Genomic DNA, 57,671 nt, shown 5'->3' with positions numbered 1-57,671 from the left:
AGTCGGGCCGTGGTCTCGGTGACCTCGAGGCGATATCCGAACAGTTCGAGCAGGTCCTCGCGCAACTCGGTGGCCCACCTACGCAGCAGAGGCAACGCGATCCTATCGGGATACGTGGTGGTCACCAGGTGATTCGACAGCGCGACCCGGGCGGCCCGCTGGTAGGAATCCAGTGCGAGGGTGGAGATCTCGCGAGCTCTCATCGGCGTGCTACCTCGCTGACCTCGAGCGCGAGGCGGTCCAGATGCAATCGGCCACGGCTGGTCCGCACGATCGTCGAACGGTCACTGTCGCTCAGCGTCAGGCGCACGCCGCTGTCCGATCCCGACGAGTCGGAGGTGCGTCCGCTCACGCGCACCCGGGCGGTCAACGCAGCATTCAACAGACTCAACAGCACCTCGGTCTCCTGCTCGCTGAGAACGCGGTCGTGGATTCCGGCCGAGGCAAGTGACTGTGCTGCGGCACTGCGTGATCGCTGTGATTCGAGTTGCTGCTCCCGAAGCCGTCTGATGCCGCCGTCGTTGCGCTGCACCCGTCCCGGAACACCGGGGGTCGGAGTGCGTCCGGTCTCGGCCAGGGTGCGCGAGATCTCGACCGGCGGCGCATCCCACCACGATCGGGACGTGGGGATGATGTCGGCATCGGGATGCACCATCGACAGATGCCGTGGTCTGCCGAGGCCGAACACGGCATGGAACAGGGCATGCGCGCTGTCCTCGGTGGGTGCGGCAGCGAACCACCCGGCCAGGTGGCGCAGTTGGCTCTCGCGGCTGACGCCGCCCTTGCGGGTTTCGGTGACCCGGCGCAGCAGCGACAGCACGGCAGCAATCGCGCTCATCGTGCCCTCGCGGAGTCGCTCGGACTCGCTGAGTTCGGACTCGGCCGAGACGAACCAGTGCGAGAGGCCGGCCCAGCGATCGGTCCAGTCGGCGCGGCGTTCGGCGACGGTGAGAAAGACTCGTTCGTCGCTGATCGCGGCTCGCTCGACGAGTTCCTCGATGCCGGTGCTCTCGACGAGTGCTATCGCCTCGGCGAGCTTCGGTGCGTACCGGGTCAGATCGGAGCTGAATTCACGCATGTGCGTCAGCAGGGCGTCCTTGTGGACCAGAAACGACTCCGGCGTGATCTCGGTGGTGCGCAAGAGATCACCGAGCACCAGATAGAAGTGGGCGGCGCGGGTCGCCATCTCCGACAGTGTCGAATCGAGTCGGCTGAGCTTGCGGTAGATGCGATCGCCGTCGGCCTGACGGTTCGCCTCGGCCAGCTCGTGCATGTCGGCCAGTAGCTCCGGCAGCACCAGCCGCGACAGCGCGGCGTCGTCCAGGCGGGCCCCGAGCACGTCCTCGACCGCACGGTAGGCCTTGTAGCCGGCTTGGCCGAACTGGTAGACGAAGTGACGGTTGCGGTACTCGGCGAGGGTTGCAGCGCGGGTGCCGTCGTAGCTGCGTTCGAGCAGGCCCCAGGCGTGGAGCTGATCGAGCAGAGGTGCGATGTCGAGGGTGGTCAGTGCCTCGCGGTGCACTGAGCTACGTGCGATGAGGTCTGCCACGTCTCCGGAGTGAAGCAGGACTACGTAGTTGGCTCGTGCGGTGTCGAATGCCCGCAGAACAGCCAGGTACTCGGATCTCTTCTCGGCAACGGCGAACGAGAAGAGACCGAGACGATCTTCCTCCACGAACGCGTTCACGACTCCCTGCCGCGCGTCCTCACCTGAATCGCTCACTGGAACAGGGTAGGGGGTAGCCGGTGCTCCCGTTGAACCACGCTGGCTACCGGCCATCGACCACGGCAACTCCTGCCGGTCCGGTAGGAAGACGTCGTCGGCCCGGCTTCGCCTACCCGCCCGTCGTCCGCCACCGAATTCGGCTATGCCCGGTCGGGGCTCGATAGTCCGTTCTTCGTCGCTGTCACTGGTCGTGCAGCTGCCGACCGAACGCCGAACAAGTGCTGTTCGTGCTCGGTACGACCGGTGGCGGTGTACGACAGCGCGTCGGTGATGAGTCGGTGATCGGAGTCCGTCCAACGGTCGCGGTGTTGGCGCTGGAAGTCCTGCCAGGACGCCGTGGTGAACTGCTCGACACGCAAATCGGGATCGACGCTGTCGCGGTACAGGCCCCACGAATATCCGCCGGTCCGCCGACGGGCTTTCCCGACCGCGGTCATCGAACGGTCGAAGTTCGCCTGCTCGGCAGGAGCTACCCGATAGGTGACACTGACAACGACGGGCCCGTCCTCGGGTTCGGGTCCGAAGATGACCGTCGGTGTCGGCCACGCCGTCGAGACTCCACGAGGCAAAGTCCCGGTCGCTGGGTGCAGGGGCAGCACAACGACACTCGCGCCGGCTAGCACCAGCAGGACCGCCGAGATGAGCAATGCAACGCCGAAACCTGCGTGGGACGCGATCAGGCCCCAGATGAACGAGCCGAGCGCCTGCGAGCCCATGAAGACCAGCAGATAGATCGACATCCCACGGGCCCGCACCCAGTGGGCGAGTGACAGTTGGATCGAGGCATTGAGCGTCGTGAGTGTCGCGATCCAGGCGGCACCCGCAACGAGCAGCAGTGGCATGACGAACCAGATCGGCAGGTACGCAACAGCGACGGCCCCCAACGCGTAGGAGACGGCCGAGATGGAAAGCAACGCGTTGGCCCCGAATTTCTTTCGCAAGGTTGGGAATAGTGCAACACCTGCCAGGGCGCCGACGCCGAGCATGCCGAGAATCAGGCCGTACCCGGAAGCACCGAAGTGCAGATGATGCGACGACGCGAGGGGCAGTAGTGCCCACAACGCCGACGCGGGGAGAGCGAACAGGGCGGATCTGAGGAGTATTCGACGGACGATCGGCGCGGACTGCATGTAGTGCAGCCCGGTCATCATCGACCGGCCCAGACGCTCGCGGTCGATTCCCGGATCGTCGGCCGGACGACGCCACCAGACAAGCGCGCCGAGGATCACTACGAACGTGACAGCGTTGAGCGCGAAGACGGCCGCCGGACCAGCGGCGGCAACGATGACACCGCCGATCGCGGGGCCGATGGCCCTGGCACCGTTGACCGTCACTCCGCCCAACGCGGAGGCGGCTGGGATTTGTTCTGCTGGAACCAGTTCCGGCTGGATCGCCTGCCAGGCAGGGGCAGACAGGGCCGATCCGCAACCGAGGAGGAAGGTCATGCCCAGCAACATGATCGGGGACAACACGTGGGTGTAGGCGAGGAACGTCGTCATGGCGGCGACGAGGGCGGTATACGTGCTGACGACGATGAGGAGTCGACGGCGGTCGAGCAGGTCGGCGAGTCCGCCGGCAGGCAGTGCGAGGAAGAGCGTCGGGAGCAGACTGGCGGTCTGGACCAGCGCCACGACCGTGGCGCTGCTGTTGTGCTCGACCAGGAACCACTGTGACCCGACGGTCTGCATCCACAGGCCGATGTTCGAGACCAGCTGAGCGAGGAACAACGTTCGGTAGATCTTACTGCGTAGGGGTGCCCAAGCGGAGAACTGTGGTTGCGCAACAGTGGTCATGCGGGTGTCCTTTCACGTGCGATCGAGGCGAATAGACCCGCAGTCGGTGCTCTGCGTTCCGGAACCGGTCTGCCAGACGAACAACGGAAAGTGCTCGTCCAGCCGGCCGGCGATCGTCTCGTCCGCTGCCGCGACGATCGCATCGGCCTTCCAATCCTCCAGCCGACCCGCAGCCCGATCGACCAGTGCCGCAGCTTTCTTCACGTACCCGTAGGCGTGGTAGACCGCCTTGGGCATCCGATCGTCCCCGATCGAGAAGTATTGGAGCGACCGCTTTGTCTGGGCACCCCAATACCTCTCGGCGGGGGCGTCCACGTTTCCCATGCTGTCGAACTCGACGCGGTTGCCGACCGCGTCGAGTCCGATCGGAACCATCTGCGAGGTCATGGCTAGCTTGTCAGGGACGGTGTGGGCGAGGTAACTGCTGCGAGTGCTTCTTCGATGACAGCAACGACCTCGTCGGGCTTTGCCAGCATGACCAGGTGCGGGGCATCGAGTTCGACGACGCTGCGCAGACCGGCGCGCTCGTAGCCGAAGCGCTCGACATCCGGGTTGATGGTGTGGTCCGCGCTACTGACAATTCCCCAGCCGGGCTTGGTCTTCCAGGCTGCGGCGGGCGCTGCCTCGGCGAATGCGAGGCCGGCCAGCGGGCGCTGGCAGACGGCGAGGACCTCGGCGGTCGCGAGGTCGATTCCGCCGGCGAATACTGCGGGGAAGGCGTCGATCTTCACCGACACGTCGGTGCCGTCTTCAGGAAAGGGGGTGTAGACGAGGTTCGTAGCGAGATCGGAATCGGGAAAGCGTCCCTGCAGTTCGCCGAGGCTCTCACCCTCTTCGAGCGCGTAACCGGAGACGTAGACCAGACCGACGACGTTGTCCGCCATGCCTGCAACCGTGATGACGGCTCCGCCGTAGGAGTGTCCGGCAAGGAGGACCGGGCCGTCGATCTGTTCGACGACCGAGCGGATGTAGGCAGAGTCACCGATCAGGCTGCGGTTGGGCACCGCGGGTACGACGACGGTGTGGCCCTTGTCGAGCAGGCTGCGGGTGACCGGTGCCCAGCTTGCAGAGTCGGCGAAGGCTCCGTGAATCAGGACGATGGTGGGTGTGGTGCTCATGAGAAGTCTCCTTGAAGAGAGAAGTTGGAAGGTGTGGGGAGGAATTACTTGGCGAGGAATTCGAGAATGTCTGCGTCCAAGGCCTTCTGGTAGTCGCCGTAGATGCCGTGCGGGGCGCACGGGTAGACCTTGAGCGTGCCGTCCTTGACGAGGTCGATGGACTTCAGCGCTGCCGCGGCGATGGGAACGATCTGATCGTCGTCGCCCTGGGCGATGAAGACGGGGACGGTGAGAGCCTTCAGGTCCTCGGTGAAGTCGGTCTCCGAGAACGCCTTGACGCAGTCGTAGGCGGCCGCGAGGTTCACCAGCATGCCCTGACGCCAGAAGTCGTCGATGGCACCCTGCGAAACCGTGGAGCCTTCGCGATTGGCGCCGAAGAAAGCCTGAGCGAGGTCCTGGTAGAACTGCGAGCGATCGGTGAGGACGCCGCTGCGGATGTCGTCGAGCGCCTCGATCGGCGTGCCCTCGGGGTTGGCCTCGGACTTCAGCATGATGGGGGGCACTGCGCCTGCGGTGATGATGCGGGCGACGCGGCTGCCCCCGTGCTGGGCGGCATATCGGACGACCTCGCCGCCGCCGGTCGAATGGCCGATGAGGGTTAGCTCCTGAAGGTCGAGTGCCTCTACCAACTCGGCGAGGTCACGGGCGTAGGTGTCCATGTCGTTGCCGACGTAGGTCTTGGACGAGCGTCCGTGTCCACGGCGGTCGTGGGCGATGGCGCGGTAGCCGGCGTCGGCGAGGAGCTTGAGCTCGGTCTGCCAGGCGTCCGAGGACAGCGGCCAGCCGTGGCTGAGCAGGACCGGCTTTCCGGTGCCCTGCTCGGTGTAGTAGATATCGGTTCCGTCAGCGGTGGTGATGTACGGCATGGTGGCCTCCTGGTGCGAATGTTGTTCCGGTGTGCCGAGAACATTCGTCCGTCGAGACGTTCGTGTCGTCGCTGCTGGCAGGCAACGTGGGGGAGTGGTGCCCGGTGCAGTCCTCTACCTGGTAGCGGGTAGACGGGCCTCGAGAGTCGTGCCGACACCGGGTGGGCTCGATACCGTCAACGTGCCTCCGACCGCCTGAATGCGGTCCTGTAGGCCGATCAACCCGGAGCCGTTCGCTGGATCGGCACCGCCTGCGCCGTTGTCCGTGACGGTCAATGTGAGCTCGTCTTCGCGCACAATCGCCGAAATGACCACCTCGGTGGCGTGCGAGTATTTGGCTGTGTTCGTCAATGCTTCGGCGACGACGTAGTACGCGGCCACCTCCACGGATTCGGGCAGACGGTTCGGGATCTCGGTCTTCAGTGATACCGGTACCGGCGATCGACGGGCCAAGGTCTTGAGAGCGGGCGCGAGTCCACCGCGAGACAGGATCGCGGGGTGGATACCACGGGAAAGTTCCTGGAGGTCCGAGTGCACCTGCGACAGCGTGTTCACGCTGCGGTTCAATCGATCTCGAAGATCTCCGAGTTCGTCGGGTACGGACGCCTGGGCCGCTCTGAGGTCCATCCCGAGCGAGACGATCCGCTGCTGCGCCCCGTCGTGCAAGTCTCGTTCGATGACGCGGCGTGCCTGATCTGCGGCGGCCACCACGCGTGCTCGAGACTCCGTCAAACGGGTACGTGTCTCGCTGTTGTACACGGCCGTGGCAACCAGATCGGCGAAGTCCGACAACCGTTCGCACGCATCGAGATTCGCTACGCGACTGATGACTCCGACAATGATCGCTCCCCAGATCCGGCCCTCCACCGAGATGGGAACACCGATGCCTGACGTGAACCCTCGCCGGGCCAAGCGTTGCGCAACTGGCCCGGTCGCCTCGCGGTAGTCGATGGTCACCGGCTCGCCGGTCTCGTAGATGACGGTGCAGACGTTGTGCCCACCGAGCGGCAGTGTTTCGCCTGGTTGCAAATGAGCTCCGTGGTCGTCGTGGGCGGCGATCACCGTGTAGTACTCGTCGCCGTCGAATCGAACCAGGGAGACGTGCTCGACGTCGAGTCCATCGGCCAGTTCCGTTGCTACGTTTCGATATATCTCGCCCAGGTCCGACCTGAGTGCGACGAGGGTGGCAACGCGGCGGAGGGAGGCTTGTTGACGAGCCAGGTCGACGGTTCTGCCGTGTAGTACCTCTCGCTCACGTGCGGCGGCCAGCAGTGCCTCGAGGGAAGGCGCGACGCGTCTGACTCGGCGGGCGTCGGCAGGCGAGAGATCGGCCGGTACGAGCAGGGATCCCGTCGGTGTCGTACCGTCCCGCAGAATGATTCGCTGTTGATCCGGCCCGAGCGGGGCATCGTGTGCTCCGAGAACGGCGTGCGGTGACGGCAGCTCGAGGACTTCGGTCAGACGACGGCCTGCTTTGTCGAGTAGGTCCGGCGAGATCTGCTGCCGCAACATCGTTCGGGCGAATCCGGCGAGCAAGTCGGCTTCTCGTCGCCGTTGGTCGGATTCGACGGCACGAAGTCTGGACTGCCCGACCAGCAGATTGGTGAGCAACGCGAGGGCAAGGAAAACCAGCACCGACGGGACCAGGCTCTCGCTGCTCTCGACGACATGGATGGAGGCGTAGGCAACGGTGCTGACGATCGACATTGCCACTGCAAGCCCGAAACCCCACCCAGCTGATACCACCAGCACACCGAAGACCAAAACCGCTCCGAAAGCGTTCTCGGGCACCAAAAGCTTCAGGAGTTCGATCACGAGAACTTCGGTGATGATCAAGCCTGTGGCAACGGCAATACCCCAGCCCAGCGGCGGTGTACGCGGCCGTAGTAAGACGGTCAGGAGTCGATCTCGCCCGCTTTCGCGGTCGTGCTCGGGTGCCGCGGGGATCATCGGCCAACTCCAGGGCACGATAAATTGCGGCTACCGGTAATGCCGGGCCTGGCGAGATCTGACAGTCTCGACAGGGTGAACCGTTCCGACCGCCGCGCTCTGATCGTCGACGACAGCGCAGCGTTCTGCGCCGCCGCGACGCGGCTGCTGGAATCTGCGGGTGTGACCGTCGTCGGTACGGCATCGACGACTGCTGCCGCGTTACGGTCGGCAGAAGAAAATTGCCCTGATCTGATCCTCGTCGACATCGATCTCGGTGCAGAAAGCGGCTTCGATGTTGTCGAAGCACTCCTGGCCGCGTCCGCCCCACCCCGTCCGGACGTAATTCTGGTGTCGACGCACGACGAGGACGACTTCGCCGACTTGGTGGAATCCAGCTCCGCCATTGGATTCCTTCCGAAATTCGGGCTGTCCGCAGACGCCATCATCGCGTTGTCGAGTCGCGATCGGGGCACGTGGTGATACGGGCGGTCAAGTCTGCGCATCGAGATACATGATGACGGCTCGGACTCGGCGATGATCGTCAGCAGTCTCCGCGAGATCGAGCTTGGTCAGAATGCTGCGCACGTGCTTTTCCACCGTTCCCTCGGTGATCCACAGTCGACGGCCGATGCCTGCGTTGGACAGGCCCTCGGCCATCAGCGTCAGTACCTCGCGCTCGCGCGTACTGAGTGCAGCGAGTGGATCGTCGCGGCGTCTGGCGGCTACCAACTCGTATACCAACGCAGGGTCGATCACTGATGCACCGCCGGCGACGCGGTCGATAGTTCCGACGAAATCGGCCACGTCGGTGACCCGAGTCTTGAGTAGGTAGCCGACGCCTTTGCCGCCATCGAGCAGTTCCAAGGCGTGATCGACCTCGACGTGTGCGGACAGCAGCAGCACCGCAATCTCCGGGAATCCCTTGCGGATTCGCAACGCCGCATCCAAACCTTCGGAGTTCTGCGTCGGCGGCATTCTGATGTCGATGATCGCCAGGTCGGGGGGGTCACGTGCGACGAGCGCCTCCAACTCCTCGGCGTCGCCCGCTTGTCCCACAACGTCGAGACCTGCCTGCGTCAGCAGACTGGCCAGGCCTTCACGGAGCAGAACGTCGTCGTCGGCGATCACCACGCGCAACCCGGAAGTCACGACAGTCCACCGGGGGCCACGGCCCGACGGAAGCCGATGAAAGTCCTGAACGGATCGAGAACCGGACTGAGCCGCTCGCCGGTGAAGACAGTGTCAGGGCCACGATGCGCTACGACGCGGCGACGTGCGCAGGCAGCGACGATGCATGCGGAGGCGTCAGCCACATTGTCGGCAAAGTAAAAGACGTTGCCTAGTCGGCGCACAACGTTTCCCATGGGTGAGTCCCTTCGTCTTGCTCACAGGACGATATATCGAGAAAACGAAGAGCGCGCGGGGTACGTCGGGTGAGGACAACCCCGGACCGAATCACATATCGACGGTCACCTTTCCGTCCACCACTGCTGCGGGGTAGGTGCGCACCGAGTCGATGCCGCTCGGGCAGGTGCCGTCGTCGAGCGAGAACGTGTACTGATGCAGCGGACACACGACGATGGATCCGTCGATCTGACCGTCTGCCAGTGGCCCGCCCTTGTGGGGGCACACGGCGTCCATCGCCCGCACCGAGCCGTCGCTGAGCAGGAACACCGCAACCTGCTTGCCGTCCACCACGTAGGCCCGTCCCTCGCCGGGTGTCAGGTCCTCCACGGCCCCGACCGGCACGCTCATCGGACCGGCACCTGCGGCAGCGGAAGCAGGGGCAGCGACGGGGTGAACTGGGCAGGTGACTTCGGTGCCGCGCGATCCTGCCAGGGGTCGATGTACCCGTCCACCGATGCCTGCATTCGCTCGTCGAGTCCGGCGACGATGCCGTCGCGGTCGTCGATCAGCACGCTCTGCAGTTCTTCCAGTCCGAGACGCGGAACCCATGCGTACGTACGCTCGAGCCACTGAGCGTTCTCGCGGTAGTGCTGAATGAACCTGCCTGCCACGGTCAGAACCTCATCGGCCCCCGTCACGGTGGCCAGTAGATCGCCCTTGCGGATGTGTGCGCCGGCGGCACCGCCGACGTAGATCTCCCACTTGTCCTCGCCCACCGAGACGACGCCGAAGTCCTTGCACAGGGCTTCCGAGCAGTTGCGCGGGCAGCCTGCGACCGCGAGCTTCAACTTCGCCGGAGTCTCCAAGCCCTGGAACCGCTCTTCGAGGGCGATGCCCAGAGCCGTCGAGTCGCCGAGCCCGAAGCGACAGAAGTCGCTGCCGACGCAGGTCTTCACCGTGCGCATGCTCTTGCCGTAGGCAAAGCCCGAGGGCATGTCCAGATCGCCCCACACCTTCGGCAGGTCCTCCTTCTTGATGCCGAGAAGGTCGATACGCTGCCCGCCGGTGACCTTGACCAGCGGTACGTGGTATTTGTCTGCGACGTCGGCGATCTTGCGCAACTGATCCGGGGTGGTGACGCCACCCTTCATCTGCGGCACCACCGAGAACGTGCCGTCGCGCTGAATGTTGGCGTGGACGCGGTCGTTGATGAACAGCGCACCGCGCTCGTCCACCCAGTCCGGGCCCCACACCGTCCGCAGCAACGATGCCAACGGCATCTTGGCGGCGGCATCCTCAGCTCCGCCGGTCGCCAGCGCCGCGAACACCGCGGACACCGCCCGAAGATCCTGCGCTCGAATGGCGTCGATCAGTTCCGGCTTGGTCATGGGGATGCAGGGGACGTACCAGTCCGCGGCGGGATCGGCCTCGACGGCACCGCCCGCTGCGCACGCGATGATGTCCTTGACCAGGCCCTTGCACGATCCACAGCCCTTACCCGCCCGAGTCTTCGCGGTCACGTCGCCGAGGTTCTTCGCGCCCGCGTGCACGCAGGCCACGATGGCGCCCTTGGTGACGCCGTTGCAGTTGCACACCTGGACGTCGTCGGCCAGCTCGGCGGCTCCTGTTGCCGCAGAGGGGGTTCCCATGTCGAAGAGCATGCTGATGCGCTCGTCGGGCAACGGCACTTTCTCGTCGAATGCCTGAGTCAGGAAGTTGGCCTTGGAGATGTCGCCCAGCAGGGTGGCACCGACGAGTTTGTTGTTGCGCACGATCACCGACTTGTACGTACCACTGCGCGGCTCGTAGAACTGGACGAACTCGTCGTCGTCGCGTTCGGGGGCGGTGATCCCCATCGAGGCGACGTCGACACCGGCCACCTTGAGCTTGGTGGTCAGACGCGAACCGTGGTACGCCGCAGTGGGATCGGCTCCGGTGAGCACGTCGGCCAACACGACGGCCTGCTCCCACAGCGGCGCGACGAGGCCGTAGACCTCGCCGCGATGCTGGCAGCATTCACCAACGGCATAGATGGAACCCTCGTCCTCGCAACGCAATTGGTCGTCGACGACGACTCCTCGTTCGATCACCAGCCCGCCCGCTCGAGCGAAATCGACACTGGGACGAATGCCCGCGGTGACCACGACCATGTCTGCGGCGAGCGAGGTGCCGTCGTTGAACCCAACGCCGGTGACGACGCCGTCCTCGGACCGCAACACCGAGGTGGTCCGCTTGGACGTGTGTACGCCGACGCCGAGTGACTCGATCTTGTTGCGCAGCACGCGTCCGCCGCGCTCGTCGAGCTGCTGATTCATCAGGTGACCGGGGGAGTGCACCACGTTCACCTCCAGGCCCTGCGTGCGTAAGCCGTATGCGGCTTCGAGTCCGAGGAGTCCGCCACCGATGACGACGGCCGAGACGTCGTCACGCGACTGCGCCATCTGCAGCATCCCATTGGTGTCGGCGATGGTGCGGAAGCCGAACACGCCCCGCGCCAGCCTGCCGTCGGACTCACGAAGACCGTCCATGTTCGGGAAGAACGTGTTGCTGCCGGTGGCGACGATCAGCACGTCGTAGTCGACCGACCGTCCGCTCTCGCCGACGACGGTCTTGGAGAACCGGTCCAGCGAGATCGCGCGGTCCCCGGCGTGCAGCGTGACGCCGTTCTCGCTGTACCAGCTCATCGGGTTGAGGATCAGATCCTCGTCGTCGACGGTGGCCTCGCCGGACAGCACGTGCGAGAGCATGATGCGGTTGTAGTTGCCGTACGGCTCGTCGCCGATCATGGTGATCTCGAACAGCGAACTGCCGTCCCGTTTGATGATTTCCTCGACCGCCCGTGCGCCGGCCATCCCGTTACCGACCACCAGCAGTCGCTGCTTGCCCGCGGTCATCAGATCAGCACCAGACCGAAATCGACGACGACCTCTCCGGTGGTTCCGGCCGGGGCAGCGACCACCAGCTCGAGCACGGTGTCCGGATCGACGTCCTCGACCACCCGCAGGGGAATGTTCACCCCACCCTTGGCACCCATCGGGAACATGCGCATCGGGCTGCCGTCGCGCAGCAAGGTCACGACCACCAGCTCGTCGCTCGAATTTCCGCCGCGAAAATACAGTGGCTGAGCCGTAGCACCCTCGGGGACGACGAAGCTCAGGCTGGGATCGATCAGCTCGGGCTTGTCCAGACCGTGCCCGGTGAAGGAGAAGATGCCTTGCAGGAATCGCGGTGTGCTGGCCATACACACGAGGTTGCGGGGTCGGGGTGACGCCACCGCTGCGGTGACGTTACGTCGGGATCAGAAAGACCTCACCGGCTCCCGGTCCCTCGTGTGCGGTCGGTCAGAGCCCGAAGTTGCCCGGGCCACGTCGCCTCAGGTATTTCTCGAACTCGGCCGCGATGGCGTCGCCGTCGATCTTGGCGATTGCATCGGACATGTCCACCTCGGCGTCGCCGCGCTCCTCGAGGCTGCGGACGTACTCGCTGATCTCCTCGTCTTCTTTGGTCATCTCGGTCACCGCCTCTTCCCATTCCTCGGCCTGGGTGGGCAATTCGCCCAGCGGGACCTCGATGTCGAGCACGTCCTCGACCCGCTGCAGCAGCGCCACGGTGGCCTTCGGGTTGGGCGGCTGAGAGACGTAGTGGGGAACAGCAGCCCAGAAGGAGACCGCGGGCACCCCGGCCTTGACGCACTCGTCCTGCAGGACACCGGTGATTCCGGTCGGTCCCTCGTACCGGGTCTGTTCGAGGTTGAACTGTTCGGCCGACTCGGTGCTGTATGCGGTGCCGGTCACCGGAACGGGCCTGGTGTGCGGAGTATCGGCCAACAGCGCTCCCAGGATCACCACGGTCTCGACGCCGAGCTGTTCGACGAATTCGAGGAGGTCGTCGCAGAAACTGCGCCAGCGCATGTTCGGCTCGATGCCGCGCAACAACACCACATCGCGTGAGCTGCCGGGAGGCGAACACACCGAAAGCCGAGTCGACGGCCATTCGATCTCGCGAGTGACACCGTCCACCTGGCGGACCGTAGGGCGGTTGACCTGGTAGTCGTAGTAGTCCTCGGAGTCCAATTCGGCCAGCGGGCTGGCGTCCCAGATCAGCTCCAGGTGTTCGATAGCGCCGCTGGCCGCATCGCCTGCGTCGTTCCAGCCCTCGAAGGCAGCCACCAGGATCGGGGAGCGCAGCTCGGGAATGTCGTCGTCGAGATCGTCGAGGTCTGTGGCGTTGGCCACAGCGTCGTGGACGGCCTCGATCAATGCAGCATCCAGAGGTACATCCGATCCGGCACCTGAAATGTCCGTATTTTCGGTACTGTCGTCGATCGGGGACTGGCCATCGAGGTTTCGGAGACTCACCACGACAGCCTACGACCCGACGTAACTTCGGTGCCCACTACTCTGTAGTGATGCCCGCTCAACATAAGCCCAGTCTGCTCGATGCGATTTCACGTCGTGTTGTCATCGGCGACGGTGCGATGGGCACGATGCTCCAGGATGCGAACCTGACTCTCGACGACTTCATCGGTCTCGAAGGCTGCAACGAAATCCTCAACGACACCAGGCCCGATGTCCTGCGGGAGATCCACCGCGAGTACTTCGCGGCCGGGGCCGACGCCGTCGAGACCAATACATTCGGTTGCAATCTGCCCAACCTGGCCGATTACGACATCGAGGACCGTATCCGTGAGCTTGCGGAGAAGGGCACCCGGCTGGCACGTGAGACCGCTGACGAGATGGGTCCGGGCCGCGACGGGATGGATCGTTTCGTGCTGGGCTCGATGGGGCCGGGCACCAAGCTGCCCACTCTCGGCCACGCACCCTTCGCCCGACTGCGCGACGCGTACACCGAAGCCGCCCTCGGCATGATCGACGGCGGTGCCGACGCCATCCTGGTCGAGACCTGCCAGGATCTGCTGCAGGTCAAGGCCGCGATCATCGGCAGTCAGCATGCGATGGACAAGCTCGGTGTCCGTATCCCGATCATCACCCACGTCACCGTCGAGACGACCGGCGCGATGCTCGTCGGTAGCGAGATCGGTGCCGCGCTGACGGCACTCGAACCCCTCGGTATCGACATGATCGGGCTCAACTGTGCAACCGGCCCGGCCGAGATGAGCGAGCACCTGCGCCATCTGTCCAAACATTCACGTCTTCCGGTGTCGGTGATGCCCAACGCCGGCCTGCCGACACTGGGCGCGAAAGGTGCCGAGTACCCACTGACCGCCCCCGAACTGGCCGAGGCCCTGAGTGGTTTCGTCAGCGAGTACGGGTTGGCCCTGGTCGGCGGTTGCTGTGGCACCACGCCCGAGCACATCCGCCAGGTTGCCGACATGGTCCACGGGGCAACGAAGCTCGAACGTCGGCCTGCGCCCGAGCCGGGCGTCTCCTCGCTCTACAGCGCCGTCCCGTTCGAGCAGGATGCCAGCATCTTGATGATCGGCGAGCGGACGAACTCCAACGGGTCGAGAGCATTCCGCGATGCGATGTTGGCCGAGGATTACGACAAGTGCCTCGACATCGCGAAAGACCAGACGCGCGACGGTGCCCACATGCTCGATCTGAACATCGACTATGTCGGCCGCGACGGCGCAGCGGACATGTCGGCCTTGGCCAGTCGCTTGGCGACGGCGTCCACACTGCCGATCATGCTCGACTCGACCGAGCCTGCAGTCCTCGAAGCCGGTTTGGAGCATCTCGGTGGACGCAGCGCGGTCAACTCTGTCAACTACGAGGACGGCGACGGCCCCGACTCGCGGTTCCAGAAGATCATGCGTCTGGTCAAGGAGCACGGCGCCGCTGTCGTTGCTCTGACCATCGACGAAGAGGGACAGGCCCGTACGGCCGAGTGGAAGGTACGTGTCGCCGATCGTCTGATCACCGACATCACCGAGAACTGGGGCCTGCGCCACGAGGACATCATCGTCGACACCCTCACCTTCCCGATCTCGACGGGACAGGAAGAGGTGCGACGCGACGGCATCGAGACCATCGAGGCGATCCGGCAGCTCAAGGAGAAGTACCCGAAGGTGCACACCACCCTCGGGCTGTCGAACATCTCGTTCGGCCTCAATCCCGCTGCACGCCAGGTGCTGAACTCGGTGTTCCTGCACGAGTGCACACAGGCCGGCCTCGACACCGCCATCGTGCACGCGTCGAAGATCCTGCCGATGAACAAGATTCCCGACGAGCAGCGCGAGACGGCCCTCGATCTGGTGTACGACCGCCGCAAGGAGGGCTACGACCCGCTGCAGAAGCTCATGCAGCTCTTCGAGGGTGTCTCCGCGGCCTCGGCACGCGAATCCCGCGCCGAGGAACTCGGCCGCCTTCCACTGTTCGAGCGACTCGAACGCCGCATCGTCGACGGTGAACGCAACGGCCTCGACGCCGATCTCGACACCGCGATGACCGAGAAGCCGCCGCTGGAGATCATCAACGAGACCTTGCTCTCGGGTATGAAGACCGTGGGCGAGCTGTTCGGGTCCGGCCAGATGCAGCTGCCGTTCGTGCTCGCCTCCGCCGAGGTGATGAAAGCTGCTGTGGCGTACCTCGAGCCGCACATGGAAGCGACCGACGACGACGGCAAGGGCCGCATCGTGCTCGGTACCGTCAAGGGCGATGTGCACGACATCGGCAAGAACCTGGTCGACATCATCCTGAGCAACAACGGCTACGAGGTCGTCAATCTCGGTATCAAGCAACCGATTTCGACCATTCTGGAAGCCGCGATCGACAAGCGCGCCGACGTGATCGGCATGTCCGGGCTGCTGGTCAAATCCACCGTGGTCATGAAGGACAACCTGATCGAACTCAATTCGAGGGGTGTCGCCGAGCAATTCCCGGTTCTGCTGGGCGGAGCGGCGCTGACGCGGTCGTATGTCGAGAACGATCTGCAGGACGTCTACGAGGGCGACGTGCACTATGCGCGTGACGCATTCGAGGGCCTTCGGTTGATGGACACCATCATGACCACCAAGCGTGGCGGCGGACCGGCTCCGGACAGCCCCGAGGCACTCGCCGCGAAGGCCAAGACGGCCGAGCGCAAGGAACGCCACGAGCGCTCCAAGCGTATCGCCGAGAAGCGCAAGGCCGCCGAAGCACCGGTGGTCGTGCCCGAGCGATCCGACGTCGCTGCCGACATCGACATTCCGGTGCCGCCGTTCTGGGGCACTCGGATCGTCAAGGGTGTATCTCTGTCCGATTACTCGGGTTTGCTCGACGAGCGCGCCTTGTTCCTCGGTCAGTGGGGCCTGCGCGGTGCCCGTAAGGGCGAGGGTGCCACGTACGAGGACCTGGTGGAATCGGAAGGCAAACCGCGCCTGCGGTATTGGTTGGACCGATTGAGCACCGACGGGATCCTCGCGCATGCGGCTCTCGTCTACGGATACTTCCCGGCGGTGTCCGAGGGTGACGACGTCGTCGTACTGACCGAGCCCGAACCCGATGCGCCCGAACGCTTTCGGTTCACGTTTCCGCGTCAGCACCGCGACCGATTCCTCTGCATATCGGACTTCGTTCGATCGCGTTCCGCTGCACGGGAATCGGGCAAGGTCGATGTTCTGCCGATGAACCTGGTGACAATGGGCCAGCCCATCGCGGACTTCGCCAACGAACTGTTCGCCGCCGACTCGTACCGCGACTACCTCGAGGTCCACGGAATCGGCGTTCAGCTCACCGAAGCCCTGGCCGAGTACTGGCATCGCCGGGTACGCGAGGAACTGAAGCTGTCCGACGGCAATTCCGTTGCCTCGGACGATCCCACCGAGGCCGAAGGCTTCTTCAAACTCGAATATCGCGGTGCACGTTACTCGTTCGGCTACGGAGCGTGCCCGGATCTCGAGGATCGCATCAAGCTCGCCGCGCTTCTCGAACCCGAGCGAATCGGCGTGAAGCTCTCCGAGGAACTGCAGCTGCACCCCGAACAGTCGACCGATGCGTTCGTACTTCATCACCCGGAGGCCAAGTACTTCAATGTCTAGCGCAACTCACCTGCAAGGTGTCCTGTGGGACATGGATGGCACATTGCTCGACTCGGAGAAGATCTGGGACGTCGCTATCGGTGAGTACTCCCGCACACTGGGTACGGAACTCAGCGCGGAGGTGCGCGAGAGCACCCTCGGCAACTCGATGCGGGACGCACTGAGCAAAGTGCTGGCCAACGCCTCGGTCGCGGTCACCGACGATCATCTGGCCCAGGGGCGCGAGTGGCTGACTGCCCGCGTCGGAGACCTGTTCGCCGAGGGGATTCCGTGGCGACCCGGTGCCAAGGACGCTCTTGCGCTCGTGCGCGAGATGGGTCTGTCCACTGGGCTGGTCACCAACACCGAGCGGGGTCTGGTCGAGCGGGCGCTGGACACCCTGGGGCGCGAGTACTTCGACATCACGGTCACCGGCGACGAGGTCGAGGCAGGCAAACCGCACCCGGCACCGTACCTGCGCGGTGCTGCGTTGCTCGGACTCGACGCCGCGTCCTGCCTTGCGGTCGAGGATTCGCCCACCGGCTCGCTGTCCGCCCACACGGCGGGCTGTCCGGTGCTGGTGGTTCCGTCCGAGATCGCGGTGGCACAGGCTTCCGGATACACCATCCGTGACGGTCTGCTCGGGCTGACCGCCGACGACGTCCGGCGGGCCTGGTCAGGCCGAACACCCTAATCTCGACCGAATTCGTACACCGAGCGACGACGTGAAAGGATAACCAGCCGTGAAGACTTTCGATTCGCTGTTCGCCGAGCTCACCGACCGCTCGAAGACCCGCCCCGAGGGTTCGGGCACCGTCGCAGCGTTGGACGCGGGAGTTCATTTCCAGGGCAAGAAGGTCCTCGAAGAAGCCGGTGAAGTGTGGATCGCTGCCGAGCACGAGAGCGACGAGGCGCTCGCCGAGGAGATCTCACAGCTCCTCTACTGGGTCCAGGTGATGATGGTGGGCAGAGGCCTCGAACTCGAGGACGTCTACAAACATCTGTGAGTTCGATCCGCATGTCGCTTACGAATTCGTCGAACAAGGAAAACTCCATGCTGCGCGTAGCCGTACCCAACAAGGGCGCTCTCTCCGAGTCCGCCGCCGAAATTCTCAGTGAAGCCGGCTACCGTCGCCGAAGCGATTCCAAGGACCTGACCGTTCTCGACCCGGCGAACGGCGTCGAATTCTTCTTTCTGCGCCCCAAGGACATCGCGATCTACGTCGGATCCGGGCAGTTGGATCTCGGCATCACCGGACGCGACCTGGCTCTCGATTCGGGTGCCGCCGTCGAGGAACGGCTGGCACTCGGATTCGGCCGATCGACGTTCCGTTACGCCGCACCTGCGGGCAAGCAATGGGCACCCGAGGACCTGGGCGGACTACGCATTGCGACGTCATATCCCAATCTGGTGCGTAAGGATCTGGCCGCCAGAGGACTCGAGGCGACTGTCATCCGCCTCGACGGTGCAGTCGAGATCTCCATCCAGCTCGGGGTCGCTGATGCGATCGCCGACGTCGTGGAGTCGGGACGCTCGCTGCGTCAGAACAACCTCGTGGCCTTCGGCGAATCCCTCTGCGATTCGGAGGGTGTGTTGATCGAACGAGCAGGCACTCCGGGCACCGACTCCGCACGCAAGCAACTCATCGCCCGCGTACAGGGCGTCGTCTTCGCGCAGCAATACCTGATGCTCGATTACGACTGCCCCAAGTCGATCCTGGACGAGGCCGTGAAGATCACCCCCGGAATCGAATCGCCGACCCTCGCCCCAATGGTCGACGACAATTGGGTTGCCGTGCGCGCCATGGTTTCTCGTAAGGTGCACAACAACGTCATGGATCAGCTCGCCGAGCTGGGTGCCAAGGCGATCCTCGCCTCCGACATCAGGTCCTGCCGGGCGTTCTGAATTCGGTCCGGCTCGCTGGGGGCGCATGACATCCGATACTCCCGACCAGGATCTCGCCCGTCTGGCGCGGGCCGTGTTCGACGCGCAACCGTTCACTCGGTCGATGGCGAGAACGAACGTGTCGTCGCAGTGGCTCGAGGCACCGTCGTCAAGGCCCACACGCCGTGAAGATCAGGTGCGACGCCGCACCAACACCGTCTGAGCGATGCGACCGACCGGTCCCAGTTCGTCGCTGAGTGTGCCCGCACACATGGCGATACCGTCGGGCCCGGTGGAGGTCTCGGCGGACACCCCGATCCATTCGCCCTGCGGCACTCGGAACACGTGCACGGTCAGGTCGGTGTTCAAGAACGTCCATTCGTCGATCGGGAGCTTCGCTCCGATTCCGTTCGCGATGTCCGCGATCGAGAAGAGTCTTTCGAGGGATGTCATCGATTCACCCTGCACGAGAACAGGTGTGGGCCTGGCCCAGATCTCACCCGGCCCATCGGCACCGAGCCCGGTGAGAATCTTGAACTCGACGGCATCGAGATAACCCGACGACCAGGTGCCGCCGAACGTGTAGTCGACACCGTCGCTCACCGGTCGCATCACCGGATCGCCCGAGTGTGCAACGTCGTCGGTCGGCGTCGTGCGCATACGCCATGCGCTGCCGCGGGCCACCGCCCGCGCAGTTCCCGAGGTGCCGTCCGCCCAGAGCTCTGCCACGACGAGCTCGATATTGGCACCGGGACGCGCCGTCCATGCCCGGATCTCGATGTTGCCGACCGGAACCGGACCGAGTATGTCGACGGCTACGCGACTGATCCGGGTGTCCTCCCTGGCGTCGACTCGTTCGAGCGCACGAACCAACAGGTCCGACGGCGGAGCGCCGTGCTGCATCGTCGGTGCCCACAGGCTGACGGTGTGCTCGGTGGCGGTGACCCTCTCGTGGCCTTCACTGCCGACACCGGCGGGAACGAAGAACGCGTGAGGAACCGTCACAGCTCGGCTCCCACCGGTTCGGCAGCGGCCCTGGGCCAACCCGGATACGGTGGGGGAGTACCGCCGAATTCCGGACACAGCGCCTGGTGGTCGCACCACTTACACAAAGCACCCCGTTTGGCGCGGAAATCGCCGGTCTCGCCTGCCGCCAGAATCGCTTTCCAGATGGCCGAGAGCATCCGCTCGAACCTCCGCAGTTCGCCCTCGTCGGGGGTGTAGGTCAGCTCCTGCTTGTCGGAGAGATACATCAACTTCAGTTGCGCCGGAACGACTCCACGCATCCGCATGATCATGAGGGCATAGAACTTCATCTGGAACAGCGCCTTGGACTCGGTGAACTCCCGCGGTGCCCGGCCCGTCTTGTAATCGACGACGCGGATCATCCCATTCGGTGCCACATCGATCCGATCGATGAATCCGCGCAGCGGCGTACCGTCGTCCAGCACGACCTCCACTCGCTGTTCGCAGGACTCGGGCTCGAACCGAGTGGGGTCCTCGAGTTCGTAGTAACCGGCGACCAGCGCGCGAGCCCGGTCGAGAAAGGCTGGTCGTTCGTCCACCGGAACCAGAGTCTCGATGTCGGGGGACCGAGCGACCGCTCGCTCCCACGCCGGATCGACAAGCTCTCGCGCAGTGGTCGGCACACGATCCTGTGCGGGCAACGCGTACAGGGCCTCCAATGCGGCATGCACCACAGTTCCCTTCACCTGAGCTTCGGTGGAGACCTCGGGAATCCGGTCGACGGCACGGAGGCGATAGAGGAGGGGGCACTGCTTGAAATCACCTGCGCGCGAAGGGGACAACGCCGGTGTACTACGGGAGCCGGACGTCGACGGCGACTGGTGCGCACCGTCGCCGAGATCGAGTGCAGGCAAGTCGATGGGCGTCGACACGGAAATACTCACGACTGCGACACTATGCCGTTGGTCCGACATCTTCGGTCAAGGCCGTAGTCTGGCACGTCGAGTCGTCCCAGGTGTCGGACCGAACAGGTCGGGCGTCGAAGAGAGCAACGAAAGCAGGTTCCGCTGTGCCGTCCGGTGATGCTGTGTCCTTCGGTGATTCCGCGTCCGCGTCGCCCGACGGGTCCGAGGTCGACGCGATCGTCGACGCCCCGGCCATCGGTGCAGACGAAGTGGTCACCGCGACTGTCGACGAAATCGAACTCGACGACGCTCCGACGACCGACGACGGCAAACCGGTCGAGCCGGGACCGACCGGACCCGCCCGCAGCGGACCGTTCCGCGTAGGCGATCGAGTCCAGCTCACCGACGGGAAAGGCCGCCACTACACGGTGGTGCTCGAGGCGGGCAAGGAGTTCCACACCCACCGGGGCGGAATCACCCACGACAAACTGCTCGGTGCCGACGAGGGCAGCGTCGTCACGTCCGTCAACGGCACCCCATACCTCGCGCTTCGGCCGCTGCTGACCGACTACGTGCTGTCGATGCCGCGTGGCGCGCAGGTCATCTATCCCAAGGACGCAGCCCAGATCGTGCACGAGGGTGACATGTTCCCCGGGGCGCGCGTGCTCGAGGCCGGTGCCGGATCCGGCGCTCTGACGTGCTCGCTACTGCGTGCCGTCGGTACCGCAGGAACGGTCATCTCCTACGAGATCCGCCAGGACCATGCCGATTACGCGATCAAGAACGTCGAGACGTTCTTCGGAGAGCGGCCGGCCAATTGGCACCTGACGGTGGCAGACGTGGATCAGTTCGGTGTCGATCGTCCCGGTGAGCAGGTCGATCGGGTCGTCCTCGACATGCTCGCGCCCTGGGACGCACTGCCTGCCGTATCGAAGGCTCTCGTTCCCGGCGGCGTGCTGCTGGTCTACGTCGCTACGGTGACGCAGTTGTCCAAGGTCGTCGAAGCCCTTCGGGCGCAGGAGTGCTGGACCGAACCCCGTTCGTGGGAGTCGATGGTGCGCGGGTGGCACGTCGTCGGATTGGCGGTTCGTCCCGAGCATCGGATGCAGGGGCACACCGCATTCCTCGTCAGTGTCCGACGCCTCGCCGAGGGCACTGTCACGCCGAAGCCGCAGCGCCGATCCGGCAAGGGCTAGGCGCAGGGGGCCTGTCCCATCGCGAGAATCTGGCAGGTACTGGCATCGGACAGCTTCCAGTCGCCGTCGATCAGCACCCAGGTCTGCGGAGACGGGGCTGCCGTTCCCCGAGGAGTGGCGATCGCGACGTCGGCGGTGGTTGTCTCGCCCTCGACCGTAGGTTCGGCAACCTCGAACGTGATCGCGCCGTAGTTCGCCAGGGCCGCGGTCATCGTGTCGAGGTTGGTCATGCGTGCCTGCCCGTTCTCGACCGAGGCCGCCTTCGTCGCTGTGTCGACGTTCGGGGCCACCAGTTGCAGCAGAGATGCTTCGAGTTCGCCGGATGTCGGCGGCGCGACGGAAGGTGCATCGGTTGCCGGGGCGCTGTTCTCGGCGGCTGACGTCGAATTGTGATCGGTTTGATCGGATTCATCGGCCGAGCTGCACCCGGCTACCGAAATCACTGCTGCCGCGAGCGCGACACCTACCGAGAAATTGCGCATCTTCACTGGTGAAGCCCCTGATTCCGTGGTCGGTCCGCTGCTTGGTCAGGTGAGGCTAACATGAACTCGACCGGCGCTCGGGTGCGGTCGAGACACACTGCTTCTCCGTCCCGATCGTGGTGTCGGTCCGCACATTCGGGCCGGTGCCGGTAGCGTTGATAGATCGTCACTGGGAGGAGTCGCTCATGAGCTCAACAGACAATCCGGATGTGGCCGCGGCCAGAGCCGAACTGGACGCCGTGCGAGCCGAAGCTGCTTCACTGCGCCGTCAACTGGGGGAGTCCCCCGAGCAGGTACGTGAACTCGAAGGTCGCGTCGATTCGCTCGCGCTCCGCAACGCGAAGTTGATGGACACACTCAAAGAGGCGAGGCAACAGCTCATCGCACTCCGCGAGGAAGTGGACCGCCTCGGCCAACCACCGAGCGGCTACGGCGTTCTGCTGAGCGTCTTCGACGACGGAACGGTCGACGTGTTCACCTCCGGACGCAAGATGAGGCTGACGTGTTCACCCAACATCGAGGCCGACTCGCTTGCACCGGGACAGACGGTGCGGCTGAACGAAGCGTTGACCATCGTCGAGGCCTGCACCTTCGACCAGGTCGGTGAAATCAGCACTCTGCGTGAGCTTCTGGGCGACGGATCGAGAGCACTCGTCGTCGGTCATGCCGACGAGGAGCGAGTCGTGTGGCTGGCCAAGCCATTGATCGACATGGTCAACGACGAGGGCCCCATCGACCCGGACGAACCGTCCCGCAAACTCCGCCCCGGCGACTCCCTGCTCGTCGACACCAAAGCCGGCTACGCCTTCGAGCGCGTCCCCAAGGCCGAGGTGGAGGACCTGGTCCTCGAAGAGGTGCCGGACGTCGGATACGAGGACATCGGTGGTCTCGGTCGACAGATCGAGCAGATTCGCGACGCCGTCGAACTCCCGTTCCTGCACAAGGATCTGTTTCGCGAGTACTCCCTGCGTCCACCCAAGGGTGTGCTGCTCTACGGCCCTCCCGGCTGCGGAAAGACGTTGATCGCCAAGGCGGTTGCCAACTCGTTGGCCAAGAAGATCGCCGAGGCCCGCGGGCAGGACGCCAAGGAAGCGAAGTCGTTCTTCCTCAACATCAAGGGCCCCGAGCTGCTCAACAAGTTCGTCGGCGAAACCGAGCGTCACATCCGCATGATCTTCCAGCGCGCACGGGAGAAGGCGTCCGAGGGCACCCCGGTCATCGTGTTCTTCGACGAGATGGACTCGATCTTCCGCACCCGTGGTTCGGGCGTCTCGTCCGACGTCGAGACGACGGTCGTTCCGCAGCTGCTCGCCGAGATCGACGGCGTTGAGGGGCTCGAGAACGTCATCGTGATCGGTGCCTCCAACCGTGAGGACATGATCGACCCCGCGATCCTGCGGCCCGGTCGCCTGGACGTGAAGATCAAGATCGAGCGGCCCGACGCCGAATCGGCACAGGACATCTTCTCCAAGTACCTGACCGACTCGCTGCCGGTCAACGCCGACGATGTCGCAGAGTTCGGTGGAGACCGCGCTGCCTGCATTCGAGGGATGATCGACCGCGTCGTCGAGCGCATGTACGCGGAAAGCGACGACAACCGCTTCCTCGAGGTTACGTATGCCAACGGAGACAAAGAAGTTCTGTACTTCAAGGATTTCAACTCCGGTGCCATGATCCAGAACATCGTCGACCGCGCGAAGAAGTACGCCATCAAATCGGTACTCGAAACCGGCAACGGCGGTCTGCGAATTCAGCACCTCTTCGACTCCATCGTCGACGAGTTCGCCGAGAACGAAGACCTGCCGAACACCACGAACCCGGACGACTGGGCTCGAATCTCCGGCAAGAAGGGCGAGCGGATCGTCTACATCCGCACGCTGGTCACCGGCAAGAACGCCAGCGCGAGCCGGGCGATCGACACCGAGGCCAACACCGGCCAGTACCTGTAGCTTCGTCGAACACCACTTTCGGGGCGCGTCCGCACAGGGCGCGCCCCGAAAGTGGTCTTCGGCCGACGTCTAGGCTCGACATATGCAGCGCATCATCGGTATCGAGGTCGAGTACGGCATTTCTTCGCCCACCGAACCCACCGCCAACCCGATCCTGACATCGACCCAGGCAGTGCTCGCCTACGCGGCGGCCGCCGGAGTGCCCCGGGCCAAGCGCACGCGCTGGGACTACGAGGTCGAGTCGCCGCTACGTGATGCCCGTGGCTTCGACCTCGGACGCTTCAGCGGCCCGGCACCGGTGATCGACGCCGACGAGATCGGCGCAGCCAACATGATTCTCACCAACGGTGCCCGCCTGTACGTCGATCACGCTCACCCCGAGTACTCGGCTCCGGAGGTACGTGATCCGCTGGACGCAGTCATCTGGGACAAGGCAGGCGAGCGTGTCATGGAGGCCGCCGCCCGCCACGCGTCGAGCGTGCCCGGAGCCCCGCGCCTGCAGCTCTACAAGAACAACGTCGACGGCAAGGGTGCGTCGTACGGCACCCACGAGAACTACCTGATGTCGCGCGAGACGCCGTTCTCGGCAGTCATCGCCGGTCTGTCGCCGTTCTTCGCCTCGAGGCAGGTCATCACCGGTTCGGGACGCGTCGGAATCGGTCAGTCCGGTGACGAAGCGGGCTTCCAGCTCTCACAGCGGGCGGACTACATCGAGGTGGAGGTGGGCCTTGAGACCACCCTCAAGCGCGGCATCATCAACACGCGCGACGAACCGCACGCGGATGCGGACAAGTATCGCCGCCTGCATTGCATCATCGGCGACGCGAATCTCGCCGAGATGTCGACCTACCTCAAGGTCGGCACCACAGCGCTCGTGCTCGACCTCATCGAAGCGGGGGTCGATCTGTCCGATCTTCAGCTGGCCAGGCCGGTGACCGCAGTCCATCAGATCAGCCACGATCCGACGCTGCGCAAGGCCGTCGCTCTCGCCGACGGCCGCGAACTGACCGGGCTTGCGCTGCAGCGGATCTACCACCAGCGCGTTGCGAAGTTCGTGGCTGCCGAGGGCAGCGACGACGCGCGGGCACTGGACGTGCTCGACAAGTGGGCCATGGTGCTCGACCTTCTCGAACGGGATCCGATGGAGTGCGCCCATCTGCTGGACTGGCCCGCGAAACTGCGCCTGCTCGAAGGATTCCGCCAGCGGGAGGGGCTCGGGTGGTCGGCTCCGCGGCTGCATCTCGTCGACCTGCAGTACTCCGATGTGCGGCTGGACAAGGGCCTGTACAACCGGCTGGTTGCTCGTGGGTCGATGGATCGACTGGTCACCGAGCAGCAGGTACTCGATGCCGTCGGCAACCCGCCGGAGGATACGAGGGCCTACTTCCGCGGCGAGTGCCTGCGCAAGTTCGGGGCCGACATCGCCGCAGCGAGCTGGGACTCGGTCATCTTCGATCTCGGTGGCGACTCTCTCGTTCGCATCCCGACCCTCGAGCCGCTCCGAGGCACCAAATCGCACGTCGGTGCACTGCTCGAGTCGGTCGACAGCGCCGCAGAACTCGTCGATCAGCTCACCAACTGACGCACCCGAGGACCGGTGCCGACTATTCGCGGTGTCTTGCCAACCGGCGGAGTCGGTCTGTCGGTAGGGTAAAGGTCCGTGCACTTTCGGCGGAACGTTCGGTTGCACTTGCACATCCATGACGGTGCACCTTGGATCGATCGGTGAGAGTGCAGTAGATCTGTTTTCTCGATATACGGAGGAGGTCGGCGACTATGGCACAGGAGCAGACACGGCGCTCTGGCGGCGGCGACGACGATGAGGTTCCCGGCGACACCGGAGCCGGTGGTCAGGAACGACGCGAGAAGCTGGCCGAGGAGACCGACGACCTTCTCGACGAGATCGACGACGTGCTCGAGGAAAACGCCGAGGACTTCGTCCGCGCCTACGTTCAGAAGGGCGGCCAGTGACGGTGGATCGTTCGGACCCACGGTCGGCCGGCGACGGAACGGCGATCCCATTCGGGTCGAGCAGCTCGTCGTTCTCCGATTACCTGCGTCAGCACGCCCCTCATCTGTTGCCCGAGAGCGGTATCGCTGCGGATCTGGCCTCTCACACCGCGAACGGCGGCTCGGACAAGTCCGGTATCGCTCCGCACGGGACGACGATCGTTGCGCTGACCTACGCGGGCGGCGTTCTGATCGCGGGTGACCGGCGAGCCACGCAGGGCAATCTGATCGCCAATCGCGACATGCAGAAGGTCTACGTCACCGACGACTACTCCGCCGCGGGCATCGCCGGAACTGCGGGCATCGCGATCGAGTTGGTACGGCTCTTCGCCGTCGAACTCGAGCACTACGAGAAGATCGAAGGCGTGCCGCTCACGTTCAACGGCAAGGCCAACAAGCTGTCGTCGATGGTGCGAAGCAATCTCGGTGCCGCGATGCAAGGGCTCGCAGCCGTCCCGTTGCTGGTCGGATTCGACATCGACATCTCGGATCCGGATCGAGCCGGACGCATCGTGTCCTACGACGTGGTCGGCGGGCGATACGAGGAGCGGTCGGGCTATCACGCGGTGGGATCGGGATCGTTGTTCGCCAAGTCCGCGCTCAAGAAGCTCTATCGCCCCGGAATGACCGAGGAGGAGGCGATTCGGGCAGCGGTGGAATCGCTGTACGACGCCGCCGACGACGACTCGGCCACCGGTGGTCCGGACGTCACCCGCGGGATCTACCCGACGGCTGTCGCCATCACCAGCGTCGGGGCGGACGACGTTGCGCACGAGAGGATTTCGGCTGCAGCTCGGTCCGTCCTCGCGGAGCGGACCGAGAGTGCCGCGCATTCCGGCGGTGCCGAGCATCACACCCGGGCCGGCCAGCAAGTGAGCGAAGGGGGTAGCGCACCATGACGATGCCGTACTACGCATCTGCCGAACAGATCATGCGCGATCGTTCGGAGTTGGCGCGCAAGGGAATCGGCCGGGGCCGCAGCGTCATCGTGCTGACGTATGCGGACGGGGTCCTCTTCGTCGCCGAGAACCGTTCGACCGCGTTGCACAAAGTGAGCGAACTCTACGACCGGATCGGCTTCGCGGCCGTGGGCAAGTACAACGAGTTCGAGAACCTGCGCAAGGCCGGCATCCAGCACGCCGATATCAAGGGATACACCTACGATCGGCGCGACGTGACCGGCCGTTCGCTCGCCAAGACGTATGCGCAAGCACTCGGCACGATCTTCACCGAGCAGCTCAAGCCCTACGAGGTCGAGATCTGTGTTGCGGAGGTGTCGCATCAGGACGAGCCGATCGCGACGCAGCTCTACCGCATCACCTACGACGGATCCATCGTCGACGAGCAGGATTTCGTCGTCATGGGCGGGACGACCGAGCCGATCGTGGCTGCACTGAAGGACACCTACCGCTCCGGGCTCGACTTGGCCGACGCGGTGCGTATCGCCGTCGATGCACTCACAGCAGGTCCGGCGACACCGCCTGTGGCGGGCGGCGAGCCGGAGAAGAAGGTTCTCGAGGTGTCGGCGCTCGAGGTCGCGGTGCTGGACCAGGCGCGGCCGCGACGAGCGTTCAGACGCATTGCCGGAGCTGCGCTGGAGGACATGCTGCCGACGCCGACTGCGGCGGTCGAGGCGGTAACCGACACCGGAGGCGCACCGCCTTCCTGACCGGTGGTCCCGACACTCGTTCGGCCTCGTGCGCTATCGCTTTCGGTAGAGCGCGAGGCCGTTCTTGTCACTGCTGAACTCGAACCACGTTCCGTCGCCCACCACTTCGCCGTCGGCGGCGAGCGCAACGGGGGCGCCCTCCACCTCGACGGTCAGTTCCGTCACCGCCCGACGGACGTAGGCGCGCGACGAGCCGAGGGTGCCGGTCAACGTTGCCAACAGCAGTCTGGTTCTGGATGCCTTCGGCTCCGACGGAAGGAACCGAACATCGAGGGTTCCGGTGTGAATACTGCTGCGAGACATGGGGACTTGGTCTGCCGGTACATAGTTGCCGTTACCGACGAACAGCATCCAGACCGAGTGCCTGGTGCCGTCGAGCCGGATGTTCAGTGGTTCCGCAGCAGCCAGGACCCTCGTCATCGCGATGGCGGCAGCCGGCCATTTGCCGATTCGGCGTTGCAACTTCTGACGCAGCCGCACCGAGTCGGGGTAGCCACCGAAAGTGGCGGTGTTGACGAACGACACACTGCGGCCGTCGACGGACACCTCGGCGATGTCGACCAGTTCGGCGGTGCCCGCTTCCACGGCGGCAGCAGTGTCCTCCACGACGGTCAGCCCCGTGTCGCGCGCGAAGTGGTTGAGGGTGCCGCCTGGAAATGCTGCGAGCGGCAAGCCGTTGCGCACCGCCGATGCGGCAACACTGACCACCGTTCCGTCGCCACCGCAGACACCGAGGGCGCGCGGAGACGTGCTCCGAATGCGCTGCTCGAGTTGCTCGTTGAAGTCCTGATCGGGATTCGGCACGAACAGATCGGCCTCGGGAAGTGCTCGACGGATCGCGTCGGGCACCGCTTCCGAAGTGTCGCCCGAACCCGGATTGACGAGTACCAGCAGCCCTCGGCCGCCCTGCAGCGGGCCGACCTCGACCGGGGAGCCCAGATCGGCAGGCTTCTCCGACCGCACGGCCCACCAGCGACGGGTGGACAACGCGATGGCCGAGCCCAGAGCGGCACCGGCGATGACGTCTGTCGGCCAATGCACCCCGACGTGGACCCTGGAGTAACACACCGCGGCCGCAACGGGTGCCAGCAGCACGCCTGCCACCGGGGATTCGATCGCCACCGCGGTGACGAACGCAGCCGCCGACGCCGAATGACCGGAGGGAAACGACGACGACACCGGCGGAGCCAGTACCTGACGCAGGACGGGAACCGACTCGGAATCGGGGCGAGTCCGCGGGAACAGTGGTTTGAGCAGCCCGTTCGCCATAGAGCTCGCACCGGCCAGCGCCACGAGCCCCCGAACGCCGCCGCGTCGGGCCGGGCCACCTGCGGCCACGAGAAGCGCCGCCGCGCCGAGCCACAGACGACCGTGATCCGCGGCGTTGCTCAAGGCGCGCAGGCCGCCATCCGCTCTGCTCTGGCGCAGAGCAGCACTTCGTGCCACCAGGGACAGATCCCACGCGTGGACGGCCGTCGAGATCGAGGTACGCGTGGATGTCATGACGCCCAGCCTAGGCACGAGCGACGGCATCCTCACGGACGGACGACATAGGGGCGCTACGACACATCGATTCGAGGGTTGCGTTGTAGTGTCGAAGTGTGCAGCGACGAATTATGGGCATCGAGACAGAGTTCGGTGTCACATGTACTTTCCACGGACACCGACGGCTGAGTCCGGACGAAGTGGCTCGCTATCTGTTTCGCCGAGTCGTCTCGTGGGGTCGCAGCTCGAATGTGTTTCTTCGCAACGGTGCTCGCCTGTACCTCGACGTGGGCTCGCACCCCGAGTACGCCACCGCCGAGTGCGACAGTCTGTTGCAGCTGGTCACCCACGACCGCGCCGGCGAGCGAGTACTGGAAGACCTGCTGATCGACGCCGAGCAGCGCCTGGCAGAAGAGGGCATCGGGGGCGATATCTATCTGTTCAAGAACAACACCGACTCGGCGGGAAACTCCTACGGCTGCCACGAGAATTTTCTCGTGCAACGTGCCGGCGAGTTCTCCCGAATCTCGGACGTGCTGCTGCCGTTCCTGGTCACGCGTCAGTTGATCTGTGGCGCAGGCAAGGTACTCCAGACGCCGAAGGCTGCGACGTTCTGCCTGTCGCAGCGCGCCGAGCACATCTGGGAAGGCGTTTCCTCGGCCACCACTCGTTCGCGGCCGATCATCAACACACGCGACGAGCCGCACGCCGACGCCGAGAAGTACCGCCGGCTGCACGTCATCGTGGGCGACTCGAACATGGCCGAGACCTCGACGATGCTCAAGGTCGGAACGGCAGCCCTCGTTCTCGAAATGATCGAGGCGGGCGTGTCCTTCCGAGATTTCGCACTGGACAACCCGATTCGCGCCATCCGCGAGGTCAGTCACGATCTCACCGGACGGCGCCCCGTTCGACTCGCCGGGGGACGACAGGCCAGCGCCCTCGATATTCAGCGCGAGTACTACTCGCGAGCCGTCGAGCATCTCAAGACTCGCGAGCCGAACACTCAGGTGGAGCAGGTCGTCGACCTGTGGGGACGAACGCTCGACGCCATCGAGACACAGGATTTCGCGAAGGTGGACACCGAGATCGACTGGGTCATCAAGCGCAAACTGTTCCAGCGGTACCAAGACCGGTACTCGATGGAGCTGTCCGATCCGAAGATCGCTCAGTTGGACCTGGCGTACCACGACATCAAGCGCGGCCGTGGAGTGTTCGACCTGTTGCAGCGCAAGGGTCTGGCCAAGCGAGTCACCGAGGACGAACAGATCGACGAGGCCGTCGATCTGCCGCCGCAGACCACTCGAGCCAAGTTGCGCGGAGAATTCATCACGGCCGCTCAGGAGGCAGGTCGCGACTTCACGGTCGACTGGGTACACCTCAAGCTCAACGACCAGGCTCAGCGAACCGTGCTCTGCAAGGACCCGTTCCGCTCGGTCGACGAGCGAGTGGAGAGGTTGATCGCGTCGATGTAGTGCCGGACGCAGTCGGGTCGTTACCGCTGCGGCCACCCACGAGCAACTAGGCTCGACTGTCGTGGCCACCACCAAAGTCGAACGCCTGATGAATCTGGTCATCTGTCTGCTGTCGACACGTCAGTTCCTGACCGCGGAGTGGATCCGCGAGAGCGTTGCCGGATACGACGACTCCACCAGCCACGAAGCGTTCAGCAGAATGTTCGAGCGAGACAAGAACGAACTGCGTGACCTCGGTGTCCCGTTGGAGACCGGTACCGCCACCAGATTCGGTGGCGTCGAGGGCTATCGCATCAACCGCGATGCCTACGAACTGCCCGACATCGATCTCACCAGCGAGGAATCGGCCGCCGTCGCGGTCGCCGTCAAACTGTGGGAATCGCCGGAGCTCACCTCCGCGGCGCAGAGTGCGTTGCTCAAACTACGAGCCGCGGGAATTCAGGTCGACCAGAACGAGTCCGCCGCGGCGGTGACCGCGGTTCCCGCGCGCACCCGAGGCTCCGAACCTGCGCTCGGTGCCTTGCTGGCCGCGATCGACGACGGAAAGTCGGTGCGGTTTCAACACCGCCCGTCGTTGACCGAGCCGTTCACCACCAGAACCGTCCAGCCGTGGGGTGTCGTGACGTTTCGCGGCCGCTGGTATCTGGTCGGACACGACGTGGATCGCGACGACACCCGCACGTTTCGACTGTCCCGAATCGGAGACGAGGTCAAGTCGTTCGGCACCCAGCAGAGCGTCCGCAAGCCCGACGGCGTCGATCTGCAGGACATCGTCCGCCGAGTCGCAGGCACGTCCTCGGTCTCGGGCACGGCCCGGGTATGGCTGCACGACGGAAGGGCGCTGGAATTGCGGAGAATGGGAACGGTGGTGGGCGTGCAGAGTCTCGGCACCCGCAGCGGCACTGTCGTCGAGGTTCCCGTGCGGTCCTGGGATTGGGTCTCGCGGTTGATCGCAGGTCACGGCGCGGATGCGGTGGTTCTCGAACCCGCGGAATTGCGCGCCGACGTGATCTCCACCCTGCAGACAGCGGCCGACGTGGAGAACGAGCGATGAGCGCACGACTGTCGGTTCGGCTGGCCCGGTTGCTCAACATGGTGCCGTTCTTCATGGCCAATCCCGGCTTGAGCGCCGAGGAGGCCGCGCGTGAGCTGGGGGTATCGACGTCGACCCTGATGGCCGATCTCAATCAGCTCTGGATGTGCGGTCTGCCCGGTTACGGCCCGGGTGATCTCATCGATCTGTCGTTCTCCGAGGAGAGCATCGACGTGACCTTCTCGGCCGGGATCGATCGACCGCTGCGCCTGACGTCGACCGAGGCAACGGCACTGTTGGTTGCGCTTCGGTCCCTGACGTCGATGCCCGGCATGGTCGACCCGTCCGCCGCTCAGCGCGCGATCGCCAAGATCGAGACCGCAGCGGGCTCGGCTGCGGCAAACGTTCCGCTCTCGTCGGATCACGACGGCGCGGGTGCCGAGGAGGGACCTGTCTCTGCCACCGTCCGATCTGCGCTGCGTCATCGGCACGCCCTGGAGCTGACCTATTACTCCGCGTCGCGGGATGTCGTCACCGAGCGGACCGTGGATCCGATCAGGACAGTGGTCGTCGACGACAACAGTTATCTGCAGGCGTGGTGCCGAAGCGCCGAGGGAGTTCGGCTGTTCCGGTTCGACCGCATCGACTCGGCCACCGAACTCGACGAACCGGCCGCGCCGCCGGAATCGGTGCACGACGAGGACGCGTTCGAGATCTTCAACGACGATCCCTCGCTGTCGCAGGCGCGGCTGAAGGTGTCGCCTGCCTTCACCTGGATCCTGGACTACTACCCGATGACGCAGGTCGCTGCGGATGCGGACGGGTCGATAGTGGTCACCATGCGGTTCGCGACGCTGCAATGGATGACGCGATTGACCTTGGGCTTCGGCGGCGGCGTCACAGTACTGGCACCTGAATCCTTGGTGAACTCCGTCCGCGATCGAGCCCGCTCGGCCCTGGATGCGTACGCCGAGCTCGACGCCACCAGCGCGGACGGCACCGTCGCCACATGAACACGGGGCAAACCGGCACCCGCCGCTGCCGGAGGCGGTACCGGCGGTCGGGTACGCTCGATTCATCTGATCTGTAGGAGGTTCGCATGGGATTCACCAGTCCCTGGCACTGGGCCATCGTTGCGGTGGTCGTCATCATTCTGTTCGGTTCCAAGAAGCTGCCCGAGGCTGCTCGCGGACTCGGCCGGTCGTTGCGCATCTTCAAGAGCGAGGTGAAGGAGATGCAGAACGACGGTAAGTCCGACGCCGATACTGCGACGGCGCAGCAGCCGACCGCTCCCGCACAGCTGCCCTCGCCCGCGCCGGTCGTGCAGCCGAACACCGAGACCCAGCACGACGCGAAGTCTGCCTGAGCGCACGGCCGCTCAGCACGCCTTCGGTGCCAAGTGGCACCGAAGGTTCCCTGCTGTCGGTGACGGCTTGTCGCTGTCGTCCGACCGAAGAAGGCTGACCGCAGAACACCATGCGCATTCCGTTCGATCCGCGGCGTAGCAAGCGCCGAGTCAATCCCGACGGCACGATGTCGTTGGTCGATCACCTGTACGAGCTGCGAACCCGGCTCCTGTGGTCGTTGGTAGCCGTGGCGCTGACGACTGCCTTCGGGTTCTTCTGGTACTCGCACGCCATTCTCGGCGTCGAGAGCCTCGGCGACCTCCTACGGGGTCCCTACTGCACGCTCGACCCCAGCCTCCGCGCGAATCTGACCAACGACGACCAGTGTCGTCTGCTGGCGACCGGACCGTTCGATCAGTTCCTGTTGCGGTTCAAAGTCGCCTTCACCGCCGGTGTCGTACTGGCCTGCCCTATCTGGCTCTATCAGATCTGGGCTTTCATCACTCCGGGCCTGTACGCCAACGAACGTCGGCACGCAGTCTCGTTCGTCTCCGGTGCGGCAGCGCTGTTCGTCGCCGGAGCCGTCCTGGCTTACTACGTGGTCGCCAAAGGCCTGCACTTCTTGCTCTCCATCGGCGACAACGTGCAGATCACTGCCCTGAGCGGCGATCAGTACTTCGGATTCCTGATCAACCTCCTCATCATCTTCGGCGTCAGCTTCGAGATTCCGTTGCTGGTCGTCGCCCTGAATTTCGTCGGCGTACTCACCTACGAGCGACTCAAGGCGTGGCGTCGAGGTCTCATCTTCGGGCTGTTCGTCTTCGCGGCCATCGCAACTCCGGGGCAGGACCCGTTCTCGATGCTGGCCTTGGCCTTGGCGTTGACGGTGCTCTTCGAGATGGCAGTGCAGATTGCGCGAATTCACGACAAGCGTAAGTTGCGCAAGAGAAGAGACGAATGGGGTGATGTGTCAGATGACGAAGCAACGCGCATCGACGGCGCAGGTTCGATCGAGTCACCGGATGCTGTCGCTCCGACACCGCCGTCCAGCGGCTTCGGTACCGCGACCCGAGCACAGGCACAGTACGACGACACGATCTGACCTCCGCCCAACGGTCGGGGTGAGCGCATGACCACACCTCCTTTCCCGGTCGTTCCTTCGGGCTCCACTCCCGCTCTTCCGGTCGTTCCTGCAGGCTCCACTCCCGCTCGTCCGGTCGTTCCTGCGGCCGGTACGCGACCTACGCAACTGCAACGTTTCTCAGCAGAGCTCGGCTTCCCACTCGACCGGTTCCAGGTGGATGCCTGCACTGCCCTGGAGAACGGTCACGGTGTTCTGGTCTGTGCCCCCACCGGTGCTGGCAAGACCGTGATCGGCGAGTTCGCGGTTCACCTGGCGCTCGCCGCGGGACGTAAGTGCTTCTACACCACCCCGATCAAGGCGCTGAGCAACCAGAAATTTGCCGAGCTGACCGCGCGATACGGGCGTGACACGGTCGGGCTGCTGACCGGAGATTCGTCGATCAACCCCGATGCCCCCATCGTCATCATGACGACCGAAGTGCTGCGCAACATGCTCTACGCATCCTCGGACGCATTGCGGGGGCTCTCGCACGTCGTCATGGACGAGGTGCACTACCTCGCCGACCGTTTCCGAGGGGCGGTGTGGGAAGAGGTCATCCTGCACCTGTCCGACGACGTTCGACTGGTCAGCCTGTCGGCAACGGTGAGCAACGCCGAGGAGTTCGGTGCCTGGATGAGCACGGTTCGCGGTGACACCTCGGTCGTGGTGGACGAGAACCGTCCGGTACCCCTCTCGCAGCACATCATGGTGGGCCGCCGATTGTTCGACCTGTTCGACACGCGAGCCCAGTCGCCCGACGGCAGCCAGAAGATCGTCGTCGACCGGGAACTCGTCCGACACGTCAAACAACGCGAGTCCCTCGACTCGATGGACCGCTGGCACGCTCCACACAACAGAGGCCGCGGTCGCGGCGGCGGCGGAGGTCGCGGTGGCGGTCAGGGCAGCAGCGCGAACAACCGCCCACTGTCCCGACCCGATGTGATCGCCAAGCTCGACGAGGAGGGTCTGCTTCCGGCGATCACCTTCATCTTCAGCCGCGCCGGGTGCGATGGCGCTCTGACCCAGTGCATGCGTTCGCGGCTGGTGCTGACCACGCCCGAGCAGGCCGAGGAGATTAGGTACATCGTCGAGAAGCACACCTCGGAGCTGCCGCGCGAGGACCTCGAAGTTCTGGGCTTCTGGGAGTGGCGCGACGCACTCGAACGTGGTTTCGCTGCCCATCACGCCGGGATGCTGCCGGTCTTTCGGCACACCGTCGAGGAGTTGTTCGTCAGGGGCATGGTCCGGGCGGTGTTCGCCACCGAGACCTTGGCTCTGGGGATCAACATGCCGGCCCGAACCGTCGTGCTGGAGAAGCTCGTCAAGTTCAACGGTGAGACACACGCCGAGTTGACGCCGGGGGAGTACACCCAGCTGACCGGCCGGGCCGGACGCCGCGGCATCGATGTCGAAGGACATGCCGTCGTGCTGTGGCAGCCGGGCACGGAGCCGACCGAGGTCGCGGGGCTGGCGTCGACCCGCACGTTCCCGCTGCGCAGTTCGTTCGCGCCGGCCTACAACATGTCGATCAACCTGATCGAACAGTTCGGTGCGGCCGATTCGCGTCTGCTGCTCGAACGGTCCTTCGCACAGTTCCAGGCCGACCGCTCCGTCGTCGGGATGGTGCGCGGTATCGAGAAGAACATGCATACGTTGGAGGCACTCGGTGCACGCCTCGGCGGCCCCGACGGCGAGTACTTCGAATATGCGCGGCTTCGCGAGCGACTGAAGGATCGCGAGAAGACCCTCGAACGCCAGAGCAGGTCCGATCGGCGGGACAAGGCCGTCGATTCGCTGCGTGCCCTGCGCCGCGGCGATGTGATCTCGGTGCCGACCGGTCGCCGCAGCGGCCTTGCCGTGGTCCTCGAGCCGGATGACGACCGAGCCGATCCGCGCCCGCTCGTGCTGACCGAGGACAAGTGGGCCGGCCGACTGTCGGCAGCGGACTTCCCCTCTGCTGCAACGTCGCTGGGCACCATGCGACTACCGCGGTTCGTCGATCATCGCACCGCCAAAACCCGACGCGATATCGCAGCAGCTCTGGTCACGCGCGGAATCTCGCAGCCGTCGGACAGGATCAGACGGAAGTCCACGGCAGCGGACGACAAGGAGCTGGCAACCCTTCGCCGAGCCATCCGATCGCACCCGGTGCACAATCGTCCCGATCGCGACGAGCTCAGCCGCACCGGCGAGCGCTACAACCGGTTGGCGCGCGAGACGGAAACGATGCGTCAGAAGGTATCGGCCACGACGAACTCCCTCGCCCGGACGTTCGACCGCATCCTGGCGTTGCTCGCAGACCGCGACTACGTGACGGCGGGCAAAGATCCCAAAGTGACCGACGACGGTGCCAGGTTGAGCCGGATCTACTCCGAGTCCGATCTCCTCGTTGCGGAGTGTTTGCGAGCCGGCCTGTGGCAGGGCCTCTCGCCTGCCGAATTGGCAGCGGTGGTCTCGGCAGTGGTCTACGAGTCCAGGTCCGAAGGGGATATCACCCCGCACGGTCCGACGGGTCCGATTCGACATGCGTTGACCGAGACGGTTCGGGTGTGGCACGAGCTGCGTTCCGACGAAGTTCGGCACAAGCTGCCGCCGACACGAGAGCCCGACATGGGCTTCGTGAAGGCGATCTACAAGTGGGCGTCGAACCATTCGTTGGTCGATGCGCTGGTCACAGCAGGTGACAACGGCAAAGCGCTGTCGGGTGGAGATTTCGTGCGCTGGTGTCGGCAGGTGATCGACCTGCTGGATCAGGTTCGGCTCGCTGCTCCGGAGCCGGAACTGTCGCGAACTGCGGCGCGGGCGATCGCGGCTCTGCGCCGCGGCGTGGTCGCCGTCGATGCCGCATGACAGGAGCGAATCGGACTGCTGGGTCGGTACAGCGGAGAGTCGCACGGGCGGGTTACTGTACCCCCGACGAATCCGAATTTTCAGTGGAGGCGAGATGAGCGGCCCATACGGTCCGAACGACCCGGACAACAGCTGGTCGCGCAAGCCCGATCAGCAAGACGGTGCCGCGAAAGACACGCCGGAGACGCAGCCTGGTGGTCCCTCGGCCGAGTCACAGACTCCGACGACATCGGCGTGGGGTCAGTACGGACAACCGCCGGCCGCGCCGTACGGAGAATCCGGTCAGAGTGCGTACGGGCAGAGCCCGCAGCAGCCCGGCGGCCAGTACCCACAGGGGCAGTACCCCCAAGGGCAATACCCCCAGGGCCAGTACCCACCTGCCGGCTATCCGCAGGGGCAGTACCCCCAGGCCCCGAGCGCACAGGGCGGCTACCCCCAGGGGCAGTACCCCCAAGGCCCGAACGCACAGGGCGGCTACCCCCAAGGACAGAACGCCACCGCGCAGTACCCGGCCGGTCAGCAGTACGGCGCGCCCTATCCCGGTGCCGGCGCGCCTGCATCGGGCGATGCGGCGTACCAGAACCCCTACGCACCACAGCAATTCGGTAGTGGACAGTACGGGCCGGGGCCGTACGGCCAGCAACCACAGCAGCCCTGGAATCCCAACCAGCAGTATCCGAACCAGCAGTACCCGAACCAACTGGGGCCCGGGCAGGCCGGGTCCCAGTCGAAGAAGCCCCTGATCATCGCAGGTGCCGTCGTCGCAGTGATCGCAGTGATCGCAGCGGTGTCGTTCTTCGCCTTCGGTCGCACGACCACCCTCGACACTGCGGCGGCCGAGGAGGGTATTCGCACGGTCGTCACCGAGTCCTACGGTGCGTCCGACGTCTCCGGTGTGTCCTGTCCCCAGGACATCGAGGTCAAGGCCCAGACCAGTGTCGATTGCACCCTGACGGTCGACGGCGCGTTCAAGACGGTGACGTTGACCTTCCTCGACGACGACGCCAACTACGAGGTCTCTCTACCCAAGTAGGCGCTTCGGTCACACGGTCAGGTCGTCGACGCCGTGGCCGCCATCGCAGCGACGAGGCGGGCCACGGCGTTCTCGATACCGAGGGTCTCGGCGAGCGTGTTCAGCGCGTCGAGATCGGCGGGCTCGGCCGGAATCTCGTCGGACTTCGACAGGACGACATCGGCGTCGGTGACAACTCGGACAACGGGAAGTGCCGCGTCCAGGTAGTCGCTCGCGTTGGCCAGCTTCGCCCGGATGCCCTTGGCCATGTCCGAGGACGGGTCGAGTGCCGCGGCGCGCAACGCAGCGACGGATTCGTAGTTCAGCATCAGCGTCGACGCCGTCTTCTCCCCGATACCTTTGACGCCGGGCAGGCCGTCGGAGGCATCGCCGCGCAGCAAGGCGAGTTCCGCATACGCCGCACCCGCTCGATGAAGCGGCACACCGTAGCGCTCGGAAACCAGTGCAGGATCGAACAATTCGGCTTTGGCCAGCCCGCGTCCCACGTACAGAACGCGCACCTCGTTCGGCTCGTCGGCGGCAACCTGAAGCAGGTCTCTGTCTCCACTGACCACGACCACGGGGTCCTGACGCTCGCGCGCTGCCAGCGTTCCCAGCACGTCGTCGGCTTCGAGACCGTCTGCGCCTGCGGTCGCGATCCCCAATGCGGCGAGCACTTCCATGATCATGTCCACCTGTGGTGTCAGTGTCTCCGGCACCTCTTCGCTCTCGGCGACCTCCGGCGCAGCCTCGGCCACTCGGTGCGCCTTGTAGGACGGCACGAGGTCGACGCGAAACTGTGGCCGCCAGTCCAGATCGAGGCACACTGCCAGTCGGCCGGGTTCGGTGCGCGCGATCAACGCCGAGATCATGTCGAGGAAGCCGCGAACGGCATTGACGGGTCGCCCGTCGGGCGCCGTAATCGACTCGGGCAGTGCGTAGTAGGCCCTGAACCACAGGCTCGCACCGTCGAGGAGCAGCAACGGAGACTTTCCGGGGGCGGTCATGGGGCTCATCTTGCCGTACGGCATTAGCCTGAAGGTATGAGTGTCGATTCTTCGGTCAGTTCCTCACGTTTCTCCAGCGATGTCTATGCGTCCAGGCTCGCCCGCGCGGCTCGCCTGACGTCGGAAGCAGGCTTGGATGCCCTGTTGATCACCCCGGGTCCGGATCTGCAGTACTTGATCGGATCGAAGGCCAGCTCGTTCGAGCGTCTCATCGCTCTGGTCGTTCCGGCAGACGGCAGCACCCCCACGGTCGTGGTTCCGCGGCTCGAGCTCGCCGCTCTGGGCGATTCCGCGGCGCAGGAGCTGTCTCTGACGCTCGTCGACTGGGTCGACGGTGTCGACCCGTACGCGCTGGTGGCAGCGGCAGTTCCCGGCGGAACGAGAACAGCAGTCGCCGACGCCATGCCCGCGCTGCACTTCGTGCCGCTGGCAGGTGTCTTCGGCACGGTCCCGGTGCTGGCCACGGACGTGCTTCGCGAACTTCGAATGGTCAAGGATGCGGCCGAGATCGACGCGCTGCGGCGCGCCGGGCACGCCATCGACCGTGTGCACGCCCGGATGGGTGAATGGCTTCGAGTAGGCCGTACGGAAGCGCAGATCGCCTCGGACATCGCGGCCGCGATCGTCGAAGAAGGCCACACAGCACCGGAATTCATCATCGTCGGGTCGGGGCCTCACGGTGCCGATCCGCACCACGAGGTCTCCGATCGAGTCGTCGAGGCGGGCGACATCGTGGTGATCGACATCGGGGGACCGGTCGCACCGGGATACAACTCCGACTCGACCCGCACCTACAGTCTCGGCGAGCCGCCGGCGGAGATCGCCGAGCAGTACGCGGTACTCGAGCGGGCCCAGCAGGCGGCTGTCGATGCGGTGGTGCCCGGTGTCACGGCGCAGTCCATCGATGCGGCCGCCCGCGACGTCCTGGTCGACGCCGGTCTGGGCGAGGCGTTCCTGCACCGGACCGGTCACGGGATCGGCCTGTCGGTGCACGAGGAGCCGTACATCGTTGCGGGTAACGACATCATGCTGACCGAGGGGATGGCGTTCAGCATCGAGCCGGGAATCTACTTCCGCGGACAGTGGGGTGCACGCATCGAGGACATCGTCGTGGTCACCGCAGACGGGTGCGAGTCGGTCAACCTCAGGCCGCACGGTCTGGCTGTCCTGCCGGTGTGACGCCACCGGGCGAGGCCGAGTTCGTCTCGGTCGTTCGATCCAATCCCGCTGTCGGCGAGATACTTCGACGCGCACCGCAACTCGGGCTGCCCGGGTGGTATCTGACGGCGGGTGGCCTCTTCCAGACGGTGTGGAATCACCTGGCCGGTCGGGACATTCGCGTGGGCATCCGGGACTACGACTTCTTCTACTTCGACGACTCCGATCTGTCCTACGATGCGGAGAACGAGGTGATCGAGCGCGCGGCCTCGGTGTTCGCCGACCTCGGTGTGGACGTCGAAGTACGTAACGAGGCGCGCGTACACCTGTGGTACGAACAGCATTTCGGCTCTGCGATCGCACCGTACCGAAGTACTGAGGATGCGATCGATCACTTCGTCTCCACCACGTGCTGCTTCGGCATCACCACCGACTCGAGCGGAGCGGATGTCGTGTACGCACCGCACGGATTCGACGACCTCTTCGCAGGAATCGTGAGGCCGAACCCGCGGCTGCCGATGCGGCACGTGTACGAGGCCAAGGCTGCCCGGTGGACGACCGAATGGCCGAACCTGACTGTTCTTCCCTGGCCGTGAGGGTCGAGGTGGTGACTCGCTAGCGGTCGAGGAGCGAACGGCTACCCAGTACCCGCTGCACCTGTATCTCGATGACGACCCGGGTGGGGTTCTCTCTGGGTACGCGGTAGCGCTGCGCATAGCGGTTCTCCGCATCGACGACCGATTCACGATCGTTTCGGACCGACGCGGGCCCCTCCAACGTCAGCCAGCGGGCGCCGTCGATCTGAGTGACGGCGGCGTAGGCACCACGGCCTGCGTTGATGGACTTCTGCGATACGTCGTTGGTGATGACCCGAGCACACCGGGCTTCGGCATCGTAGGTGAAGCCGACTGCGACGACGTGCGGGGTTCCGTCTGGTCGCAGTGTCGTCAGAGTGGCCAGGTGCCGTTCGGCAAGGAATTCGAATGCGTCGTCGGCGAGGGCAGTCGCGTCTGCGGGGATGGCGGCCATGCCCCGACTGTAGTGAATGCGATTTCATCGGCAAGACTGGTCGGCGTGAGCAGACGAGCAGAACCCGCGGCCGGAACGCTGTTGCTGTTGGGCGGGCGCAGCGAGATCGGACTCGAGGTCGCTACCCGACTCGCCGCGGGGCGAACCGTCGTACTGGCAGCTCGGCGCAGCACCGACCTCGACGCCCAGCAACGACAAGTGCAGCAGGCGGGCGCGGACGCCGTCCACACCGTCGAGTTCGACGCGAACGCGATGGACACTCACGCCGAGCTTCTGAGCCGGGTTGCCGAGCGATACGGTCCGATCGGGATCGTGGTGCTGGCGTTCGGGATCCTCGGGGATCAAGCGCGCGCCGAGGACGACGCTCAGCACGCTCTCGACGTCATCACCACCGACTTCCTGGCTCAGGTTTCGGTGCTGACGCACGCATCGAAGCTGCTCCGAGCACAGGGAAGCGGCGACCTGGTCGTGTTCTCGTCGGTCGCGGGTGTTCGAGTGCGACGCGCCAACTACGTGTACGGATCCGCGAAGGCCGGTCTCGACGGGTTCGCCAGCGGACTGAGCGATTCACTGCACGGCAGCGGGGTGCATCTCCTGCTCGTTCGTCCCGGATTCGTCATCGGTTCCATGACAGAGGGGATGACACCCGCGCCCATGTCGAGTACGCCGGATCAGGTCGCCGACGGCGTCGTCGCGGCGCTGCGCAAGCGTCGGGCCAACGTGTGGATCCCCGGCACGCTGCGACCGGTGTTCTTCGCCATGCGTCTACTGCCGCAATGGCTCTGGCGCAGGATGCCGCGCTGATGGTGGCACCGGTGCCCACTCCGATCGTGGTCGTGGGAATCGGAGCGGACGGCTGGGACGGACTGTCTACCGTTTCCCGCACGGCCGTCGAGCAAGCAGATGTGGTGTTCGGCTCCGCCCGCCAGGTCGCGGGGGTGCGGGAGCACTGCACCGAGACCAGGACGTGGCCCAGTCCGTTGGTGCCGAATCTGCGGCCGATGATCGACGCCTGCGCAGGTTCTCGCGTGTGCGTGCTGGCCAGCGGGGATCCGATGTTCCATGGCATCGGGGTGACGCTGGCTCGGGAGTTCGGTGCCGAGCGCTTGTGGGTCCACCCGGCCCCGTCCTCGGTGTCGTTGGCCTGCGCGCGGTTGGGTTGGGCGCTCCACCACACCACGACGGTATCGCTGGTGAACAGCCCGGCCGAGACCGTGTTGCCCGAGTTGGCCGACGGTCGTCGGATACTCGTGTTGAGCCGGGGCAGCAGCACCCCGGGAGAGATCGCGGTGGTGTTGTCCGCCAACGGTTTCGGAGCGAGCGACATGACGGTCCTCGAGCAGCTCGGCGGACCGGCCGAGCGGGTCGCCGGCGGAACAGCCCGCGAGTCGACGTTCGAGGGCGTCGACCCGCTCAATGTCGTTGCGTTGCTGTGTGTCCGAGATCCCGGTGCGTCCCGCCACACCCGCATTCCCGGCCTGGTCGACTCTGTGTATACCGGAGACGGTCAGATGACCAAGCGGGAGGTTCGAGCACTGACTCTCAGCGCGTTGGCACCGGCACCCGGCGAGCTGCTGTGGGACATCGGGGGCGGATCGGGAACCATTGCCATCGAATGGATGCGGACCGACCGATCCTGTCGCGCAGTGACGTTCGAAAGTTCGCAGGCGCGCCGTGAGCAGATCGAGAGCAATGCACTGCACCTGGGAGTTCCGGGACTCGTGGTGCACGGCGGCGCCCCGGAGAGTTTCGCGGCGGTCTCGGACGCTGCACCGGACGCGGTGTTCATCGGTGGTGGGTTGACCGGTGCCGATATGCTCGAGGCGTGCTGGGACGCGGTGCGCACCGGCGGACGGGTGGTAGCGAATTCGGTGACCGCCGAATCGGATTCGTTGTTGCTGACCGCTGCGGCGACCTACGGTGGTGAGCTCCGCAGGTTCCAGATCTATCGCGGTGAACCGCTGGGCGCGTTCACGACGTGGCGACCACAGCTGCCGGTCACGCAATGGAGTGCGACCAAACGGTGAAAGTCCTGATTCTCGGTGGTACGACGGAGTCGCGGGCACTCGCGGCGACTCTGGACACGGTGCAGGGGATCGAGACGATCACCTCGCTGGCCGGACGAGTCGCGCAGCCGATTCTGCCCGTCGGACAGACACGAATCGGCGGCTTCGGGGGACCGGACGCCCTCGCAGTATGGTTGCGAGACAACGCAATCGACGTGGTGGTGGACGCGACGCATCCGTTTGCCTCCACCATCGGAGCACACGCCGAGCAGGCCACTCGGGCAGCGTCGATTGCGCTGCTGGTGCTGACGCGGCCACCGTGGACCGCAGGCGAGGGTGATCGATGGACCTCGGTTGCCTCGCTGCCCGACGCGGCGTCGGCGATCACCCTCGGCAGCAGGGTGTTCCTCACGACAGGCAGGCAAGGTGTTCACCATTTCGCGAGTGTCGATCACTCGTGGTTTCTGGTCAGAGCGATCGATCCTCCGACCGGGCCGGTGCCGCCGCACATGACGCTGCAACTGAGCCGTGGACCCTTCGACGTCGACCACGAGTCGATGATGCTCGCAGACAACCGAATCGACCTGTTGGTCACCAAGAACAGCGGCGGCGACATGACGCGAGCCAAGCTCGATGCCGCCCGAGCGGCATCGATTCCGGTGCTGATGGTCGACCGTCCTGCGCGAACCGGCTCGGCACCGACGGTGTTCGACGCCGCAGCCGCCGTGGCCTGGTTGACGAATCGGCTACGCGCTGCCTTCTGACGGGTACCGGCGGGACGTGAACACCTTCGGCCCGCTTCCCGTGTCGACCACCGTCGTCATCGATGATCCGATGATGAGCAGGCACCGCATGTCGATCGACTCCGGGTCGAGTTCGCCGAGCATGACGGTACGAACGGATTCCTGCAGGCTGCCCACTGCGCGTCCGATGACCACGGGGGTCTGCGGTGAACGATGCTCGAGCAGAATCTCTTTCATGGCCGCAACCTGCCAGGTTCGCGATTTGGAGGCCGGGTTGTAGATCGCGATCGCCATATCGGCTCCGGCGACAGCCGAGAGCCGCGCTGCGACGACGTCCCAGGGCTTGAGTCGGTCGGAGAGCGATATCACGGCATAGTCGTGTCCGAGGGGTGCACCGACTCGACTGGCAACAGCGTTGGCTGCCGTCATTCCCGGTATCACTCGTACCGGTACAGAACTCCACTGTTGTTCGGCTGCAACCTCGATGACCGCGGTCGCCATCGCGAAGACCCCCGGATCGCCCGAGGAGACCACGGCTACCCGTCGTCCCTGCTTGGCGAGATCGAGCGCAAAGGCGGCTCGTTCGGATTCGACCTTGTTGTCACTCGCGTGCCGAATCTGCCCGGGCCTCGGCGGTACCCGATCGATGTAGGTGACGTAGCCGACCAGATCGGTGGCGGCGGCCAGTTCGGCGCGCACCTCGTCGGTCGTCCATGCGTCGTCGCCAGGACCGAGACCCACGACGACCACTTCTCCGGTGTCGGTGGGCGTTTCGGCTCGGTTGGACGGGCTCGGCACGACGATCATCGAGAAGTACGGCACGTTGTCGGCGTCCGCGGCGTCGAGTATTCGCTGCTGGGGCGTGCTGGCGCGTTCGACGTAGCGCGCCTCGTCGAGCCGGCCGGAACGCTCCAGGGCCTCGAGCACCGTCGGGTAGGTCCGGCCCAGTTTCATGATGACCGCCGCGTCGGTGCCGCGGAGTCGGCGCGTGAGTTCGTCTGCGGGCAGTGTGCCGGGAAGCACGGTGAACACTTCGTCTCGCTCCACGAGCGGGGTTGCCAGCGCAGCCGAGGCGGCACTGACCGACGTCACGCCGGGCACGATCTCGACCTCGAAGCGGTCGGCCAACCGTTTGTGCATGTGCATGTAGGAGCTGTAGAACAGCGGATCACCCTCGGCGAGAAGGACTACGGAGCGTCCCGCGTCCAGGTGGGTGGCCAACCGTGCGGCAGCGGATTCGTAGAACTCGTCGATCGCACCCTGATATCCGCCGGGGTGCTCCGTGGTCTCGGTGGTCACCGGATACACCAGATGTTCCTCGAGCTGCCCGTCCCGCATGTACCCGGCCGCCAGTCCGCGGGAGATGCTGCGGCCGTGCCGTGCACTGTGGAAAGCGACCACATCGGCCTCGGCGATCACGCGAGCGGCCTTGACGGTCAACAACTCCGGATCGCCGGGCCCGACACCGACTCCCCACAGTTTTCCGGTGGTACTCATTCCTGTTCACTCGCAATGGCATTGACGGCGGCGACGGTGATGGGGCTGCCACCACGCCTGCCTCTGACGACCAGATACTCCACGCCGAGGTCGGCTGCGATCAGATCTTCCTTCGACTCCGCTGCGCCGATGAATCCGACCGGACCGCCGACGATGGCTGCGGGCTTCGGGGCCCCGGCCGCAAGCATTTCCATCAGGTGGAACAGTGCGGTCGGCGCGTTTCCGATCGCGACGACGGCGCCGCCGAGCTGGTCGCCCCACAACTCCAGCGCGGCAGCGGTTCTCGTGGTGCCCATACTCCGAGCCAAATCCGGTACCCGAGGATCGGACAGGGTGCACAGCACCTCGTTGTCGGCCGGAAGACGGCGACGAGTGATGCCGGCGGCGACCATGTTGGCGTCGCACAGAATCGGCGCGCCCGAGTTCAGTGCCGCGCGAGCGGAGGTCACGACTGCGGGGGTGTAGCCGATGGTCTCGGTCAGATCGATCTCTCCGACCGCGTGAATCATGCGCACGACGACCTGTGCAACGTCCGGTGCGAACCGAGACAGATCTGCTTCCGCTCGGATGGTCGCGAACGATTGTCGGTAGATCTCCGCGCCGTCGCGGACGTAGTCGTGCATGCGTTTCACGATAGGGGAGAGGGACCCCTCAGCAGAAAGGCGGTCGCACTCCGGCCGAGGCACCCACTCAGGACACGCGGTAGCCGATTCCCGTTGCGATGACGTCGGTCACCTCGCCCTTGGGTCGTCCGCAACGCCGTTCGCACCCGGACCAGTGTTGCCGCTCGTCGCGCGGAGTCATCCGGGCATCGACTGCAGCGGAGAGGTCGGCTCGTACGTCGGCCAACGACTTCTCACACCCCGGCGATCCGGTGCAGGCGCTCACCCGAATCCACGGTGATGCCGCGTCGAAGATCAGTCCCATCGGGGCCAGCACGCGGACGACCTGTTCGGCCGGTTCCTCGTCCAGATCACACACGATCAGCGATCGCCACGGGGTCATGATCAGCGGGCGGTCGATGGCCGCGAGGAACTCGGCGAGCCGCGACCCGAGAACTCCGTTGGCCAATCCCGCCGCCAGCGCCACCAGGCCGTCGTCCTGGTCGAGCCAGCCGATCGGTGGCACCTCCACGGGTGCGGGCATCGGCAGGACGGGGCCGGCAGAAAGCCCGAGTCGGTCGAGGATCTGTGCCGGTCCATCGTCCAGTTCGGCCACCCGCCACTGGGACTGCCGCAGTTCCACGAAGGCACCCGCGCAGTTCAGCAGCGTCGACACGACACTGGCGCTGTCCACGCGAACGCCGCTGTCCCGGCCCGCCAACAGCACCGCGTAGGACCCGTCGGACTGGGCGTAGGCACCGAAATCCGGTTCGAGGCCGCACAGGTCGCCTCGGCCGTCGTCGAGCGCGAACAGTGTCCTACCCGGCAGGTCTGCCAGATCGGGTCGCGCGCACAGGCCCTCGTCCAGCGCACCGACCAGCGCGCGCACATCGGTGAGGCCGCCCACCCGGCCCGAGAGGGGCGAGGCGAGGATGTTGCGCACTCGCTCGTGAGTCGAGGACGGCAGCAACCCTGCGTCGGCCAACCTGCTCGCGAAGCCGTCCGGGTCCGATACCGCGCGCACCTGGATATTGCCCCGCGAGGTCAGTTCCAACGTGCCGTCACCCAGCTCCGCAGCGGCCTGCGCCAGTACCTGCATCTGCCCTGGCAACACGACGCCGCCCGGCAGCCGGATTCGTGCCAGCGGCCCGTCCGCGGCCAGATGGGTCGTCAGCGCTCCGGGGCAGCCGTCGGGCACCGACCTCTCTGGCGAACTCATGGTCACCAGGCTACAAGCGCAACGGGTCGCCCGATTCCACGCTCGCCCCGGTAGCATTCGATGTCCACGGCTCCGGCCGAGAGGAAACCGGCGAGAATCCGGTACGGTCGCGCCACTGTGATGGCCCTTCGGTCCTTCGGGACGGGGCAGGAGTCAGACCCTCTCGCCGAGGAACCGACAAGAAGTTTCACCGATTTTCAGGGGCGCGAAACCCCCGAGGAGGGCGTTACCCGTGTTCTTGCTCCTGTCCACATCGGACACCGATCTGCTCAGTGCCCGTGCCAGTGGAGCCGACTTCACCTGGGGTAACCCCTCCCGCCTGCTCGCCGCCGATATTCCGGCGATGGCCGAATCCGCCGAGCTGATCATCGTCCGCATCCTGGGATCGCGGCGCTCGTGGGAGTCGGGCATCGATGCTGTCCTCGCCACCGGTCTCCCCGTCGTCGTTCTCGGGGGTGAGCAGGCTCCGGACGCAGATCTGATGGAGATCTCGACGGTACCTGCGAACGTCGCGGCGCAGGCGCACAACTATCTGGCCGAGGGCGGATCGGACAACCTTCGTCAGCTGTACAACTTCCTCTCCGACACCGTGCTGCTGACCGGACACGGTTTCGACGCGCCGCGGCACCTGCCGACGTGGGGCCACCTCGAGCGGACCTCCGCCCAGCACTCCGACGGTCCGACGGTGGCGATTCTGTACTACCGCGCCCAGCATCTGGCCGGAAACACCCACTACATCGACGCTCTCGCGACGGCTGTCGAGAACGCCGGAGCCACCGCCCTTCCGATCTACTGTGCGTCACTGCGTACGGCCGAAGCCGACCTGCTCGAGACCCTGAAGTCAGCGGACGCACTGATCGTGACCGTCCTGGCCGCAGGAGGCACCAAACCGGCCGGAGCGTCGGCGGGCGGCGACGACGAGTCCTGGAACGTCGCCGAGCTCGCTGCGCTCGACGTGCCGATCCTGCAGGGTCTGTGTTTGACGAGTTCGCGTGCGACGTGGGCCGAAAACGACGACGGCTTGTCTCCGTTGGACGTGGCCACGCAGGTCGCCGTGCCGGAATTCGACGGCCGCCTCATCACGGTCCCGTTCTCGTTCAAGGAGGTCGACGACGACGGCTTGACCACGTACGTCCCGGACCACGAGCGTGCCGCTCGGGTGGCAGGCATCGCCGTACGGCACGCGCGGCTGCGGCACATTCCGGCTGCCGACCGCCGTATTGCGCTGATGTTCTCCGCCTACCCCACCAAGCATGCGCGGATCGGTAACGCCGTCGGCCTCGACACCCCGGCCAGCGCGATCGCGTTGATGTCGGACATGCGCACCGCCGGCTACGACCTCGGACCGCTCGACGGCCCGGATTCGGTGCCGGGTCTGGCTGCCCGCGACGGTGACGCGCTCATCCATGCACTGATCGCCCGCGGCGGCCAGGATCCCAACTGGCTCACCGACGCCCAGCTCGAGGGCAATCCCCTTCGCATCTCGGCCGCGCAGTACGGCCGGTGGTTCGAGCAGCTTCCCGCTGATCTGCGAGACCGTGTCGTGGAGCATTGGGGCCCGGCACCGGGCGATCTCTACGTCGATCGCTCGGCCGACCGAGACGGTGAGATCGTCATTGCCGCCATGCAATTCGGCAACGTGGTCATCATGGTGCAACCGCCGCGCGGGTTCGGTGAGAAGCCGGTTGCGATCTACCACGACCCGGACCTACCGCCGAGCCATCACTATCTGGCGGCCTACCGGTGGATCTCGGCCACGAAGGCCGACGGCGGCTTCGGTGCGGACGCCATGGTGCACCTGGGTAAGCACGGCAACCTCGAATGGCTGCCGGGCAAGACGCTCGGTATGTCCGCCTCCTGCGGAACTGATGCGGCTCTCGGCGATCTGCCACTGATCTATCCGTTCCTCGTCAACGATCCGGGGGAGGGCACGCAGGCCAAGCGCCGCGCGCACGCCACGCTCGTCGATCACCTGATCCCGCCGATGGCGCGAGCGGAGAGCTACGGGGACATCTCCCGGCTCGAGCAGTTGCTCGACGAGCACGCCAACATCTCCGCGCTCGATCCGGCCAAGCTGCCCGCCATCAGGCAGCAGATCTGGACCTTGATGACGGCGGCACAGATGCACAAGGACCTCGGACTCGAGGAGCGCCCCGACGAAGAAGTGTTCGACGACATGCTGCTCAACGTCGACGGGTGGCTGTGCGAGATCAAGGATGTTCAGATCAGGGACGGCCTGCACATCCTCGGTCAGGAGCCGGTCGGTGATTCGGAAGTCGAACTCGTTTTGGCAATGCTGCGTGCACGCCAGATGTGGGGCGGCGAGCAGACAGTGCCCGGGCTTCGTGAAGCTCTCGGTCTGAGCGAGGACGGAGACGAGGAGCGGACGCGAGTCGACGCCGTGGAAGCAGTGGCCCACGGACTGGTCGCGGCGATGCAGGCAACGCAGTGGGATCCGGAAAAGGCCGACGAGGTGGCCGGTGAGCACGGCGAGACAGTGGCCGCGATCCTGAAGTTCGCCGCTGTCGAAGTGGTACCTCGGTTGCGCGGTACGTCTCGCGAAATCGCACAGATTCTTCATGCCCTCGACGGTGGATTCATCGCAGCCGGACCGAGTGGTTCCCCACTCCGCGGGCTCATCAACGTGTTGCCCACGGGTCGCAACTTCTACTCCGTCGATCCCAAGGCTGTGCCGTCGAAGCTCGCCTGGGAGACCGGGCAGGCCATGGCCGATTCGTTGCTGGAACGCTACAAGCAGGATCACGGCGAGTATCCGAAGTCCGTCGGACTGTCGGTGTGGGGCACCTCCGCAATGCGGACCTCCGGCGACGACATCGCCGAAGTCTTTGCGCTGTTGGGTGTCTCGCCCGTGTGGGACGAGGCATCACGCCGCGTCACCAGATTGGCCGTGATCGATCTCGCGGAACTCGATCGCCCGAGAATCGACGTCACCGTCCGCATCAGTGGATTCTTCCGGGACGCATTCCCACACGTACTCGCATTGCTCGACGACGCGGTACGCATGGTGGCGGCACTCGACGAGTCTGCCGAACAGAACTACGTGCGCGCCCACGCCCAGGCGGATATCGCAGAACATGGCGACGAACGACGGGCCACCACCAGGATCTTCGGGTCCAAGCCAGGAAGCTACGGCGCCGGTCTGCTGCAACTGATCGACAGCAAGACCTGGCGCAGCGACGATGACCTCGCTCAGGTCTACACCACGTGGGGCGGCTTCGCGTACGGCCGCGGTCTCGACGGCGTTCCCGCCTCCGACGACATGCGCACCGCCTACAAGCGCATTGCCGTCGCCGCCAAGAACACCGACACCCGTGAGCACGACATCGCCGATTCCGACGACTACTTCCAGTACCACGGCGGCATGGTTGCGACCGTGCGTGCGTTGACCGGAAAGTCGCCCGAGGCGTACATCGGCGACAGCACGCGCCCGGAATCGGTTCGCACGCGCACGCTCTCGGAAGAGACCGCCAGGGTGTTCCGCGCCCGGGTGGTGAATCCGCGGTGGCTCGAGGCCATGCGCAGGCACGGCTACAAGGGTGCGTTCGAGATGGCGGCGACCGTGGATTACCTGTTCGGTTACGACGCGACGACCGACGTGGTGCAGGACTGGATGTACGAGAAACTGGCCGAGACGTACGTGCTCGACGAGCAGAACAAGAAGTTCATGCAGCAGTCCAACCCGTGGGCCCTGCACGGGATCGCGGAGCGGCTGCTCGAAGCGGCCGAGCGAAAGATGTGGGCCGAGCCGGACAAGCAGGTTCTCGACGGCTTGCGCCAGGTGTATCTGGAAACCGAGGGCGAGCTCGAAGGGGAGTAGCGACGTACTCTGAGCGGTATGGCTGCCACCTTCGAAGACATTGCCAAGGGCAAGTACGTACTGCTGACGACGTTCAAGAAGGACGGAACCGGGGTCCCCACCCCGCTGTGGGGTGCCCTCGACGGGGATCGGCTGCTGGTCTGGACGGTGGCCGATTCGTGGAAGGTCAAACGAATACGCCGCAACCCCGCAGTCACCCTGGCGCCGTGCGACATGCGCGGTAACCCCCGGGGCGACGCGGTCGAGGCACGGGCCGAGATACTCGACGCGGCCGAGACGGAAAAGGCCCGGGCAGCGATCGCGTCGAAGTACGGCATTCTCGGTTGGCTCACGGTCAAGGGAAGCGTGCTGCGCCGGGGCAGGAGCGGCTCTGTCGGGCTGGCGATCACCGCCGCCTGAGAGCAGAAATTGGCACCATCGCTCGTATGCGCAGTTCCGAATGCTTCGTGAGGCAGCTTCCCCTGCTGTCGGAATGGAGCACCACGTGCCTATCGCAGTGACCGATTACAACCATGTTCGCCTCACCGTCAGCGACATCGACCGATCCCGGTCGTTCTACGACTCGGTGTTCGGCTTCGACGTCGCGTACGCCTGGGATCCCGACGCGGACGAAGAGACCAAGAGGGCCCTGTGGTTCCTCTTCGGCGGCGTCATCTACAAATTCGGCGGCGGTCTGCTCGGTCTGCGCCCGGTCGCGCCGAGCGACGACACGTTCGCCGAGGACCGTTGCGGGCTCGATCACGTCAGCTTCACCGTCGACACGCGCGCCGCACTCGAGGACGCAGTGAAGACGCTCGACGATTTGGGGATCGCGCACGAGGGCATCAAGGACGCAGGGCCCGGACTGTCCATCCTGGAGTTCCGCGACCCCGACAACATCGCGCTCGAGCTCTCCGGCCCGGACAAGTAGGCCGAGCTACCGAGCCCTACTGAGCGGCGCTCACCGAGGACATGTGGAAGTCGGGGATGCGTAGCGGGGGCATCGCCGTGCGAGTGAACCAGTCCTTCCACTCGCGCGGCAGTGTCGCTTCCGTTGCGCCCGCCTCGGTGACGCGTCGCACCAGGTCGAGTGGGCTCTCGTTGAACCGAAAGTTGTTCACCGCGCCGGTGATTCGACCGTTCTCGATGGCATAGACGCCGTCTCTGGTCAGCCCGGTGAGCAGCAGTGAGGTCGGATCGACCTCTCGGATGTACCAGAGCGTGGTCAGCAGCAGGCCACGCTCGGTTGCGGCGACCATCTCGTCCAGCCGGATATCGGTGCCGCCGGTCATGACGAGATTGTTTCCCGGGACCGCGACGGTTGCCCCGAATTTCTGCGCTGTTGCGCGCGGGTAGGACAGGGCCGCCACCGAACCGTCGCGCACCCAGTCGACGCGCTCGATGTCCATTCCGTTGTCGAACACCGATACCGAATCACTCGACGACCCGGCTAGCACGAACGGCGCGTACTCGAGTCCGGATGCGCGCGGATCGGAGTACAGCGTGAGTGGCAGGTCGGTGAGTTTCTCACCGACTCGCGTTCCGCCTGCCCGCGAGAGTGCGGTGCGGCCCTCCTGCGCTCCGCGGCCTTCCATGGTCCACATCAGGTAGATCATCAGGTCGGCCACCGCCGACGGGGGCAGCAGAGTCTGGTATCGACCGGCGGGCAGTTCGACGGTGTTTCGGGCCCAGCCGAGTCGGGTGGACAGCTCGGCCAACATGGTTCGGGCAGAGACGTCCTGGAAGTCGGTGGTTCCGGTGCCTACCCAGGCGCTCGCACCGGATCGCTTGCCGTTGATCTCGACCGATCCGGTGGGCTGCGTGAACGTACGACGCACACCGGTCGAGGTTCCGAGCCAGACGTTGTCGACGGTGTGCTGCGCGAATCCGTACAGCGTGTCCTCGCCATCGAAACCGACGTTCAATTCCGTGGCCAGCGAGCCGAACACGTCGATCGACGTGTGCTGTGCTCGGCGGTCCCAGTCGTGCGGGTCCGGGGCTGACTCTGGAGGCAGCAAGGGCATCGCGTCGTCGGCGGGCCCCGCAGATCGCGCAGCCGCTTCGCTCGCGCGTACCACGGCCTCGATGTCGTCCGGATCGACGCTGGTCGACGAGACGGTCCCCACCCGCGCGGAGTTCGAATCTCGCACGATCGAGATCACTTCCCAGCGCCGGGAGGTGGCAATTCCGTTGGTGGTCATGGAGTTTCCGGCCCACCGCAGAGTTGCGTCGCTGGAATCGGTGACGATCACGATGGTGTCGTCGACACTCGCGCAGGCGAGTGCACGTTCGATCACGAGCTGCGGCGCGATCATCGACCTGCCTCCGATCGGGTGTTGAGGACGTTGACGCCGCGGAACAACGCGACAGGGCAGCCGTGGCTGACGGCGGCAACCTGCCCGGGTTGGGCCTTGCCGCAGTTGAAGGCGCCGCCGAGTCGCCACGTGGACGGTCCGCCGAGCAGTTCCATCGAGCCCCAGAATTCGGTGGTGGTCGCCTGGTACGCCACATCACGCACCTGGCCGTCGAGCACGCCGTTGCGGATTCGGTAGAAGCGTTGACCGGTGAACTGGAAGTTGTAGCGTTGCATGTCGATCGACCAGGACTTGTCGCCGACGACGTAGATGCCGTCCTCCACCTCACCGATGATGTCGGCTGTGGATCGATCGGTGTCGGGGTCGGCCTGTAGCGACACGTTCGCCATCCGCTGGATCGGAACGTGATGCGGAGAATCGGCATAGGAACACCCGTTGGACCGCTCGAGACCGAGTTTCGGCGCGAACACTCGATCGAGTTGGTAACCGACGAGTGTCCCGCCGCGGACCAGGTCCCATCTCTGCGACGCCACTCCGTCGTCGTCCCAGCCGATACTGGCCAGACCGTTGATCTCGGTTCGGTCGGCCGTGACGTGCATGATGGGCGATCCGTAGCGCAACGTACCCAGCTGGTCCGGGGTCGCGAACGAGGTGCCGGCGTAGGCGGCCTCGTAGCCGATGGCCCGATCGTATTCCGTTGCGTGCCCGATCGACTCGTGAATGGTGAGCCACAGGTTGGTCGGATCGATGACGAGATCTGTCGGTCCTGCCACGACGGACGGTGCCTTCACTTTCTCGGCCAACCATTCGGGGATCCGGGCCAGCTCGTCGGTCCAGTCCCACGTGCCGTGCTCACCCAGGTACTCCCAGCCTCGTCCGACGGGTGGCGCGAGGGTGCGCATGGTCTCGAACGCACCGGCGGATCGATCCACCGTGGTCGCCTCGAACTGTGGATGTAGTCGCACGCGCTGCTGAGTGATTTTGCTACCGGCCAGATCCGCGTAGAACGACTGCTCCTTGACCTGCAGAACCGAGGCGGTGACGTGGTCGACGCCGTCCGACGCGGCCAGCCGGGACGAGTACTCCGCCAGCAGTGCCACCTTCTCGGCGGTGGGTACCTCGAACGGATCGATGTCGTACTCCGACACCCAGGTTGCATTCGAGTACACCGGCTCGGAAGCGAGTTCGACGCGTTCGCGATTGAGTGCGCGCAGCACTGTGGCCACCTCGACTGCACTCCGGGCCGTGGCTGCGGCTGCGTCGACGCCGAGTTCGGCGTGCGATGCGAATCCCCAGGTGCCGTCGACCACGACCCGCACTGCGAGACCGATCTCCCCGGCGTCGATAGCGGATTGAACGGAGCCGTCGCGCAGCGAGATCGACTGAGTCGTCAAGCGCTGCACACGAACATCGGCGTGCGTTGCCCCGGCCGACCGTGCCGTGCTCAGCGCGGCGTCCGCGAGAGCCTGCAGGGGCAGAGCCAGGAAGTCGGCGTCGACCGAGCGATCGGATTGTCTCGTCACGCCTACTGACGCTAGCCGAATTGTTGCCATCCGAGTCGAACGACCATCCCCACGACCACGACGAGCAGGACGATTCTCACGAATCCGGCACCGCGGGCGACCGCTGTCCGCGACCCGAGGACGGCACCGAACACGTTGCACACCGCCATGACCGCTCCGAGTTGCCAATAGACGCTGCCGGTGACGGCGAAGAAGGCGAGGGCACCGACGTTGGACCCGACGTTGATCACCTTGGCCATCGCGGCGCTGCGCACGAACTCGGTTCCGAGCATCGTGGCGAAGACGATGATCAGGAACGTTCCGGTGCCGGGCCCGAGAATGCCGTCGTAGAAGCCGATTCCGGCGGCTGCGCAACCGATGACGATCAGAACTTTACGATGGGTGGGCGGCGACGGTGCCGAGGTTCGACCGATGGTCGGACGGCAGGTGACCAGTACGGCCACACCGACGAGAACGACCATGATGATCGGGATGAACAGCTCGCGATCGATCAACGACACTGCAGCAGCGCCTGCCGCCGAAGTCACGGCGGCGAGGACGCCGGCCGGAATCAGCACCGCCCAGTCGAGCGAGACCTTCCGAGCGAAGGTGACGACGGCGGCGACGGTACCGAATACGGCAGTCGCCTTGTTCGTCGCCAGCGCTGCCTGCTGCGTGAGCTGAGGTGCCACGAGGAGGATCGCGGGCAACAGGATGAGGCCGCCTCCGCCCACCACGGCGTCGACCCAACCGGCGGCCGTGGCAGCGACCATCAGCAATCCCCAGTCGGCAGCAGTCATACGGCAAACTCAATCACATGCGTCGATTCAGTCTGTGGCTCCGTGGGCAGCCGTTCGTGGCCGATGCGCTGCTGGCGGTCGGGCTGTTCGTCGTCGACATTCTGGTGTTCGTCAGCTCGGTCGACGGTCTCAACGGACCGTTGTTCCTGGTCTTCTCGGTCGTGCTGACGATTCCCGTCGCGTGGCGACGCCGTCTGCCTCGCTCGATCGCAGCGCTCACTCTCGTCACCACGCTCGGCTCGGACATAGCGGGCAGCCTGGCGGGCGATGCGTACAACGGTCATCCGGCCGCTCTGGCCCTGCCGATCATGCTCTACACCCTCGTTGCGTACGTCGGTCGAGTTCAGGGCGGAATCTATGCCGCCGCGCTCGCCGCGTACACCGCCGCGAACCTGTACCTGTTCGCCCAACCGGTCTTCACGACACTGTTGTTCAGCGCGCTGATGTATGCGCTGTCGTGGGTTGCGGCGGAATTTCTCGGTGCCCGCAGGGCATACGACGAAGCGACGCAGGCCCGACTCGTCGTGGCCGAGTACGACAGGGACCGACGCGCCGAAGAGGCAGTTATCACCGAGCGCACGCGGATCGCACGCGAACTGCACGACGTCATTGCCCACAGTGTCAGTGTGATGGTGGTCCAGGCCGACGGTGCCTCGTATGCGATCAGGCGCAACCCCGATCGCGCGGAGCAGGCCGTTGCCAACATCTCCGCTACGGGCCGGTCGGCGCTCGCGGAGTTGCGTCGAACGGTCGCGTTGCTGCGGACGTCGCCCGACTCGGACGACATGCCCCAGTACGGGACCGCAGGCCTGGCCCGGGTCGTCGAGATGATGGGTCGCGCCGGATTGAACGTCGAGCTCGAACAGACCGGGAACCTGGACGACATCAGCCCGGCGATCAGCCTCGGAGTGCACCGGTTGGTCCAGGAATCGCTGACCAATGTCCTACGGCACGCAGGCCATGCACCGCGCGCCGTAGTCAAAGTGGTTCGCGAAGAAGAGGCGGTCACCGTCGAGATTTCGGACAACGGCACCGGCTCCGGCGCACCGACGTCCGCGGACGGCGGTGGACACGGACTGCTCGGAATGCGCGAGCGAGTAGCGGTGCTACGAGGCACCCTGCACGCGGGTCGGACGCCACACGGCAATTGGCTCGTGCGGGCAACACTGCCGATCGAGTGAGGGCTAGGTTGAGTCGGTGCCGATCACCGTTGTCGTCGTGGACGACCAGGAACTCATGCGCATGGGCTTGAACATGGTGCTCGAGGCGCAGGACGACATCGAGGTGGTGGGGGAGGCCTCCGACGGGGCGGGTGCCGTCGAGGCCGTGGCCAGATTGGCACCTGCAGTGGTGCTGATGGACGTCCGCATGCCCGGCATCGACGGCGTGGCCGCCACCCGAACCATCACCGAATCAGGTTCGGACGCCAAGGTTCTGGTGATGACGACCTTCGATCTCGACGAACATGTCCTCGGTGCGCTCAGGGCGGGGGCCAGTGGATTCCTGCTCAAGGACACACCACCGGAGGACCTGGTCTCCGCGATTCGCAGCGTGGCCGCGGGCGATGCCGTCGTCTCACCCAAGGTCACCAAGCGTTTGCTCTCGAGGTTCGTCGCACAGACTCCGTCGACCACCGATGCCTCCGTTCTCGACGCTCTCACCGGCCGTGAGCGCGAGGTGCTGGTGCATTTGGCGACCGGCTTGTCCAATGCCGAGATAGCGGTAGCCCTGCATCTTTCCGAGGCGACGATCAAGACTCACATCGGCCGAATTCTGACGAAGTTGGGTGTCCGCGATCGCGTCCAGGCCGTCGTGCTGGCGTACGAAACCGGCCTCGTCCGGCCGGGTTCC

53 protein-coding genes (2 of these 53 running past the window's edge) are annotated in these 57,671 nt (G+C 65.3%); 29 read left to right on the top strand and 24 right to left on the bottom strand.

Annotated elements, in window-relative coordinates; translation table 11 throughout:
- The 7 genes from R4P57_RS16090 to R4P57_RS16060 all read right to left on the bottom strand — a co-directional run.
- Positions 1 to 203, bottom strand: partial view of a DUF2398 family protein gene (locus R4P57_RS16090; RefSeq protein WP_317803817.1) — the start only. The gene continues 1,216 nt to the left of window position 1, outside the view; only the first 203 of its 1,419 coding nucleotides appear in the window; it begins with the start codon at positions 201 to 203; its stop codon lies off the left edge, out of view.
- A complete protein-coding gene (locus R4P57_RS16085) occupies positions 200 to 1,780 on the bottom strand; it encodes a TIGR02677 family protein (protein WP_411742376.1) in 1,581 nt (526 codons plus the stop codon). Before R4P57_RS16085 ends, R4P57_RS16090 begins: the two co-directional genes overlap by 4 nt.
- Before the next feature lie 86 nt (positions 1,781 to 1,866).
- Entirely contained in the window at positions 1,867 to 3,519 is a 1,653-nt protein-coding gene (locus tag R4P57_RS16080; RefSeq protein WP_317803815.1) for an MFS transporter, read from the bottom strand.
- Between the two features lie 12 nt (positions 3,520 to 3,531).
- Positions 3,532 to 3,906 carry a lyase family protein gene (locus R4P57_RS16075; protein WP_317803814.1) on the bottom strand — a complete coding sequence of 125 codons (375 nt, stop codon included), beginning with the start codon at positions 3,904 to 3,906 and terminating at the stop codon, positions 3,532 to 3,534.
- Positions 3,907 to 3,908: 2 nt separating this feature from the next.
- Positions 3,909 to 4,637: an alpha/beta hydrolase gene (locus tag R4P57_RS16070; protein ID WP_317803813.1), complete on the bottom strand. Its 729-nt coding sequence runs from the start codon at positions 4,635 to 4,637 to the stop codon at positions 3,909 to 3,911.
- 44 nt (positions 4,638 to 4,681) lie between these two features.
- A complete protein-coding gene (locus R4P57_RS16065; RefSeq protein WP_317803812.1) occupies positions 4,682 to 5,503 on the bottom strand; it encodes an alpha/beta hydrolase in 822 nt (273 codons plus the stop codon).
- A gap of 114 nt (positions 5,504 to 5,617) precedes the next feature.
- The gene (locus R4P57_RS16060; protein ID WP_317803811.1) at positions 5,618 to 7,453 is read right to left on the bottom strand and encodes a GAF domain-containing sensor histidine kinase; all 1,836 of its coding nucleotides are present in this window, start codon (positions 7,451 to 7,453) and stop codon (positions 5,618 to 5,620) included.
- Positions 7,454 to 7,492: 39 nt separating this feature from the next.
- Here R4P57_RS16060 and R4P57_RS16055 point away from each other — a divergent pair, with 39 nt between their 5' ends.
- Positions 7,493 to 7,915 carry a response regulator gene (locus R4P57_RS16055; RefSeq protein WP_411742375.1) on the top strand — a complete coding sequence of 141 codons (423 nt, stop codon included), beginning with the start codon at positions 7,493 to 7,495 and terminating at the stop codon, positions 7,913 to 7,915.
- A 9-nt stretch (positions 7,916 to 7,924) separates the two neighbouring features.
- Here R4P57_RS16055 and R4P57_RS16050 read toward each other — a convergent pair whose 3' ends face one another.
- From R4P57_RS16050 to R4P57_RS16030, 5 genes are all read right to left on the bottom strand, one after another.
- Complete coding sequence (locus R4P57_RS16050; protein ID WP_317803809.1) at positions 7,925 to 8,584, bottom strand: response regulator transcription factor; 660 nt, start codon at positions 8,582 to 8,584, stop codon at positions 7,925 to 7,927.
- A gap of 306 nt (positions 8,585 to 8,890) precedes the next feature.
- On the bottom strand, positions 8,891 to 9,190 hold the full coding sequence (locus R4P57_RS16045; protein ID WP_317803808.1) for a Rieske (2Fe-2S) protein: 300 nt from the start codon (positions 9,188 to 9,190) through the stop codon (positions 8,891 to 8,893).
- The gene (gene nirB, locus R4P57_RS16040) at positions 9,187 to 11,676 is read right to left on the bottom strand and encodes a nitrite reductase large subunit NirB (RefSeq protein ID WP_317803807.1); all 2,490 of its coding nucleotides are present in this window, start codon (positions 11,674 to 11,676) and stop codon (positions 9,187 to 9,189) included. Before nirB ends, R4P57_RS16045 begins: the two co-directional genes overlap by 4 nt.
- Positions 11,676 to 12,023 carry a molybdopterin oxidoreductase gene (locus R4P57_RS16035; RefSeq protein ID WP_317803806.1) on the bottom strand — a complete coding sequence of 116 codons (348 nt, stop codon included), beginning with the start codon at positions 12,021 to 12,023 and terminating at the stop codon, positions 11,676 to 11,678. The genes nirB and R4P57_RS16035 overlap by 1 nt, the downstream gene beginning before the upstream one ends.
- A 100-nt stretch (positions 12,024 to 12,123) precedes the next feature.
- Entirely contained in the window at positions 12,124 to 13,017 is an 894-nt protein-coding gene (locus R4P57_RS16030; protein WP_411742382.1) for a PAC2 family protein, read from the bottom strand.
- A gap of 173 nt (positions 13,018 to 13,190) precedes the next feature.
- Here R4P57_RS16030 and metH point away from each other — a divergent pair, with 173 nt between their 5' ends.
- Genes metH through R4P57_RS16005 form a run of 5 tightly spaced genes read left to right on the top strand, consistent with a single transcriptional unit; the run spans position 13,191 to position 18,847 of the window.
- Positions 13,191 to 16,760, top strand: a complete 3,570-nt coding sequence (gene metH / locus R4P57_RS16025) for a methionine synthase (RefSeq protein ID WP_317803805.1) — start codon at positions 13,191 to 13,193, stop codon at positions 16,758 to 16,760.
- Positions 16,753 to 17,433, top strand: coding sequence for an HAD family phosphatase (locus R4P57_RS16020; RefSeq protein WP_317803804.1), 681 nt, complete (start codon positions 16,753 to 16,755; stop codon positions 17,431 to 17,433). Before metH ends, R4P57_RS16020 begins: the two co-directional genes overlap by 8 nt.
- A gap of 49 nt (positions 17,434 to 17,482) precedes the next feature.
- A complete protein-coding gene (locus R4P57_RS16015) occupies positions 17,483 to 17,746 on the top strand; it encodes a phosphoribosyl-ATP diphosphatase (RefSeq protein WP_032398466.1) in 264 nt (87 codons plus the stop codon).
- Between the two features lie 47 nt (positions 17,747 to 17,793).
- Positions 17,794 to 18,645, top strand: coding sequence for an ATP phosphoribosyltransferase (hisG, locus tag R4P57_RS16010; protein WP_121872413.1), 852 nt, complete (start codon positions 17,794 to 17,796; stop codon positions 18,643 to 18,645).
- Between the two features lie 25 nt (positions 18,646 to 18,670).
- A complete protein-coding gene (locus tag R4P57_RS16005) occupies positions 18,671 to 18,847 on the top strand; it encodes a hypothetical protein (RefSeq protein ID WP_317803803.1) in 177 nt (58 codons plus the stop codon).
- On the opposite strand, the gene R4P57_RS16000 is transcribed toward R4P57_RS16005, so the two are convergent.
- Both R4P57_RS16000 and R4P57_RS15995 read right to left on the bottom strand, forming a co-directional pair.
- The gene (locus R4P57_RS16000) at positions 18,817 to 19,629 is read right to left on the bottom strand and encodes a thioesterase family protein (protein WP_317803802.1); all 813 of its coding nucleotides are present in this window, start codon (positions 19,627 to 19,629) and stop codon (positions 18,817 to 18,819) included. The genes R4P57_RS16005 and R4P57_RS16000 overlap by 31 nt on opposite strands.
- The gene (locus R4P57_RS15995; RefSeq protein ID WP_411742374.1) at positions 19,626 to 20,534 is read right to left on the bottom strand and encodes a RecB family exonuclease; all 909 of its coding nucleotides are present in this window, start codon (positions 20,532 to 20,534) and stop codon (positions 19,626 to 19,628) included. Before R4P57_RS15995 ends, R4P57_RS16000 begins: the two co-directional genes overlap by 4 nt.
- 254 nt (positions 20,535 to 20,788) lie before the next feature.
- Between R4P57_RS15995 and R4P57_RS15990 the strand changes: the two genes are divergently transcribed.
- Complete coding sequence (locus R4P57_RS15990; RefSeq protein ID WP_317803950.1) at positions 20,789 to 21,691, top strand: tRNA (adenine-N1)-methyltransferase; 903 nt, start codon at positions 20,789 to 20,791, stop codon at positions 21,689 to 21,691.
- Here the strand turns inward: R4P57_RS15990 and R4P57_RS15985 are convergent.
- Positions 21,688 to 22,173 (bottom strand): hypothetical protein, encoded by a 486-nt coding sequence (locus tag R4P57_RS15985; protein WP_317803949.1) that lies wholly within the window; start codon positions 22,171 to 22,173, stop codon positions 21,688 to 21,690. The genes R4P57_RS15990 and R4P57_RS15985 overlap by 4 nt on opposite strands.
- A 185-nt stretch (positions 22,174 to 22,358) precedes the next feature.
- Here R4P57_RS15985 and arc point away from each other — a divergent pair, with 185 nt between their 5' ends.
- The 5 genes from arc (at position 22,359) to prcA (ending at position 27,801) form a co-directional block, all read left to right on the top strand.
- Positions 22,359 to 24,122, top strand: coding sequence for a proteasome ATPase (gene arc, locus R4P57_RS15980; RefSeq protein ID WP_121872410.1), 1,764 nt, complete (start codon positions 22,359 to 22,361; stop codon positions 24,120 to 24,122).
- A gap of 82 nt (positions 24,123 to 24,204) precedes the next feature.
- Entirely contained in the window at positions 24,205 to 25,704 is a 1,500-nt protein-coding gene (gene dop / locus R4P57_RS15975) for a depupylase/deamidase Dop (RefSeq protein WP_317803801.1), read from the top strand.
- Between the two features lie 194 nt (positions 25,705 to 25,898).
- Positions 25,899 to 26,093: a ubiquitin-like protein Pup gene (locus R4P57_RS15970; protein ID WP_008716348.1), complete on the top strand. Its 195-nt coding sequence runs from the start codon at positions 25,899 to 25,901 to the stop codon at positions 26,091 to 26,093.
- Positions 26,090 to 27,031, top strand: a complete 942-nt coding sequence (prcB, locus tag R4P57_RS15965) for a proteasome subunit beta (RefSeq protein WP_317803799.1) — start codon at positions 26,090 to 26,092, stop codon at positions 27,029 to 27,031. The genes R4P57_RS15970 and prcB overlap by 4 nt, the downstream gene beginning before the upstream one ends.
- Positions 27,028 to 27,801 carry a proteasome subunit alpha gene (gene prcA, locus R4P57_RS15960; protein WP_317803798.1) on the top strand — a complete coding sequence of 258 codons (774 nt, stop codon included), beginning with the start codon at positions 27,028 to 27,030 and terminating at the stop codon, positions 27,799 to 27,801. The genes prcB and prcA overlap by 4 nt, the downstream gene beginning before the upstream one ends.
- A 33-nt stretch (positions 27,802 to 27,834) precedes the next feature.
- Here prcA and R4P57_RS15955 read toward each other — a convergent pair whose 3' ends face one another.
- Positions 27,835 to 29,304, bottom strand: a complete 1,470-nt coding sequence (locus R4P57_RS15955) for a bifunctional phosphatase PAP2/diacylglycerol kinase family protein (protein ID WP_317803797.1) — start codon at positions 29,302 to 29,304, stop codon at positions 27,835 to 27,837.
- 98 nt (positions 29,305 to 29,402) lie between these two features.
- Between R4P57_RS15955 and pafA the strand changes: the two genes are divergently transcribed.
- The 7 genes from pafA to R4P57_RS15920 all read left to right on the top strand — a co-directional run bounded on the left by pafA (position 29,403) and on the right by R4P57_RS15920 (position 38,146).
- Positions 29,403 to 30,761 carry a Pup--protein ligase gene (pafA, locus tag R4P57_RS15950; RefSeq protein WP_176459280.1) on the top strand — a complete coding sequence of 453 codons (1,359 nt, stop codon included), beginning with the start codon at positions 29,403 to 29,405 and terminating at the stop codon, positions 30,759 to 30,761.
- Between the two features lie 61 nt (positions 30,762 to 30,822).
- Positions 30,823 to 31,815, top strand: a complete 993-nt coding sequence (locus tag R4P57_RS15945; RefSeq protein ID WP_317803796.1) for a YafY family protein — start codon at positions 30,823 to 30,825, stop codon at positions 31,813 to 31,815.
- Entirely contained in the window at positions 31,812 to 32,807 is a 996-nt protein-coding gene (locus R4P57_RS15940) for a YafY family protein (RefSeq protein ID WP_317803795.1), read from the top strand. The genes R4P57_RS15945 and R4P57_RS15940 overlap by 4 nt, the downstream gene beginning before the upstream one ends.
- 86 nt (positions 32,808 to 32,893) lie before the next feature.
- On the top strand, positions 32,894 to 33,160 hold the full coding sequence (tatA, locus tag R4P57_RS15935) for a Sec-independent protein translocase subunit TatA (protein WP_032398077.1): 267 nt from the start codon (positions 32,894 to 32,896) through the stop codon (positions 33,158 to 33,160).
- 110 nt (positions 33,161 to 33,270) lie between these two features.
- Positions 33,271 to 34,242 (top strand): twin-arginine translocase subunit TatC, encoded by a 972-nt coding sequence (tatC, locus tag R4P57_RS15930; RefSeq protein WP_317803794.1) that lies wholly within the window; start codon positions 33,271 to 33,273, stop codon positions 34,240 to 34,242.
- 27 nt (positions 34,243 to 34,269) lie between these two features.
- Complete coding sequence (locus R4P57_RS15925; protein WP_317803793.1) at positions 34,270 to 37,113, top strand: DEAD/DEAH box helicase; 2,844 nt, start codon at positions 34,270 to 34,272, stop codon at positions 37,111 to 37,113.
- 94 nt (positions 37,114 to 37,207) lie between these two features.
- Positions 37,208 to 38,146, top strand: coding sequence for a DUF4333 domain-containing protein (locus tag R4P57_RS15920; protein ID WP_317803792.1), 939 nt, complete (start codon positions 37,208 to 37,210; stop codon positions 38,144 to 38,146).
- 17 nt (positions 38,147 to 38,163) lie between these two features.
- Here R4P57_RS15920 and R4P57_RS15915 read toward each other — a convergent pair whose 3' ends face one another.
- Complete coding sequence (locus R4P57_RS15915; RefSeq protein WP_317803791.1) at positions 38,164 to 39,141, bottom strand: 5'-3' exonuclease; 978 nt, start codon at positions 39,139 to 39,141, stop codon at positions 38,164 to 38,166.
- Positions 39,142 to 39,168: 27 nt separating this feature from the next.
- Between R4P57_RS15915 and R4P57_RS15910 the strand changes: the two genes are divergently transcribed.
- Both R4P57_RS15910 and R4P57_RS15905 read left to right on the top strand, forming a co-directional pair.
- Positions 39,169 to 40,311: a Xaa-Pro peptidase family protein gene (locus R4P57_RS15910; RefSeq protein ID WP_317803790.1), complete on the top strand. Its 1,143-nt coding sequence runs from the start codon at positions 39,169 to 39,171 to the stop codon at positions 40,309 to 40,311.
- Positions 40,308 to 40,886, top strand: coding sequence for a nucleotidyltransferase family protein (locus tag R4P57_RS15905; protein ID WP_317803789.1), 579 nt, complete (start codon positions 40,308 to 40,310; stop codon positions 40,884 to 40,886). The genes R4P57_RS15910 and R4P57_RS15905 overlap by 4 nt, the downstream gene beginning before the upstream one ends.
- A 19-nt stretch (positions 40,887 to 40,905) precedes the next feature.
- On the opposite strand, the gene R4P57_RS15900 is transcribed toward R4P57_RS15905, so the two are convergent.
- Positions 40,906 to 41,319, bottom strand: a complete 414-nt coding sequence (locus R4P57_RS15900) for a TIGR03618 family F420-dependent PPOX class oxidoreductase (protein ID WP_317803788.1) — start codon at positions 41,317 to 41,319, stop codon at positions 40,906 to 40,908.
- A 45-nt stretch (positions 41,320 to 41,364) separates the two neighbouring features.
- On the opposite strand from R4P57_RS15900, the gene R4P57_RS15895 reads away from it, so the two are divergent.
- Genes R4P57_RS15895 through R4P57_RS15885 form a run of 3 tightly spaced genes read left to right on the top strand, consistent with a single transcriptional unit; the run spans position 41,365 to position 44,089 of the window.
- Positions 41,365 to 42,123, top strand: a complete 759-nt coding sequence (locus R4P57_RS15895; protein ID WP_317803787.1) for an SDR family NAD(P)-dependent oxidoreductase — start codon at positions 41,365 to 41,367, stop codon at positions 42,121 to 42,123.
- On the top strand, positions 42,096 to 43,346 hold the full coding sequence (gene cbiE, locus R4P57_RS15890) for a precorrin-6y C5,15-methyltransferase (decarboxylating) subunit CbiE (RefSeq protein ID WP_317803786.1): 1,251 nt from the start codon (positions 42,096 to 42,098) through the stop codon (positions 43,344 to 43,346). The genes R4P57_RS15895 and cbiE overlap by 28 nt, the downstream gene beginning before the upstream one ends.
- Positions 43,325 to 44,089, top strand: coding sequence for a cobalt-precorrin-6A reductase (locus R4P57_RS15885; protein WP_411742373.1), 765 nt, complete (start codon positions 43,325 to 43,327; stop codon positions 44,087 to 44,089). The genes cbiE and R4P57_RS15885 overlap by 22 nt, the downstream gene beginning before the upstream one ends.
- Here the strand turns inward: R4P57_RS15885 and R4P57_RS15880 are convergent.
- The 3 genes from R4P57_RS15880 to cobG all read right to left on the bottom strand — a co-directional run bounded on the left by R4P57_RS15880 (position 44,072) and on the right by cobG (position 47,386).
- Complete coding sequence (locus tag R4P57_RS15880; protein ID WP_317803784.1) at positions 44,072 to 45,565, bottom strand: precorrin-2 C(20)-methyltransferase; 1,494 nt, start codon at positions 45,563 to 45,565, stop codon at positions 44,072 to 44,074. The two genes, R4P57_RS15885 and R4P57_RS15880, sit on opposite strands and share 18 nt — an antisense overlap.
- On the bottom strand, positions 45,562 to 46,188 hold the full coding sequence (locus R4P57_RS15875; RefSeq protein ID WP_317803783.1) for a precorrin-8X methylmutase: 627 nt from the start codon (positions 46,186 to 46,188) through the stop codon (positions 45,562 to 45,564). The genes R4P57_RS15880 and R4P57_RS15875 overlap by 4 nt, the downstream gene beginning before the upstream one ends.
- Positions 46,189 to 46,255: 67 nt before the next feature.
- Complete coding sequence (gene cobG / locus R4P57_RS15870; protein ID WP_317803782.1) at positions 46,256 to 47,386, bottom strand: precorrin-3B synthase; 1,131 nt, start codon at positions 47,384 to 47,386, stop codon at positions 46,256 to 46,258.
- Positions 47,387 to 47,618: 232 nt separating this feature from the next.
- Between cobG and cobN the strand changes: the two genes are divergently transcribed.
- From cobN to R4P57_RS15855, 3 genes are all read left to right on the top strand, one after another.
- Positions 47,619 to 51,224, top strand: coding sequence for a cobaltochelatase subunit CobN (gene cobN / locus R4P57_RS15865; protein WP_317803781.1), 3,606 nt, complete (start codon positions 47,619 to 47,621; stop codon positions 51,222 to 51,224).
- Positions 51,225 to 51,242: 18 nt separating this feature from the next.
- On the top strand, positions 51,243 to 51,623 hold the full coding sequence (locus tag R4P57_RS15860; RefSeq protein ID WP_317803780.1) for a PPOX class F420-dependent oxidoreductase: 381 nt from the start codon (positions 51,243 to 51,245) through the stop codon (positions 51,621 to 51,623).
- 85 nt (positions 51,624 to 51,708) lie between these two features.
- The gene (locus tag R4P57_RS15855; protein ID WP_317803779.1) at positions 51,709 to 52,134 is read left to right on the top strand and encodes a VOC family protein; all 426 of its coding nucleotides are present in this window, start codon (positions 51,709 to 51,711) and stop codon (positions 52,132 to 52,134) included.
- 16 nt (positions 52,135 to 52,150) lie between these two features.
- Here the strand turns inward: R4P57_RS15855 and R4P57_RS15850 are convergent, their stop codons facing one another.
- Genes R4P57_RS15850 through R4P57_RS15840 form a run of 3 tightly spaced genes read right to left on the bottom strand, consistent with a single transcriptional unit; the run spans position 52,151 to position 55,820 of the window.
- Entirely contained in the window at positions 52,151 to 53,518 is a 1,368-nt protein-coding gene (locus R4P57_RS15850) for a metallopeptidase TldD-related protein (protein ID WP_317803778.1), read from the bottom strand.
- Positions 53,515 to 55,071, bottom strand: a complete 1,557-nt coding sequence (locus R4P57_RS15845; protein ID WP_317803777.1) for a TldD/PmbA family protein — start codon at positions 55,069 to 55,071, stop codon at positions 53,515 to 53,517. The genes R4P57_RS15850 and R4P57_RS15845 overlap by 4 nt, the downstream gene beginning before the upstream one ends.
- Positions 55,053 to 55,820, bottom strand: coding sequence for a TSUP family transporter (locus R4P57_RS15840; RefSeq protein WP_317803776.1), 768 nt, complete (start codon positions 55,818 to 55,820; stop codon positions 55,053 to 55,055). Before R4P57_RS15840 ends, R4P57_RS15845 begins: the two co-directional genes overlap by 19 nt.
- Positions 55,821 to 55,837: 17 nt before the next feature.
- On the opposite strand from R4P57_RS15840, the gene R4P57_RS15835 reads away from it, so the two are divergent.
- A complete protein-coding gene (locus R4P57_RS15835; RefSeq protein WP_317803775.1) occupies positions 55,838 to 57,001 on the top strand; it encodes a sensor histidine kinase in 1,164 nt (387 codons plus the stop codon).
- 16 nt (positions 57,002 to 57,017) lie between these two features.
- Positions 57,018 to 57,671 carry the 5' portion of a response regulator transcription factor gene (locus R4P57_RS15830; RefSeq protein ID WP_317803774.1) on the top strand. 3 nt of this gene lie beyond the right edge of the window, so 654 of the gene's 657 nt are visible here — the first part of the coding sequence; the start codon lies at positions 57,018 to 57,020; the stop codon falls past the right edge of the window.

Origin of the sequence: Rhodococcus sp. IEGM 1330, assembly GCF_033142445.1 — a bacterium.
GTDB lineage: Bacteria > Actinomycetota > Actinomycetes > Mycobacteriales > Mycobacteriaceae > Rhodococcoides.
This window is presented reverse-complemented; position numbering and strand designations above follow the sequence as displayed.

Coding starts and splice junctions, on each gene's coding strand:
- R4P57_RS16085 (WP_411742376.1), bottom strand. CDS start 1,780: ATGGCCGGTAGCCAGCGTGGTTCAACGGGAGCACCGGCTACCCCCTAC.
- R4P57_RS16080 (WP_317803815.1), bottom strand. CDS start 3,519: ATGACCACTGTTGCGCAACCACAGTTCTCCGCTTGGGCACCCCTACGC.
- R4P57_RS16075 (WP_317803814.1), bottom strand. CDS start 3,906: ATGACCTCGCAGATGGTTCCGATCGGACTCGACGCGGTCGGCAACCGC.
- R4P57_RS16070 (WP_317803813.1), bottom strand. CDS start 4,637: ATGAGCACCACACCCACCATCGTCCTGATTCACGGAGCCTTCGCCGAC.
- R4P57_RS16065 (WP_317803812.1), bottom strand. CDS start 5,503: ATGCCGTACATCACCACCGCTGACGGAACCGATATCTACTACACCGAG.
- R4P57_RS16060 (WP_317803811.1), bottom strand. CDS start 7,453: ATGATCCCCGCGGCACCCGAGCACGACCGCGAAAGCGGGCGAGATCGA.
- R4P57_RS16055 (WP_411742375.1), top strand. CDS start 7,493: ATGCCGGGCCTGGCGAGATCTGACAGTCTCGACAGGGTGAACCGTTCC.
- R4P57_RS16045 (WP_317803808.1), bottom strand. CDS start 9,190: ATGAGCGTGCCGGTCGGGGCCGTGGAGGACCTGACACCCGGCGAGGGA.
- nirB (WP_317803807.1), bottom strand. CDS start 11,676: ATGACCGCGGGCAAGCAGCGACTGCTGGTGGTCGGTAACGGGATGGCC.
- R4P57_RS16035 (WP_317803806.1), bottom strand. CDS start 12,023: ATGGCCAGCACACCGCGATTCCTGCAAGGCATCTTCTCCTTCACCGGG.
- metH (WP_317803805.1), top strand. CDS start 13,191: ATGCCCGCTCAACATAAGCCCAGTCTGCTCGATGCGATTTCACGTCGT.
- R4P57_RS16020 (WP_317803804.1), top strand. CDS start 16,753: ATGTCTAGCGCAACTCACCTGCAAGGTGTCCTGTGGGACATGGATGGC.
- hisG (WP_121872413.1), top strand. CDS start 17,794: ATGCTGCGCGTAGCCGTACCCAACAAGGGCGCTCTCTCCGAGTCCGCC.
- R4P57_RS16005 (WP_317803803.1), top strand. CDS start 18,671: ATGACATCCGATACTCCCGACCAGGATCTCGCCCGTCTGGCGCGGGCC.
- R4P57_RS15985 (WP_317803949.1), bottom strand. CDS start 22,173: ATGCGCAATTTCTCGGTAGGTGTCGCGCTCGCGGCAGCAGTGATTTCG.
- arc (WP_121872410.1), top strand. CDS start 22,359: ATGAGCTCAACAGACAATCCGGATGTGGCCGCGGCCAGAGCCGAACTG.
- dop (WP_317803801.1), top strand. CDS start 24,205: ATGCAGCGCATCATCGGTATCGAGGTCGAGTACGGCATTTCTTCGCCC.
- R4P57_RS15970 (WP_008716348.1), top strand. CDS start 25,899: ATGGCACAGGAGCAGACACGGCGCTCTGGCGGCGGCGACGACGATGAG.
- prcA (WP_317803798.1), top strand. CDS start 27,028: ATGACGATGCCGTACTACGCATCTGCCGAACAGATCATGCGCGATCGT.
- R4P57_RS15955 (WP_317803797.1), bottom strand. CDS start 29,304: ATGACATCCACGCGTACCTCGATCTCGACGGCCGTCCACGCGTGGGAT.
- R4P57_RS15940 (WP_317803795.1), top strand. CDS start 31,812: ATGAGCGCACGACTGTCGGTTCGGCTGGCCCGGTTGCTCAACATGGTG.
- tatA (WP_032398077.1), top strand. CDS start 32,894: ATGGGATTCACCAGTCCCTGGCACTGGGCCATCGTTGCGGTGGTCGTC.
- tatC (WP_317803794.1), top strand. CDS start 33,271: ATGCGCATTCCGTTCGATCCGCGGCGTAGCAAGCGCCGAGTCAATCCC.
- R4P57_RS15925 (WP_317803793.1), top strand. CDS start 34,270: ATGACCACACCTCCTTTCCCGGTCGTTCCTTCGGGCTCCACTCCCGCT.
- R4P57_RS15920 (WP_317803792.1), top strand. CDS start 37,208: ATGAGCGGCCCATACGGTCCGAACGACCCGGACAACAGCTGGTCGCGC.
- R4P57_RS15915 (WP_317803791.1), bottom strand. CDS start 39,141: ATGAGCCCCATGACCGCCCCCGGAAAGTCTCCGTTGCTGCTCCTCGAC.
- R4P57_RS15910 (WP_317803790.1), top strand. CDS start 39,169: ATGAGTGTCGATTCTTCGGTCAGTTCCTCACGTTTCTCCAGCGATGTC.
- R4P57_RS15900 (WP_317803788.1), bottom strand. CDS start 41,319: ATGGCCGCCATCCCCGCAGACGCGACTGCCCTCGCCGACGACGCATTC.
- cbiE (WP_317803786.1), top strand. CDS start 42,096: ATGGCTCTGGCGCAGGATGCCGCGCTGATGGTGGCACCGGTGCCCACT.
- R4P57_RS15885 (WP_411742373.1), top strand. CDS start 43,325: ATGGAGTGCGACCAAACGGTGAAAGTCCTGATTCTCGGTGGTACGACG.
- R4P57_RS15880 (WP_317803784.1), bottom strand. CDS start 45,565: ATGAGTACCACCGGAAAACTGTGGGGAGTCGGTGTCGGGCCCGGCGAT.
- R4P57_RS15875 (WP_317803783.1), bottom strand. CDS start 46,188: ATGCACGACTACGTCCGCGACGGCGCGGAGATCTACCGACAATCGTTC.
- cobG (WP_317803782.1), bottom strand. CDS start 47,386: ATGAGTTCGCCAGAGAGGTCGGTGCCCGACGGCTGCCCCGGAGCGCTG.
- R4P57_RS15860 (WP_317803780.1), top strand. CDS start 51,243: ATGGCTGCCACCTTCGAAGACATTGCCAAGGGCAAGTACGTACTGCTG.
- R4P57_RS15850 (WP_317803778.1), bottom strand. CDS start 53,518: ATGATCGCGCCGCAGCTCGTGATCGAACGTGCACTCGCCTGCGCGAGT.
- R4P57_RS15845 (WP_317803777.1), bottom strand. CDS start 55,071: ATGGCAACAATTCGGCTAGCGTCAGTAGGCGTGACGAGACAATCCGAT.
- R4P57_RS15840 (WP_317803776.1), bottom strand. CDS start 55,820: ATGACTGCTGCCGACTGGGGATTGCTGATGGTCGCTGCCACGGCCGCC.
- R4P57_RS15835 (WP_317803775.1), top strand. CDS start 55,838: ATGCGTCGATTCAGTCTGTGGCTCCGTGGGCAGCCGTTCGTGGCCGAT.